At 62.7% G+C, this 54,784-nt stretch carries 56 protein-coding genes (2 of these 56 cut by a window edge); 27 read left to right on the top strand and 29 right to left on the bottom strand.

The window, feature by feature from the left end; all coding sequences use genetic code 11:
• From EXN22_RS24270 to EXN22_RS24240, 6 genes are all read left to right on the top strand, one after another.
• Positions 1-451: the end of a D-alanyl-D-alanine carboxypeptidase family protein gene (locus EXN22_RS24270; protein ID WP_130266431.1), read on the top strand. 710 nt of this gene lie to the left of the window's left edge; the window shows 451 of its 1,161 coding nt (coding positions 711-1,161); its start codon lies beyond the left edge, outside the window; it ends in the stop codon at positions 449-451.
• A 75-nt stretch (positions 452-526) separates the two neighbouring features.
• Complete coding sequence (locus EXN22_RS24265; RefSeq protein ID WP_130266430.1) at positions 527-799, top strand: DUF493 domain-containing protein; 273 nt, start codon at positions 527-529, stop codon at positions 797-799.
• Positions 799-1,446 carry a lipoyl(octanoyl) transferase LipB gene (gene lipB, locus EXN22_RS24260; protein ID WP_130266429.1) on the top strand — a complete coding sequence of 216 codons (648 nt, stop codon included), beginning with the start codon at positions 799-801 and terminating at the stop codon, positions 1,444-1,446. The genes EXN22_RS24265 and lipB overlap by 1 nt, the downstream gene beginning before the upstream one ends.
• 2 nt (positions 1,447-1,448) lie before the next feature.
• Complete coding sequence (gene lipA / locus EXN22_RS24255; RefSeq protein WP_130266428.1) at positions 1,449-2,447, top strand: lipoyl synthase; 999 nt, start codon at positions 1,449-1,451, stop codon at positions 2,445-2,447.
• 90 nt (positions 2,448-2,537) lie between these two features.
• Positions 2,538-3,497, top strand: a complete 960-nt coding sequence (locus tag EXN22_RS24250) for a S66 peptidase family protein (RefSeq protein WP_130266427.1) — start codon at positions 2,538-2,540, stop codon at positions 3,495-3,497.
• Positions 3,498-3,876: 379 nt separating this feature from the next.
• A complete protein-coding gene (locus EXN22_RS24240; protein WP_130266425.1) occupies positions 3,877-4,566 on the top strand; it encodes a hypothetical protein in 690 nt (229 codons plus the stop codon).
• Positions 4,567-4,581: 15 nt separating this feature from the next.
• On the opposite strand, the gene EXN22_RS24235 is transcribed toward EXN22_RS24240, so the two are convergent.
• The 5 genes from EXN22_RS24235 to leuS form a co-directional block, all read right to left on the bottom strand.
• Positions 4,582-5,898, bottom strand: coding sequence for a lytic murein transglycosylase (locus tag EXN22_RS24235; protein WP_130266424.1), 1,317 nt, complete (start codon positions 5,896-5,898; stop codon positions 4,582-4,584).
• Between the two features lie 61 nt (positions 5,899-5,959).
• Entirely contained in the window at positions 5,960-6,124 is a 165-nt protein-coding gene (arfA, locus tag EXN22_RS24230) for an alternative ribosome rescue factor ArfA (protein WP_038998593.1), read from the bottom strand.
• Between the two features lie 91 nt (positions 6,125-6,215).
• Positions 6,216-7,253 (bottom strand): DNA polymerase III subunit delta, encoded by a 1,038-nt coding sequence (holA, locus tag EXN22_RS24225; RefSeq protein ID WP_130266423.1) that lies wholly within the window; start codon positions 7,251-7,253, stop codon positions 6,216-6,218.
• A 36-nt stretch (positions 7,254-7,289) separates the two neighbouring features.
• Positions 7,290-7,895, bottom strand: coding sequence for an LPS-assembly lipoprotein LptE (locus tag EXN22_RS24220; protein ID WP_130266422.1), 606 nt, complete (start codon positions 7,893-7,895; stop codon positions 7,290-7,292).
• 66 nt (positions 7,896-7,961) lie between these two features.
• Complete coding sequence (leuS, locus tag EXN22_RS24215; protein WP_130266421.1) at positions 7,962-10,568, bottom strand: leucine--tRNA ligase; 2,607 nt, start codon at positions 10,566-10,568, stop codon at positions 7,962-7,964.
• Between the two features lie 240 nt (positions 10,569-10,808).
• Here leuS and EXN22_RS24210 point away from each other — a divergent pair, with 240 nt between their 5' ends.
• Complete coding sequence (locus EXN22_RS24210; RefSeq protein ID WP_130266420.1) at positions 10,809-11,123, top strand: hypothetical protein; 315 nt, start codon at positions 10,809-10,811, stop codon at positions 11,121-11,123.
• 124 nt (positions 11,124-11,247) lie between these two features.
• Entirely contained in the window at positions 11,248-12,009 is a 762-nt protein-coding gene (locus tag EXN22_RS24205; protein ID WP_130266419.1) for a YdcF family protein, read from the top strand.
• Here the strand turns inward: EXN22_RS24205 and lnt are convergent.
• The 5 genes from lnt to miaB form a co-directional block, all read right to left on the bottom strand.
• Positions 12,006-13,523: an apolipoprotein N-acyltransferase gene (gene lnt, locus EXN22_RS24200; protein WP_130266418.1), complete on the bottom strand. Its 1,518-nt coding sequence runs from the start codon at positions 13,521-13,523 to the stop codon at positions 12,006-12,008. The genes EXN22_RS24205 and lnt overlap by 4 nt on opposite strands.
• 8 nt (positions 13,524-13,531) lie before the next feature.
• Positions 13,532-14,371 carry an HlyC/CorC family transporter gene (locus EXN22_RS24195; RefSeq protein WP_010222913.1) on the bottom strand — a complete coding sequence of 280 codons (840 nt, stop codon included), beginning with the start codon at positions 14,369-14,371 and terminating at the stop codon, positions 13,532-13,534.
• A gap of 28 nt (positions 14,372-14,399) precedes the next feature.
• Positions 14,400-14,873, bottom strand: coding sequence for an rRNA maturation RNase YbeY (ybeY, locus tag EXN22_RS24190; protein WP_130266417.1), 474 nt, complete (start codon positions 14,871-14,873; stop codon positions 14,400-14,402).
• Positions 14,866-15,867, bottom strand: a complete 1,002-nt coding sequence (locus EXN22_RS24185; RefSeq protein ID WP_130266416.1) for a PhoH family protein — start codon at positions 15,865-15,867, stop codon at positions 14,866-14,868. The genes ybeY and EXN22_RS24185 overlap by 8 nt, the downstream gene beginning before the upstream one ends.
• A 123-nt stretch (positions 15,868-15,990) precedes the next feature.
• Positions 15,991-17,319: a tRNA (N6-isopentenyl adenosine(37)-C2)-methylthiotransferase MiaB gene (gene miaB / locus EXN22_RS24180; RefSeq protein WP_130266415.1), complete on the bottom strand. Its 1,329-nt coding sequence runs from the start codon at positions 17,317-17,319 to the stop codon at positions 15,991-15,993.
• Between the two features lie 129 nt (positions 17,320-17,448).
• Between miaB and EXN22_RS24175 the strand changes: the two genes are divergently transcribed.
• Positions 17,449-17,775 (top strand): DUF1820 family protein, encoded by a 327-nt coding sequence (locus tag EXN22_RS24175; RefSeq protein ID WP_010222917.1) that lies wholly within the window; start codon positions 17,449-17,451, stop codon positions 17,773-17,775.
• A gap of 9 nt (positions 17,776-17,784) precedes the next feature.
• Here the strand turns inward: EXN22_RS24175 and EXN22_RS24170 are convergent, their stop codons facing one another.
• The 4 genes from EXN22_RS24170 to EXN22_RS24155 form a co-directional block, all read right to left on the bottom strand.
• Entirely contained in the window at positions 17,785-18,333 is a 549-nt protein-coding gene (locus EXN22_RS24170) for a tetratricopeptide repeat protein (RefSeq protein ID WP_130266414.1), read from the bottom strand.
• A gap of 183 nt (positions 18,334-18,516) precedes the next feature.
• Entirely contained in the window at positions 18,517-19,797 is a 1,281-nt protein-coding gene (gene hemL, locus EXN22_RS24165) for a glutamate-1-semialdehyde 2,1-aminomutase (RefSeq protein ID WP_130266413.1), read from the bottom strand.
• 15 nt (positions 19,798-19,812) lie between these two features.
• Complete coding sequence (thiE, locus tag EXN22_RS24160; protein WP_130266412.1) at positions 19,813-20,439, bottom strand: thiamine phosphate synthase; 627 nt, start codon at positions 20,437-20,439, stop codon at positions 19,813-19,815.
• Positions 20,440-20,460: 21 nt separating this feature from the next.
• Entirely contained in the window at positions 20,461-21,258 is a 798-nt protein-coding gene (locus EXN22_RS24155) for a hydroxymethylpyrimidine/phosphomethylpyrimidine kinase (RefSeq protein WP_130266411.1), read from the bottom strand.
• Positions 21,259-21,521: 263 nt separating this feature from the next.
• Here EXN22_RS24155 and EXN22_RS24150 point away from each other — a divergent pair, with 263 nt between their 5' ends.
• From EXN22_RS24150 to EXN22_RS24135, 4 genes are all read left to right on the top strand, one after another.
• The gene (locus EXN22_RS24150) at positions 21,522-23,501 is read left to right on the top strand and encodes a sensor histidine kinase (protein ID WP_130266410.1); all 1,980 of its coding nucleotides are present in this window, start codon (positions 21,522-21,524) and stop codon (positions 23,499-23,501) included.
• Positions 23,502-23,595: 94 nt separating this feature from the next.
• Positions 23,596-25,248 carry an acyl-CoA dehydrogenase family protein gene (locus EXN22_RS24145; protein ID WP_130266409.1) on the top strand — a complete coding sequence of 551 codons (1,653 nt, stop codon included), beginning with the start codon at positions 23,596-23,598 and terminating at the stop codon, positions 25,246-25,248.
• Between the two features lie 32 nt (positions 25,249-25,280).
• Positions 25,281-26,786: an AMP nucleosidase gene (gene amn / locus EXN22_RS24140; protein WP_130266408.1), complete on the top strand. Its 1,506-nt coding sequence runs from the start codon at positions 25,281-25,283 to the stop codon at positions 26,784-26,786.
• A 6-nt stretch (positions 26,787-26,792) separates the two neighbouring features.
• On the top strand, positions 26,793-27,422 hold the full coding sequence (locus tag EXN22_RS24135; protein ID WP_130266407.1) for a pseudouridine synthase: 630 nt from the start codon (positions 26,793-26,795) through the stop codon (positions 27,420-27,422).
• Here EXN22_RS24135 and EXN22_RS24130 read toward each other — a convergent pair.
• On the bottom strand, positions 27,419-27,622 hold the full coding sequence (locus tag EXN22_RS24130) for a DUF2788 domain-containing protein (RefSeq protein WP_010222926.1): 204 nt from the start codon (positions 27,620-27,622) through the stop codon (positions 27,419-27,421). The genes EXN22_RS24135 and EXN22_RS24130 overlap by 4 nt on opposite strands.
• A gap of 55 nt (positions 27,623-27,677) precedes the next feature.
• On the bottom strand, positions 27,678-28,154 hold the full coding sequence (locus tag EXN22_RS24125) for an Lrp/AsnC family transcriptional regulator (RefSeq protein WP_130266406.1): 477 nt from the start codon (positions 28,152-28,154) through the stop codon (positions 27,678-27,680).
• Positions 28,155-28,561: 407 nt separating this feature from the next.
• Between EXN22_RS24125 and EXN22_RS24120 the strand changes: the two genes are divergently transcribed.
• Positions 28,562-29,329 (top strand): DUF6515 family protein, encoded by a 768-nt coding sequence (locus EXN22_RS24120; protein WP_130266405.1) that lies wholly within the window; start codon positions 28,562-28,564, stop codon positions 29,327-29,329.
• 26 nt (positions 29,330-29,355) lie between these two features.
• Here the strand turns inward: EXN22_RS24120 and EXN22_RS24115 are convergent, their stop codons facing one another.
• Complete coding sequence (locus EXN22_RS24115; RefSeq protein WP_130266404.1) at positions 29,356-30,228, bottom strand: cation diffusion facilitator family transporter; 873 nt, start codon at positions 30,226-30,228, stop codon at positions 29,356-29,358.
• Positions 30,229-30,253: 25 nt separating this feature from the next.
• Positions 30,254-30,673: a polyribonucleotide nucleotidyltransferase gene (locus EXN22_RS24110; RefSeq protein WP_130266403.1), complete on the bottom strand. Its 420-nt coding sequence runs from the start codon at positions 30,671-30,673 to the stop codon at positions 30,254-30,256.
• Between the two features lie 118 nt (positions 30,674-30,791).
• Here EXN22_RS24110 and hrpB point away from each other — a divergent pair, with 118 nt between their 5' ends.
• Positions 30,792-33,317 (top strand): ATP-dependent helicase HrpB, encoded by a 2,526-nt coding sequence (hrpB, locus tag EXN22_RS24105; protein WP_130266402.1) that lies wholly within the window; start codon positions 30,792-30,794, stop codon positions 33,315-33,317.
• On the opposite strand, the gene EXN22_RS24100 is transcribed toward hrpB, so the two are convergent.
• Complete coding sequence (locus tag EXN22_RS24100) at positions 33,318-34,397, bottom strand: endonuclease/exonuclease/phosphatase family protein (RefSeq protein ID WP_130266401.1); 1,080 nt, start codon at positions 34,395-34,397, stop codon at positions 33,318-33,320.
• 62 nt (positions 34,398-34,459) lie between these two features.
• Complete coding sequence (locus EXN22_RS24095; protein ID WP_130266400.1) at positions 34,460-35,128, bottom strand: YciC family protein; 669 nt, start codon at positions 35,126-35,128, stop codon at positions 34,460-34,462.
• A gap of 153 nt (positions 35,129-35,281) precedes the next feature.
• Here EXN22_RS24095 and EXN22_RS24090 point away from each other — a divergent pair, with 153 nt between their 5' ends.
• The 3 genes from EXN22_RS24090 (at position 35,282) to EXN22_RS24080 (ending at position 37,231) form a co-directional block, all read left to right on the top strand.
• Positions 35,282-36,028 (top strand): DUF2076 domain-containing protein, encoded by a 747-nt coding sequence (locus EXN22_RS24090; RefSeq protein ID WP_130266399.1) that lies wholly within the window; start codon positions 35,282-35,284, stop codon positions 36,026-36,028.
• 101 nt (positions 36,029-36,129) lie between these two features.
• A complete protein-coding gene (locus tag EXN22_RS24085; protein ID WP_130266398.1) occupies positions 36,130-36,609 on the top strand; it encodes a LabA-like NYN domain-containing protein in 480 nt (159 codons plus the stop codon).
• 19 nt (positions 36,610-36,628) lie between these two features.
• On the top strand, positions 36,629-37,231 hold the full coding sequence (locus EXN22_RS24080) for a 3'-5' exonuclease (RefSeq protein ID WP_130266397.1): 603 nt from the start codon (positions 36,629-36,631) through the stop codon (positions 37,229-37,231).
• On the opposite strand, the gene EXN22_RS24075 is transcribed toward EXN22_RS24080, so the two are convergent.
• On the bottom strand, positions 37,228-37,686 hold the full coding sequence (locus EXN22_RS24075; RefSeq protein ID WP_130266396.1) for an Lrp/AsnC family transcriptional regulator: 459 nt from the start codon (positions 37,684-37,686) through the stop codon (positions 37,228-37,230). The genes EXN22_RS24080 and EXN22_RS24075 overlap by 4 nt on opposite strands.
• 153 nt (positions 37,687-37,839) lie before the next feature.
• Here EXN22_RS24075 and yedA point away from each other — a divergent pair, with 153 nt between their 5' ends.
• The 3 genes from yedA to EXN22_RS24060 all read left to right on the top strand — a co-directional run bounded on the left by yedA (position 37,840) and on the right by EXN22_RS24060 (position 41,131).
• Positions 37,840-38,772 (top strand): drug/metabolite exporter YedA, encoded by a 933-nt coding sequence (yedA, locus tag EXN22_RS24070; protein ID WP_130266395.1) that lies wholly within the window; start codon positions 37,840-37,842, stop codon positions 38,770-38,772.
• Positions 38,769-39,725, top strand: coding sequence for a hypothetical protein (locus tag EXN22_RS24065; protein WP_130266394.1), 957 nt, complete (start codon positions 38,769-38,771; stop codon positions 39,723-39,725). The genes yedA and EXN22_RS24065 overlap by 4 nt, the downstream gene beginning before the upstream one ends.
• Positions 39,726-39,799: 74 nt before the next feature.
• Positions 39,800-41,131, top strand: a complete 1,332-nt coding sequence (locus EXN22_RS24060; protein WP_130266393.1) for a DEAD/DEAH box helicase — start codon at positions 39,800-39,802, stop codon at positions 41,129-41,131.
• A 107-nt stretch (positions 41,132-41,238) separates the two neighbouring features.
• Here EXN22_RS24060 and EXN22_RS24055 read toward each other — a convergent pair whose 3' ends face one another.
• Positions 41,239-42,474: a TIGR03862 family flavoprotein gene (locus EXN22_RS24055; protein WP_130266392.1), complete on the bottom strand. Its 1,236-nt coding sequence runs from the start codon at positions 42,472-42,474 to the stop codon at positions 41,239-41,241.
• 149 nt (positions 42,475-42,623) lie between these two features.
• A complete protein-coding gene (locus EXN22_RS24050; RefSeq protein ID WP_130266391.1) occupies positions 42,624-43,538 on the bottom strand; it encodes a histone deacetylase family protein in 915 nt (304 codons plus the stop codon).
• A gap of 99 nt (positions 43,539-43,637) precedes the next feature.
• Between EXN22_RS24050 and EXN22_RS24045 the strand changes: the two genes are divergently transcribed.
• Positions 43,638-44,066 (top strand): EamA family transporter, encoded by a 429-nt coding sequence (locus EXN22_RS24045; protein WP_130266390.1) that lies wholly within the window; start codon positions 43,638-43,640, stop codon positions 44,064-44,066.
• Here the strand turns inward: EXN22_RS24045 and EXN22_RS24040 are convergent.
• Positions 44,032-44,880 carry a phosphatase PAP2 family protein gene (locus EXN22_RS24040; RefSeq protein WP_130266389.1) on the bottom strand — a complete coding sequence of 283 codons (849 nt, stop codon included), beginning with the start codon at positions 44,878-44,880 and terminating at the stop codon, positions 44,032-44,034. The two genes, EXN22_RS24045 and EXN22_RS24040, sit on opposite strands and share 35 nt — an antisense overlap.
• A gap of 3 nt (positions 44,881-44,883) precedes the next feature.
• On the bottom strand, positions 44,884-45,576 hold the full coding sequence (gene pmrG / locus EXN22_RS24035; RefSeq protein WP_130266388.1) for a lipopolysaccharide core heptose(II)-phosphate phosphatase PmrG: 693 nt from the start codon (positions 45,574-45,576) through the stop codon (positions 44,884-44,886).
• A 143-nt stretch (positions 45,577-45,719) separates the two neighbouring features.
• On the opposite strand from pmrG, the gene EXN22_RS24030 reads away from it, so the two are divergent.
• The 3 genes from EXN22_RS24030 to EXN22_RS24020 all read left to right on the top strand — a co-directional run bounded on the left by EXN22_RS24030 (position 45,720) and on the right by EXN22_RS24020 (position 47,826).
• The gene (locus tag EXN22_RS24030) at positions 45,720-46,289 is read left to right on the top strand and encodes a GNAT family N-acetyltransferase (protein ID WP_130266387.1); all 570 of its coding nucleotides are present in this window, start codon (positions 45,720-45,722) and stop codon (positions 46,287-46,289) included.
• A 77-nt stretch (positions 46,290-46,366) separates the two neighbouring features.
• A complete protein-coding gene (gene tesB / locus EXN22_RS24025) occupies positions 46,367-47,236 on the top strand; it encodes an acyl-CoA thioesterase II (RefSeq protein WP_130266386.1) in 870 nt (289 codons plus the stop codon).
• Positions 47,233-47,826, top strand: coding sequence for an HAD family hydrolase (locus tag EXN22_RS24020; RefSeq protein ID WP_130266385.1), 594 nt, complete (start codon positions 47,233-47,235; stop codon positions 47,824-47,826). Before tesB ends, EXN22_RS24020 begins: the two co-directional genes overlap by 4 nt.
• Before the next feature lie 37 nt (positions 47,827-47,863).
• Here the strand turns inward: EXN22_RS24020 and EXN22_RS24015 are convergent, their stop codons facing one another.
• The 3 genes from EXN22_RS24015 to EXN22_RS24005 all read right to left on the bottom strand — a co-directional run bounded on the left by EXN22_RS24015 (position 47,864) and on the right by EXN22_RS24005 (position 51,882).
• Positions 47,864-50,326 carry a TonB-dependent siderophore receptor gene (locus EXN22_RS24015; protein WP_130266384.1) on the bottom strand — a complete coding sequence of 821 codons (2,463 nt, stop codon included), beginning with the start codon at positions 50,324-50,326 and terminating at the stop codon, positions 47,864-47,866.
• A 106-nt stretch (positions 50,327-50,432) separates the two neighbouring features.
• Positions 50,433-51,380 carry a FecR domain-containing protein gene (locus EXN22_RS24010; RefSeq protein ID WP_130266383.1) on the bottom strand — a complete coding sequence of 316 codons (948 nt, stop codon included), beginning with the start codon at positions 51,378-51,380 and terminating at the stop codon, positions 50,433-50,435.
• 1 nt (position 51,381) lies between these two features.
• A complete protein-coding gene (locus tag EXN22_RS24005; protein ID WP_130266382.1) occupies positions 51,382-51,882 on the bottom strand; it encodes a sigma-70 family RNA polymerase sigma factor in 501 nt (166 codons plus the stop codon).
• Positions 51,883-52,022: 140 nt separating this feature from the next.
• Here EXN22_RS24005 and EXN22_RS24000 point away from each other — a divergent pair, with 140 nt between their 5' ends.
• On the top strand, positions 52,023-53,033 hold the full coding sequence (locus tag EXN22_RS24000) for a zinc-dependent alcohol dehydrogenase family protein (protein WP_130266381.1): 1,011 nt from the start codon (positions 52,023-52,025) through the stop codon (positions 53,031-53,033).
• Positions 53,034-53,042: 9 nt separating this feature from the next.
• Here EXN22_RS24000 and EXN22_RS23995 read toward each other — a convergent pair whose 3' ends face one another.
• The gene (locus EXN22_RS23995) at positions 53,043-53,927 is read right to left on the bottom strand and encodes a LysR substrate-binding domain-containing protein (protein WP_130266380.1); all 885 of its coding nucleotides are present in this window, start codon (positions 53,925-53,927) and stop codon (positions 53,043-53,045) included.
• Between the two features lie 159 nt (positions 53,928-54,086).
• Here EXN22_RS23995 and ydiJ point away from each other — a divergent pair, with 159 nt between their 5' ends.
• A protein-coding gene (gene ydiJ, locus EXN22_RS23990; protein WP_130266379.1) for a D-2-hydroxyglutarate dehydrogenase YdiJ crosses the window boundary here: on the top strand, positions 54,087-54,784 show its beginning. The gene runs 2,323 nt beyond the window's last position; the window shows 698 of its 3,021 coding nt (coding positions 1-698); it begins with the start codon at positions 54,087-54,089; its stop codon lies off the right edge, out of view.

The raw sequence follows: 54,784 nt of genomic DNA, 5'->3' as shown, positions 1-54,784 counted from the left end.
GGTGTCTTCGGCGGTACGTGACGGCATGCGCCTGATCGCCGTGGTCTTCGGTACCAACAGCGAGCAATCGCGTGCGGCCGAAACCCAGAAGCTGCTGACCTACGGCTTCCGCTTCTTCGAAACCCAGACCTTCTACCAGAAGGGTACCGAACTTGCCCAGGCGCCAGTCTGGAAGGGTGCAACCAACCAGGTCAAAGCCGGGCTGGCCCAGGACCTGAGCATGACTTTGCCTAAAGGCCAATTGAAAAACCTGGCCGCAAGCATGACCATGAACCCGCAGCTGATCGCTCCGATCAACAAAGGTGACGTGATCGGTAAAGTGGAAGTCAAACTGGATGACAAGGTTGTCCACAGTGCCGACCTGATCGCGCTGGATGGCGTTGAGGAAGGCGGTTTCTTCCGTCGTGTGTGGGATAGCATTCGGCTATTCTTCTACGGGTTGTTCAACTGATATCGTGACCTGCCACGCCCCCGCCATTCACGCGGGGGCGTTGTTGTTGCCACGGCTTACGAGGCCGTTACTGCCATGACCGAAGCTGACAAATCGCACAAAATCGAATTCCCTTGCGCCGATTACCCGATCAAGGTCATCGGCGACACCGTAGTCAATTTCAAGGACACGGTAATCGAGATCCTCAAGAAGCACGCCACGGTCGACATGAGCACCCTGGCTGAGCGTCAGAGCAAGGAAGGCAAGTACACCACGGTGCAACTGCACATCATCGCCACCGGTGAAGACCAGCTGCACGATATCAACAGCGCCCTGCGCGCGACCGGCATCGTGAAAATGGTGCTTTGATGCCCGCGTGCCTCGGCTTTCGCGACCTCGGCCTGCTGCCTTACCAGCCGGTGCTGGAGGCCATGCGTCGGTTCACCGACCAGCGTGGCCCGGGCACGGCCGATGAGGTCTGGCTGGTTGAACACCCGGCGGTGTTCACCCAGGGCCAGGCTGGCAAGGCCGAGCATCTGCTGGTGCCGGGAGACATTCCGGTGGTGCAGACCGATCGCGGTGGCCAGGTGACCTACCACGGTCCGGGCCAGTTGGTCGCCTACCTGCTGCTCGATGTACGGCGCCTGGGCTTTGGCGTGCGTGAGCTGGTCAGCCGCATCGAGCGCTGCCTGATCGAGCTGCTGGCCAGTTACAACGTCGAGGCGGCGGCCAAGGCCGATGCGCCGGGCGTCTATGTCGAGGGGGCGAAGATCGCCTCGCTCGGCCTGCGGATTCGCAATGGCTGTTCGTTCCACGGCCTTGCCCTGAACGTGGACATGGACCTTGGGCCATTCCGCCGGATTAACCCCTGCGGGTATGCGGGGCTGGCCATGACCCAGCTGCGCGACCAGGCAGGCTCGATCGAACTCTCTGAGGTAAGGGCAAGGCTGCGCGGGCAGCTGGTCAAGCACCTCGACTATGCTGAGCAGACGACCCTTACGGGCGGAATCTTCTGAATATGACTACTGTTGTGCAAGAACCAGTGCAAAGCGTGACGCCAGCGCCTCGGCCCAAGGTCGAGGCGGGTGTGAAACTGCGTGGCGCGGAAAAAGTCGCGCGTATCCCGGTAAAGATCATCCCTACCGACGAGCTGCCGAAGAAGCCTGACTGGATTCGCGTGCGTATCCCGGTTTCGCCGGAAGTCGACCGCATCAAGCAACTGCTGCGCAAACACAAGCTGCACAGCGTGTGCGAAGAGGCCTCCTGCCCGAACCTGGGCGAGTGCTTCTCGGGTGGCACCGCAACCTTCATGATCATGGGTGACATCTGCACCCGTCGTTGCCCGTTCTGCGACGTCGGCCACGGCCGGCCGAAAGCGCTGGACGCTGACGAACCGATGAACCTGGCGGTGGCGATTGCCGACCTGCGTCTGAAGTACGTGGTGATCACCTCGGTCGACCGCGACGACCTGCGTGACGGTGGTGCCCAGCACTTTGCCGACTGCCTGCGGGAAATCCGCAAGCTGTCGCCGGGTGTTCAGCTGGAAACCCTGGTGCCCGACTACCGTGGCCGGATGGACGTGGCGCTGGCTATTACCGCGCAAGAGCCGCCGGATGTGTTCAACCACAACCTGGAAACCGTACCGCGTCTGTACAAGGCCGCCCGTCCGGGCTCGGATTACCAGTGGTCGCTGACCTTGCTGCAGAAGTTCAAGGAGCTGGTCCCGCACGTACCGACCAAGTCCGGCCTGATGTTGGGCCTGGGTGAAACTGACGAAGAAGTGATCGAAGTGATGCATCGCATGCGCGAGCACAACATCGACATGCTGACCCTCGGCCAGTACCTGCAGCCTTCGCGCAGCCACTTGCCGGTGCAGCGTTTCGTGCACCCGGACACCTTCGCCTGGTTCGCTGAAGAAGGCTACAAGATGGGCTTCAAGAACGTCGCCTCCGGCCCGCTGGTGCGTTCTTCGTACCATGCCGACCAGCAGGCGCACGAGGCCAAGATCAAACTCTGATCGACGCCTGGTCCTCTCGATGCCGATGTCCGCTGCCCAGCGACATCGGCATTTTTGTTTGCAGACCTGTCCACACAAGGAGTTGTCTGGATGAACCTACCCTTCGTAGCCCATGCCGCTGTACTGACGCATGCCCAGCCGCTGCCGATGCCCCTGCCCGCAGGTGGGCTGATTGCAATCATCGCTCCGGCAGGGCCGGCCGAGGTCGACACGCTCAAGGTCAACCAATGGTTCGAGGCGCGCGGTTATCGGTGCCGGATCTACCCGGGCGTGACTGCTGCGAACGGCTACCTCGCCGGCACTGACGCCCAGCGCCTGCAAGACCTGCACGACGCTTTTGCCGCCAGCGATGTCGATGCAATCATCTGCCTGCGTGGCGGCTATGGCAGCATGCGCTTGCTTGAAGGGATCGATTTCGAGCTGTTGCGCCGTCATCCCAAGCCCCTGGTCGGCTACAGCGACATCACCGCGTTGCACACGGCTATTGCCCGCCATGCCGGGTTTGTGTCGTTCCATGGTGCCATGCTCAAGTCCGAATTGCTGGGTAACAAACAGGAGCCGACCCTGTCCTCGCTGTTTGAGCAGATCTGCGGTCAATTGGGTGCTGGCGATGTGCTGGAGCATCCCCAGGACTGGCCATTGACCACTGTTCTGCCTGGTGCAGCCAGCGGGCGATTGCTGGGCGGCAACCTGTCGCTGCTGTGCGCGACCCTCGCGACCCCCGCAGAAATAGACTGCACGGGAGGTATCCTGTTTATCGAAGACGTCAACGAGCCGCTGTTCCGCGTCGATCGCCTGCTAACCCAGTTGCGCCTGGCGGGCAAACTTGAGGGTATTCAGGGTGTGCTGGTCGGGGATTTTGCCGGGATCACGCTGGAGGCGCTGGCGCCGTTGTTGCGCCAGTTCTTCGCGCCGCTGAATATTCCGGTGCTGGCGGGTTGGCGCAGCGGCCATTGCGATCCCAACCTGACCTTGCCGATGGGCGCGCGGGTGCATCTGGATGCTCAACGGCAACACCTGCAACTGCTGCAGGATCTGTTCGCGTGTTAATCCGGCATTGGTGCTTGAAGGGCTAGATATTTACCGCCGCCTGGCCCTGGCGCTCGCACTCTCTATGGCTCTGACCCTCTTGCAGCCGTTTGCGTGTGGTGCGCTTCGAGTACATCAATTTTGCCAGCGAACCGGTGGTTCTACGATGATTGACCCTGTGGCGGCCGCACACACTAGCGTCAACCGTCTGCATTACCGCCCCGGCAACCCCGAGCGCAGTGCTTGGTTCGCCGAGCGTGTGGGGGAGTTTCACTTCTTTTCCCTTACAACAAATTGACCGCCGTCTTGATAAGGATTCGGAAGTGTCCAATTTCTTAGCTCGGCGGTGAGGGTCCAGAGTGATGACTTTTGTGGGTGGCGACTATATAGGTCAATTGTAATGAACAAAAGTAAGTGCGCGGTATTACTGTTGAGTGCGTTGTGGGGGATGCCCGGTGTGGCTGATGTTGGCTCGGTCTCTCCGGAGCGCTGTCTTCACTTACAACAAAGCGGCGTGTTAGGCAGCGAAGCACCTGTCAATTGTGATCGTTTGAGATTGGTCAACTTCAACTATTGGCAATTTGATAGTCAGGCAAATTTTCTGGGGGAGGTAGTAGTACTTGATGCTGTTGCCGATCTGGTGGAGTCTCTGTTCAGCGATATGTACAAACACGGTGGGCTTATTGCCAGTGCTATTCCGCTGGAATACTATCCTGGAGGCGCCTTGCAGGCGAGAAAGGCAAACAATACGTTTGCACTTGATGCTAGTAGCGCTGTGCAGTCCGGTCATTGGTCCGCGCAGCGCTTTGCGCTTGGACTGAGCCTTAATCCTGTACTGACGCCGCCGTCGGGGATCTCAACTGAGAAAGTCAAACAGCTGATGGCAACTCATGGCCTGATTGAAAGCGGAGAGAACGGGTACTTTGGATTTGGTGATCGGGTGTTCGTGGAGCGTAGAATAAACGACTCTCCTGAACAACTGCGAAGGGTGATTGAACGACGAGCTCAGCGGTATCGGGTTTGCCGGGATCAAATGACCGAGTCGTTCCATTTGCAGTGTGTTGAACAAGCCCGCCAGATACAGCATTGACGGGCTTTTTGTAGTTCACCGATTACGCAGGCTTTCAAGCAACTTGTGCGTCGGATACCCATCAGCCGGCCAGCCCAGCGCCTGCTGGGCACTGCGGATGGCCTTGCGGGTGTTGGCGCCAATGATGCCATCGGCGTTTCCAGCGTCGTAGTTGCGGGCACTGAGCAGGGTCTGCAGCTCGACGCGTTCACTGCGGCTCAGCGGCAGGTCATCCTTGGGCCACGATCCGGCAATGTAGCCCGAACCCTCGAAACGCTGGCCCAGCAGGCCGACCGCCATGGCATAGGACGACGAGTTGTTGTACTTGAGGATCGCGCGGAAGTTGTCCAGCACCAGGAATGCCGGGCCGCGGTAGCCGGCAGGCAGCAGCAGGGCCGCTGACAGCTGTTCACTGCCGGCTGGTACGCGTGCGCCAGTAGGCAGTTTCAGACCCAGTTGCAGCCATTCGGCTACTGTCTTGCGCTGGCTGCCATCGGCCAGCCAATAATCAAAGCCAGGTGCCAGTTGCACCTCGAAGCCCCAGGGCTCGCCGCGTTTCCAGCCAGAGCTTTGCAGGTAATGAGCGGTGGACGCCAGGGCGTCTGCCGAGCTGTTCCAGATATCCCGGCGGCCATCGCCATCGAAGTCCACCGCATGGGTGTTGTAGGTGGTGGGGATGAATTGGGTCTGGCCCATGGCCCCGGCCCACGAGCCTTTCATCGCATCTGGCTGGATATCACCGTTCTGCAGGATCTGCAGGGCCGCGATCAGTTGCGCGTGGGCAAATGCCGGGCGGCGGCCTTCATAGGCCAGGGTGGCCAGGGAGCGGATTACCGATTTGTTGCCCTGGAACTGGCCAAAGTTGCTTTCCATGCCCCACACCGAGACCAGCACATTGCGGTCGACGCCATAGCGCTGTTCGATCTGGCTGAGCAGGTCGGCGTGTTTTTCCAGCAGGCCCTTGCCATTGCGCACGCGCAGCGGCGACAGGGCGCCGTCGAGGTACTCCCACACCGGCCGGGTGAACTCCGGCTGGCTGCGGTCGGCCTTGATCACATCCATGTCGGGCGTGACACCGAGGAAGGCGCGGTCAAAGGTGGTGGGGTTGATGCCTGCTTGCAGGGCTTGCTGACGAAAGCCCGCTTGCCATTGGGCAAAGGTTTGCAACGGCTGGATTTCGCTGTTGGTGTCGACGGCGGGGGTGGGCAGAGTGACTACCGGAGCCGGCTGGGCAGGGGCCAGCGGCAGCGCATCGGCGGCGGTGGGTTTTTCCGCGCAGGCGACCAGCAGGATGAGGCTGGAGGCGGCAATCAGCTGGCGAGGTTGCCAGCGACGGGTAAGACAAAGGGGCATGCACAGGTCCAGGTATTTCAGGTCAGGTGCCGACCATACCATGCCTGTCGAATTCTTGCCTTTATGCGGCCAAAAAGTAAGAAGCCTCCCAATCTCTCGATTGGAAGGCTTCGCGGCGGTAGCTGCCTTTGCCTTTGCCGGCGGGTTCCTGGCGGCTACGGAACAGAGGCTGGGCAACGATGGATTTGGCCTTGTTGGGCCCGGGTTTTGCGGGTTTTTTGCTCATGACAGGGAGTCCTGCTGGGTGGGTGTCGGGCGCAATATAAGGGGTGAAACCATCGCGGGGCAAGTGGGAGCGGGCTTGCCCCGCGATAGCTTTACTCCGCCGGCAATGCCAGGCGCTGCCCGGCCATCAACAACGACAAGCGCGCCAGGCTGGTCCAGGCCGACCCCTGGGCCTGGCCCTTGATCTGTGCGTCGATCCGTTGGGCGTCCTGCAGCAACTGGCTCCAGCGCTGCGCCGAGTGGCGCTGCAGGGCCTTGCTCATCAGCGGTTTGCGCTTGTCCCAGACGGGCGGGCGGGCCTGGCTGAAGGCCTTGTCCAGCGGCACGCCCTGACTGAACTGCTGGGCGAGCCCAGCCAACAGGCGCAGCTCCCGGGCCAGCGCCCAGAGAATTACCGGTGGCTCCACGCCTTCGCCACGCAACCCTTCGAGCATGCGCAAGGCGTGCGCGGCTTCGCCATTCAGGATCGCATCGACCAGCCCGAACACGTCGAAACGGGCACTGTCGGCGACCGCGCCCTGGACTGTTTCGACGGTAATCTGGTTGCCTTCAGCCAGTAGCTTGAGCTTTTCGATTTCTTGCGCAGCCGCCAGCAGGTTGCCCTCTACCCGCGCCGCGATCAGGTCGACGGCGTCGCGCTGGGCGCTCAATCCGGCCTGGGACAGGCGCTGGCTGATCCATTGCGGCAACTGGTGGCTGTCCACCGGCCAGATCTGCACGAACTGGGTGTGCTGACCTTCGACCAGTGCCTTGCCCCACTTGGTCTTCTGTGCGCTGCCATCGAGCTTGGGCAGGCTGATCAGCAGCACGGTGTCTTCGGCAGGGTTGGCGCAGTACTCGATCAGCGCCGCCGCGCCCTTGTCGCCGGGCTTGCCGGAGGGCAGGCGCAGTTCCAACAGGCGGCGTTGGGCAAACAGCGACAGGCTGGCTCCGGCCTGGAGCAGGGTGCCCCAATCGAAGTTGGCGTCGGCGCTGAATACCTGGCGTTCATCGAAGCCTTGCTGGCGTGCCATTGCACGTACGGCGTCAGCGGCTTCCTGGCACAGCAGCGGGTCATCGCCACTGATCACGTAGACAGGGGCGAGGTTGCCTTGCAGGTGTTTGTTGAGCTGGGCGGGCGTGAGTTTCATGATGGCAGACGGGGCACCGAAGTGCCCCGTTCATTCTCAGTTGACCGGTAGTTGCAGCGGCGACTGCTGAGGCGTTTCGTCCTGGGCGCGGCGCGCTGCTTCCAGGGCGTCGGCTTCAGCCTTGGCGCGTTCATCAGCCTTTTGCTGCAGGCTGTCGAGCTGGCTTGGGGTCAGCAGTTGCAGGCGCACCAGCATGTTCTGCACCAGGTCGCGACGCATTTCCTTGCGGGTCTGGGTGGCTTCCTGGTCGGAACCGGTGATGTTGTTGCCGTCATGCACATAGATCTTGCGCACTTCCAGCTTGTCGTTGAGCAGGTTGGTGTCGTTGTGACCCTCGATGCTGTAGCTCAGCACGGTCGTCAGTTCGTACTCGGCCGAACGGCCGGAGCCTGCATAGGTCGCCGCGCGCTGGGTCTCGGCTTCGTTGGTCAGTACCAGTTTGTAAGGCGCGCCGGCGTGAACCTTGACGCCACTGCTCTGCAGCGCCTGGCGCAGTTGAACCACGGTATCGCCGTAGGCATTGCGTGCGCTCAAGTCCAGTTCCTTGATCGCAAGTTCGCTGTTGCCAGTACCGCGCAGCTGGAAACCGCAGGCGCTGAGCATGACGGCCAGGCCCATTACCAGCAGATTGCGTTTGATCATGTTGTAGCTCCCTTGTGGGCCTATTCTGTGCGCCGGCCCGCACGAATGGCGGGCCGGCGTTTCCTGTCAGTTGGCGACGATGTTGACCAGCTTGCCCGGTACCACGATGACCTTGCGGATGCTCAGGCCTTCGGTGAAACGCAGCACGTTTTCGTTGCTGCGTGCGGCGGCTTCGACGTCCTCGCGGCTGGCCGCGGCCGGCATTTCGATCTGGCCACGCAGCTTGCCATTGACCTGGATGACCAGGACGATGCTGTCCTGGACCAGGGCGCTTTCGTCCAGTACCGGCCAAGGTGCGTCGATCACGGCATCCTGGTGGCCCAGTTGCAGCCACAGCTCATGGCTGATGTGCGGGGTGATCGGTGCCAGCAGCAGGGTCACCGCCTCCAGGCCTTCGTGCAGCAGGGCGCGGTCCTGTTCGCTGGCTTGCGGGGCTTTTTCCAGCACGTTCATCACGGTCATCACCTGAGCGATGGCAGTGTTGAACTTGTGGTGCTGGCCGACATCGGTGCTGGCTTGCTTGATGGCAGCGTGGATGGCGCGGCGGATCGCTTTCTGTGCGTCATCGAGGCTGGTGACATCCAGTTTGCCCGGCAGGCCCTGGGCCGCGTGGGCCTGAGCCAGGCGCCAGACACGGCGCAGGAAGCGGTTGGCGCCTTCGACACCGGAGTCGGACCATTCCAGGCTCATGTCCGGCGGCGAGGCGAACATCATGAACAGGCGGCAGGTGTCGGCGCCGTAGGCATCGATCATGGCCTGCGGGTCAACGCCGTTGTTCTTGGACTTGGACATCTTCTCGGTGCCGCCGATTTCCACCGGCAGGCCGTCGGTCTTCAGTGTGGCGCCGATGATCTTGGCCTTGGCATCGCGTTCGATTTCGACGTCGGCCGGGTTGAACCAGTCCTTGCCGCCGTTGCTGGCAACCCGGTAGTAGGTTTCGGCGACGACCATGCCCTGGGTCAGCAGGTTCTTGAACGGCTCGTTGGAGGTGACCAGGCCTTCATCGCGCATCAGCTTGTGGAAGAAGCGTGCGTACAGCAGGTGCAGGATCGCGTGTTCGATACCGCCGATGTATTGGTCGACCGGCAACCAGTGATTCGCCGCCTTCGGGTCGACCATGCCGCCTTCGTAGTTGGGTGAGGCGTAGCGGGCGAAGTACCAGGACGACTCGACGAAGGTGTCCATGGTGTCGGTTTCGCGCTTGGCCGCAGTGCCGCATTTCGGGCAACTGCACTCGTAGAACTCGGGCATGCGCGCCAGGGGCGAGCCTGCGCCATCGGGTACTACGTTTTCTGGCAGGATGACCGGCAGTTGATCTTCCGGTACCGGTACATCGCCGCAGGATGGGCAATGAATGATCGGGATCGGGCAGCCCCAGTAACGCTGACGGCTGATGCCCCAGTCGCGCAGGCGGAACTGGGTGCGGGATTTACCCAGCTCTTTCTTGATCAGCGCCACCTCGATGGCGTCGAAGGCACCCTGGAAGTCCAGGCCGTCGAATTCGCCGGAATTGATCAGCTGGCCGTGTTCACCATAGGCAGTCAGCCACTCGCTGCCGACTTCATCGCCAGCGCTGGTACGTACCACTGCCTTGAGTGGCAGGTTGTACTTGTGGGCGAACTCGAAGTCGCGCTCATCGTGCGCCGGAACAGCCATTACCGCGCCATCGCCGTAGTGCATCAGCACGTAGTTGGCGACCCACACCGGCAGTTTTTCGCCGGTCAGCGGGTGTTCGACGAACAACGAGGTGGCCAGGCCCTTTTTCTCCTGGGTGGCGATGTCGGCTTCGGCGACGCTGCCGCTCTTGCATTCGTCGATGAAGGCTTGCAGCTCGGGGTTGCCCTGGGCAGCCTGGGTCGCCAGCGGGTGCTCGGCGGCAACGGCGACGTAGGTGGCGCCCATCAGGGTGTCCGGGCGGGTGGTGAAGACTTTCAGCGCCCCGGCGTGGCCGATGCTGGCCTGGTCGAAGGGGAACTGCACTTCCATGCCACGGGACTTGCCGATCCAGTTGCGCTGCATGGTCTTGACCTGTTCAGGCCAGCCTGGCAGTTCGTCGAGGCTTTCCAGCAGTTCGTCGGCGTAATCGGTGATCTTGAAGTAGTACATCGGGATTTCGCGCTTCTCGATCAGCGCGCCCGAACGCCAGCCACGGCCGTCAATGACCTGCTCGTTGGCCAGTACGGTCTGGTCGGCCGGGTCCCAGTTCACGGTACCGTTCTTGCGGTAGATCACGCCTTTTTCGAACAGGCGGGTGAACAGCCACTGCTCCCAGCGGTAGTAATCCGGCTTGCAGGTGGTGACTTCACGCGACCAGTCGAAGGCCAGACCCAGGCTCTTGAGCTGGGTCTTCATGTATTCGATGTTTTCGTAGGTCCACTTGGCCGGTGCGACGTTGTTCTTCATCGCGGCGTTTTCCGCCGGCATGCCGAAGGCGTCCCAGCCCATTGGCTGCAGGACGTTCTTGCCGAGCATGCGCTGGTAACGGGCGATCACGTCACCGATGGTGTAGTTGCGCACGTGGCCCATATGTAGCTTGCCGCTTGGGTACGGGAACATCGATAGGCAGTAGTACGTGTCCTTGCCTGGCTGTTCACTGACTTCAAAAGACTTTCGCTCATCCCAGTAAGACTGGGCGGCGGCTTCGATTTCGCGGGGCTGATAGAGTTCGTGCATGGCTACTTTGCGCTGAGAAATGGGAGACCTTATCCAGGCAGCGATGAATCCGCTGCATCGGCAATCCGGTGTCAAGTATGGTGAACGCCCTAGCATACATGACCCCTGTCCACCGAGGGAAACCCTGATTGCACCGCCTGCGGCGCGGCGGGCCGTTGGTCGCGGCGCCCCGCTGCTTTTGCGAGTAACGCTAAGCTCATGTGTGGGGGGAGATATATTTATCTTCAATGAGGTGAACGGATGGGAGAGTCGCAGCTACAAGCAACGAAACCGGAGCTTTACGAACGGCTGATTGATCGTCTGGGCCTGGCCCTGGATGTCGCCAGAACCTCCGTTCGATTACGCGATGAAGTGCCTGCTGAATTGGAGTTGCGTGGCTTGAGCCGCGCTGAATTCGAAGTGATCAAGGCCTATCTGGAGTCACTTCCAGAGGGCGGGCATGGACGCGTCGGCGCACAGTCACAACCGGAGTCGCCCCCTGCGGCCAGAGTCGTCTGGCTCAAGGACAAGCGTTCCGCTACCCCAGCAAAGTCCAGGACGCTGCAATTCAAGTAGCCGTTCGGGTTTTTCCGGCGCAAGGTGGAGTGCGCCACGTGATTAAAAACATCTCAGATCGGCACCTGACTATTGTTGCCAGGTGCCGATCCTCTTAGGCTGCGCACCTCCAAGGAGGTGTCCCGTGCCGATCCGTTTTCTCATCAAACAAATGATCATGCCACCTGGCGTGCTGTTTCTGTTGCTGATCGCTGCCTGGTGGCTGCGCAAAGCCTGGCCGCGGCTGTCGGCGCTGTGTTTTGCCCTGGGCCTGGGCGGGTTGTGGCTGATGAGCTTGCCGATTGTGGTGGAGCAGGCGGCCCGGCAACTGGAAACTGAACCCGCGCTGGCCTCCAGTCAGTGGGTGGCGCTTGGCCAGCAGGCTGATGCCATCGTCATTCTCGGTGCCGGCCGTGAACGTGGTGATCCGGCCTGGGACTCGCAGGATCAACCCACCGGTGTTGCCATGGAACGCATGCGTTACGCGGCGCAGTTGGCCAAAGCCTCCGGCTTGCCGGTGCTGACCAGCGGTGGCCTGCATTACGGCACACCGCCCAGCGAAGCACAGTTGATGGCCGATTCCCTGCAGCGTGACCTGGGGGTGAGTGTGCGCTGGAAAGAGGAGCGTAGCCGTACCACCTGGGAAAACGCCCAGATGAGCGCCGAACTGCTGTTGCCCCAGGGGATCAGGCGTGTGGTGGTAGTCACCCAGGCCTGGCACATGCAGCGTTCACGCTGGAGTTTCGAGCAGGCGGGCTTTGAGGTGGTACCGGCGCCAGTGGGCTTTCTGGGCCGCGACCATGCCCGGCCATTTGCGGGCTGGCTGCCGGAAGGCAAATCGCTGTGGCAGAGCGGCCAACTGCTCAATGAGGCAGTCGGCCTGCTCGGCTACAAACTGTTCTACTAGACGGTCTTGGCGATCCGGCTGGCCAGCAGGGCCCAACCCAGCAGCGCAGTGCAGAGAATCACCAGGGGCCAGGAGCGCCACTGCAGGTACGGGGTGAGTTGCTGCATGGGCACCACCTCGCCGTAAAGAATGCCGCGCTCGAACTGCGGGATCTGCGCAGTGATGCGTCCGAACGGGTCGATCAGACCGGTGACGCCATTGTTGGTGGCCCGGATCATCCAGCGCCCGGCTTCCAGTGCACGCATCTGGGCCATCTGCAGGTGCTGCAGGGGGCCGATCGAGGTGCCGAACCAGGTGTCATTACTGATGGTCAGGAGCAGATCGCTGCGCGCTGCCAGGCTTGCGGCAAACTCCGGATAGACCACTTCGTAGCAAATGTACGGCGCAATCTGATAGCCCTTGGCCTGCAGCAATGGCTGGTCAGCCGGCCCGCGGGCAAAGTCTGACATAGGCAGGTCAAAGAAGGCGATCAGGCCGCGGAGCATATCTTGCAGCGGCACGTACTCGCCGAACGGCACCAGTTTTTGCTTGAGGTAGGTGCCGTCGCCTTCACCGGTTACGGTGATGCCGTTGTAGTAACGGCGTTGCTGGTGCACCACTTCACGTACCGGCACGCCGGTAATCAGCGCAGTATTACGCTCGGCGGCGAAGCTGCCCATCATGTCCAGGTAGCCTTCGGCTTGGTCCTTGAGGATCGGCACGGCAGTTTCCGGCCATACCAGCAGGTCGACCGGCTTTGAGCTGAAACTCATGTCGCGGTACAGGGCCAGTTGGGCGTTGACGTGTTCGGGGTTCCACTTCAACTCTTGCTCGACGTTGCCTTGCAGGGCGGCGACGCTCAAGGGTTTGCCGGCAGGGCTGGTCCAGGCGTGATGCTTCAATGCCAGACCAATCGCCCAGGGCGCCAGCAACAGGACCACGGCCACCGCCAGGAACGACTTGCGTGCGCGAAGGCGCTGCAGGTTGCACAGCAGCGCCGCGCACAGGGCCAGGCAGAACGAGATCAGCCACATGCCGCCCAGCGGCGCCAGGCCCGACAGCGGCCCGTCGAGCTGACTGTAACCGGAGTACAGCCACGGGAAACCGGTCAGGAACCAGCCGCGAAATGCTTCCTGGCCTACCCACAGAGCGGCGAAGCACAGCGCATCGGCCAGGGGCGCCTCGTTGCGGCGCAGCCAGCGCGCCCAAAGCCAGGCGGGCAGGGCGAAGAACCAGGCAATAGCGGCAAAGAACGCCAGCAACAGCCCGATGGCCAGCAGCGGTGTGGCCCCGCCATAGGTATTGATACTGACATAGATCCAGCTGGTGCCGGCAGCGTACAGGCCGAAGCCGAAGCACCAGCCGCGCCCCAGGGCCTGGCGCGGGCTGAGCTCGCGCAGGCCGAGGTAGAACAGGCCGGCCGCGAGCAAGGCCAACGGCCAGATGTCGAACGGCGCCAGGGCCAGGGTGGTGATAGCACCGGCCGCCACGGCCAGCAGGTTACCGGGCCAGCCGGGGCGGGTGATCCAGCGCATGGTTGTCCTTAACGGGTGATAGGGGTCAGACGCAGCAGGTGGATCCGGCGGCTGTCGGCATTGAGGATGCGGAACCGGTACGGGCCGATCTCGGTGGTCTCGTTGCGCTTGGGCAGGTGACCGAAGGCGCTCATCACCAGGCCGCCAACGGTATCGAACTCGTCGTCGGAGAACTGGCTGTCGAAGAACTCGTTGAAGTTCTCGATCGGCGTCAGCGCCTTGATCAGGAAGTCGCCGCTGGGCAGCGGCTTGATGTAGCTGTCTTCCTCGACGTCATGCTCGTCCTCGATGTCGCCGACGATCTGTTCGAGCACGTCTTCGATGGTCACCAGGCCCGCCACGCCGCCGTATTCGTCAATGACGATGGCCATGTGGTTGTGGTTGGCGCGGAATTCGCGCAGCAGCACGTTCAGGCGCTTGGACTCGGGCACGAAGGTGGCCGGGCGCAGCAGGTCCTTGATGTTGAAGCTGTCACCGTTCTCCTTGAGGATCAGCGGCAGCAGGTCCTTGGCCAGCAGCACCCCCAGCACGTCATCATGGCTTTCGCCGACCACCGGGTAGCGCGAGTGCGCGGCGTCGATCACCGCCGGCAGGAATTCACGCGGCGACTGGGTCGCCTTGATGCTCATCATCTGCGAACGCGGCACCATGATGTCGCGCACCTGCAGGTCGGCGACCTGGATGGCACCCTCGACAATGGTGAGCGCCTCGCTGTCGAGCAGCTTGTTCTGATGGGCTTCGCGCAGCAGCTCAAGCAGCTCCTGGCGGTTTTTCGGCTCGTGGGCAAAAGCCTGGGTCAGTTTGCCCAGCCAGGACTTCTGCCCGTTGCTCGATCGATCTTCGCTCATGGCGGTTACTCGTGTTCCTTTGCTGATATCAATGTTGAATGTCGTGGTGTTCGTCGTCGGCGTACGGGTCCGGATGACCCAGTTCAGCAAGCAACGTTCGTTCCAGTGCTTCCATTTCCTCGGCCTCATCGTCGTCGATGTGGTCGTAGCCCAGCAGGTGCAGGCAACCGTGGATGACCAGGTGCGCCCAGTGGGCCTCAAGAGCCTTGCCTTGTTCGGCGGCCTCGCGCTCGACCACGGCGATGCAGATCACCAGATCGCCGAGCAGCGGAATGTCGAGCAGCTCGTCAGGCACGTCGGCCGGGAAGGACAGCACGTTGGTGGGATAGTCCTTGCCCCGCCAGGTGTGATTCAGTTCGCGGCCTTCGGCTTCATCGACCAGACGAATGGTCAATTCTGAGTCGGCCGTGCGCTGGCGCAGGGCCAGCTCACACCATTGGCGGAACTGCGCTTGGGTCGGGTGTTTTGCATCGCTTGCCAGTTGCAGATCGAGCTCAAGCATCGCGATGTTTGCCTTCTGTCGGACTCTGCTGCTGGCTCTCGAAACGCTCGTAGGCCTCGACAATCCGCTGCACCAGCGGGTGGCGAACCACGTCCTTGGGCTGGAAGTGCGTAAAGCTGATGCCAGGTACGCCCTTGAGCACTTCGATGACATGAGCCAGGCCCGACTTGGTGCCGCGTGGCAGGTCGACCTGGGTGATGTCACCGGTGATCACGGCAGTGGAGCCAAAACCGATACGGGTGAGGAACATTTTCATCTGCTCGACCGTGGTGTTCTGGCTTTCGTCGAGAATGATAAAGCTGTTGTTCAGGGTGCGGCCGCGCATGTACGCCAACGGGGCGATCTCGATCACCTGGCGCTCGATCAGCTTGGCCACGTGCTCGAAGCCGAGCATCTCGTACAGCGCGTCGTACAGCGGGCGCAGGTATGGGTCGATCTTCTGCGCCAGGTCGCCAGGCAGGAAGCCGAGCTTTTCGCCCGCCTCAACCGCCGGACGTACCAGCAGGATGCGCCGCACCTGTTCACGCTCAAGGGCGTCGACGGCGCAGGCCACGGCCAGGTAGGTCTTGCCGGTGCCAGCCGGGCCGATGCCGAAGTTGATGTCGTTGCCGAGGATTTCCTTCACGTAGCGCTGCTGGTTCAACCCACGTGGGCGAATCATGCCCTTGCGCGTGCGCAGGGAAACACTGACTTCGTTGACGGCGGGGTTGTCCAGCTCTTCGACGGCGGATTCCTGCAGGTACAGGTGCACCGTTTCCGGCGACAGCTCGGTGGCTTTGGCTTCGCGATAGAGGCGTCGCAGCAGTTGCTCGGCGGAAGAGGTGTGCTTGGGTTCGCCGATCAGTTCGAACTGATTGCCGCGGTTGCGGATTTCGATGGCCAGGCGTTGTTCGATCAGGCGCAGATGCTCGTCGAACTGCCCGCACAGGTTGGCGAAGCGATGGGCCTCGAAAGGCTCGAGGATGAAGCGATGTGGTTCGATAGGTGCGTTCAAGGTCGTTTTTCAGCCGCCCAACGGCAAAGGATATGGTCTCAAGGATAACCCTAGCCGCTGCAGGGCGAAAGCGCTGAAACGATCAAGGGGCACCGGGCCTTTGGCAAGGCCCGGTTGGACAGCTCAATGGGCCAGCGAACCGAACAGCGAGTGCGGGCGCGCATCGTCGATATGAATATCGACGAACTGGCCGATCAGCGTGGGATTGTCGCAGCGAAAGTTGACGATACGATTATTCTCGGTGCGCCCCTGCAACTGCCCGGGGTCGCGGCGCGAGTAGTCGGTGACGAGGATGCGCTGCACCGTACCGACCATTTGTCGGCTGATCTCGAAGCCCTGGGTATCAAGGCGATGTTGCAGGGCCTTGAGGCGCTCCTTCTTGACCTCTTCCGGGGTGTCGTCCGGCAGGTCGGAAGCCGGTGTGCCCGGGCGCTGGCTGTAGACAAAGGAGTAGGAGAAATCAAAGCCGACATCGGCCACCAGTTTCATGGTCTGCTCGAAGTCTTTCTCGGTTTCACCCGGGAACCCGATGATGAAATCCGAACTGATGCAGATCCCCGGCACTGCGGCCTTGAGCTTGCGCAGCTTGGACTTGTATTCGAGCACGGTGTGGTTGCGCTTCATCGCCGCCAGCACCCGGTCCGAGCCCGATTGCACCGGCAGGTGCAGGTGCTTGACCAGCTCCGGCACTTCGGCGTGAGCCTGGATCAGGCTGTCGGAAAACTCCAGCGGGTGCGACGTGGTGTAGCGGATGCGCTCGATACCCTCGACGGCGGCGACCACGCGGATCAGCTCGGCCAGGTCGGCCAGGCGTCCGTCGTGGGTCTGGCCCCGGTAGCCGTTGACGTTCTGCCCCAGCAAGGTGATTTCACGCACACCGTTCTCGGCCAGATGGATGACCTCGGCCAGCACGTCGTCGAACGGCCGGCTGACTTCTTCGCCACGGGTGTAGGGCACTACGCAAAAGGTGCAGTACTTGCTGCAGCCTTCCATCACCGAGACATAGGCGGTGGGACCGTCGATGCGCGGCTCGGGCAGGTGGTCGAATTTTTCGATCTCCGGGAACGACACATCGACCTGGGGCAGGCGCGTGGTGCGTGCGGCGTCGATCATTTCCGGCAGGCGGTGCAAGGTCTGCGGACCAAAGACCACATCGACGTAAGGTGCACGCTTGCGGATCGATTCGCCTTCCTGGCTGGCCACGCAGCCACCGACGGCAATGACCATCTCCGGCTTCATGTCCTTGAGTTCGCGCCAGCGGCCCAACTGGGAATAGACCCGGTCCTGGGCGCGCTCGCGGATCGAGCAGGTGTTGAGCAGGATGACGTCGGCGTCTTCGGCGCGGGCCGTGACCTCGAGGGCTTGATGTTCACCCAGCAGATCGACCATGCGCGAGCTGTCGTACTCGTTCATCTGGCAACCGTGGGTTTCGATATAAAGCTTCTTGGCCATGGGCGTTCATCTGGTGATTCGAAGAACCGCACATTATAAGGGCCCGGGGCTGTGGATCCTAGCGTTGTCGGCCCAGGGCCTATGTTATAGTTTGCGTCTTCTTTACCACCCTTGATTGCCCCGCCCAAAATGACCAAACGCGAAGCTCCGATCTACAAAGTGATCTTTCTCAACCAGGGCCAGGTCTACGAGATGTACGCCAAACAGATCTACCAAAGTGACCTGTGGGGCTTCCTCGAGGTTGAGGAGTTTGTCTTTGGTGAGCGGACCCAGGTGGTGGTTGATCCGAGTGAAGAAAAGCTCAAGGCCCAGTTCGAAGGCGTGGTGCGCAGCTTTGTGCCGATGCATTCGATCGTGCGTATCGATGAGGTCGAGCGTCTGGGCACGCCAAAGATCAGCGAGGCGCGCGGTACTGGCAATGTAATGCCGTTCCCGATGCCAATGCCGGAAAAGTAAGGCGCAGGTTCAGGGCAGCGGTGAGAAGGGCGTGCGACCTTCAGCGGTCTGCAGCTCCAGCAGGTACTTGCGAAAGATCTGCCCCAGCACCTGGGTGGCGACTTCCAGTTCATCGCGCGGCATCTTGGCGGACACTTCGTCGGCCATGTCCAGCGCATCTTCGGCGCCGTTGACCGCCGCCATCTTCAGCACGATGTAGGCTTGAACATTGTTGGCCGGCACACCTTCACCCTTGTAGAACATGGTGCCCAGGCGGTATTGGGCCTCGGCGTGGCCTTGCAGCGAAGCTTGCTCGAAGTAGCTCAGGGCCTGGTTGAGGTCGCGTGGAGCCTGGGTGCCCTGGTAGTAGAACTCGCCCAACTCGTACTGAGCCTGTGCGTCCCCGGATTTCGCCGCTTCCTGGCAGGCCGCAAGGGCTTGCTGCAAGTCTTCGGGCTGGGAATCGAGGGTACAGCGGCCCGTTGCCGGAATCAGCAACGAGTTACCGCCTGCCGTGGCCAGCAGGGGCTGAAGAAGCAACAGGCAGCCCAGGGCGAGGGCGCGGCCGGTGCGGTTCATGGGGATCGACTTACCTCTGCAAAGCTGCGGCCAAAGTGTCTGGTGGCACATTATGGGATAAGCAGCGCCTACCTTACAAAGTCTTTACTCGATTTTCTGCTTTGCAAGGCCTCATCGCGGGGCAAGCCCGCTCCCACACTGATCATTGTAGGAGCGGGCTTGCCCCGCGATGGCTGCCACACATCAGAGCTTGGCAAACGCCTTCTCAGCCGCATCCAGAGTGATCTTCAGCTCGGCTTCACCGTGGGCAATCGAGGTAAAGCCCGCTTCAAAGGCGCTTGGCGCCAGGTACACGCCACCTTCGAGCATCAGGTGGAAGAAGCGCTTGAAGCGCTCGGCATCGCTGGCCATGACGTCATCGAAGGTGACGATATCGTCAGCGCCGCTGAAGTACAGGCCGAACATGCCGCCGGCCTGGGTGGTGACGAACGGGATGCCGGCGGCATCGGCGCGCTGTTGCAGACCGTCGAGCAGGCGGCTGGTGTAGGCGCTGAGCTCGTTGTGGAAGCCCGGGCGGCTGATCAGCTTGAGGGTGGTCAGGCCGGCGGCCATGGCCAGCGGGTTGCCCGACAGTGTGCCGGCCTGGTAGACCGGGCCCAGTGGCGCGATCTGTTCCATGATCTTGCGCTTGCCGCCAAAGCAGCCCACGGGCATGCCGCCACCGACGATCTTGCCGAAGGTCGACAGGTCCGGGGTCACCCCGTAGTGAGCCTGGGCGCCGCCCAGGGCAACCCGGAAACCGGTCATCACTTCGTCGAAGATCAGTACCACGCCGTGCTTGTCGCACAGTGTGCGCAGGCCTTCGAGGAAGCCTGGCGCCGGCGGTACACAGTTCATGTTGCCGGCCACCGGTTCGACGATGATGCACGCCACTTCCTCACCGACGTCAGCAAGCATCTGCTCGACCGCGGCGATGTCGTTGAACGGCAGGGTCAGGGTGTGTTTGGCAAAGGCTGCCGGTACGCCAGCGGAGCTTGGCACGCCCTGGGTCAGCAGACCGGAACCGGCTTTCACCAGCAGGCTGTCGGAATGGCCGTGGTAGCAGCCTTCGAACTTGATGATGCTGTCGCGGCCGGTGTAGCCACGGGCCAGGCGAATGGCGCTCATGGTCGCTTCGGTGCCGGAACTGACCATGCGCACCATCTCCATAGACGGCACGATCGAGCAGACCAGGTCGGCCATTTCGGTTTCCATGGCGGTTGGCGCGCCATAGGACAGACCGTGTTCCAGCTGCTTGCGCACCGAGTCGAGCACGTCCGGGTGGCTGTGGCCGAGGATCATCGGGCCCCAGGAGCCGACGTAGTCGACATAGCGCTTGTCATCTTCATCGGTGACGTAGGCGCCTTCGGCATGCTTGAAGAACAGCGGCGTGCCGCCAACGCTCTTGAACGCCCGCACCGGCGAGTTGACGCCCCCGGGGATGTGTTTCTGGGCGTTGGCAAACAGGGTTTCGGAACGAGACATGATGGGCTCTCTCAATCAGGCAGATGCGAACAGGGCGTTGAAGGCGCGGGCACGGCGGGTGACTTCCTGCGTGCTGTCGGCGCCGAACAGGCCGTGAATAACCGCCAGCAGGTCGGCGCCATGGGCGACCAGCGGGGCGGCGTTGTCGAGGGTGATGCCGCCGATCACGCAGATCGGCAGCTTGATACGGGTGCGCGCTTGTTCCAGCAGGGCGCCATCGGCGGCTGGCGCCCCGGGTTTGGTCACCGAGTTGAAGAAGCGGCCAAAGGCCACGTAGCTGGCGCCTTCACGGGCTGCCTGTTCGGCCAGCTCAAGCTGGGCGTGGCAGGTCGAGCCGATGATAGCGTCGCGCCCGAGCAAGGTGCGTGCCGGGGTCAACGGCCCGTCGGTCTGGCCCAGGTGCACGCCGACGCCCAGGCGCGCAGCGAGTTCGGCGTCGTCGTTGATGATCAGCCGGGTCTTGTAGCGTTCGCACAGGTCGAGCAAGGCTTCGGCTTCGCGCAGGCGTCGCGACTCGTCCTGGCTCTTGTCACGGTACTGCAGCAAGGCCACGCCGCCTTCCAGGGCCGCTTCGACATAGGGCAGAAACTTGCCGGCCAGCAACTGGCTGTCCGTGATGGCATACAGGCCGCGTAACGTCATGGTGTAGACCTCAGGCGAAGATCAGGAACAGAAATCCAGGGGCAGGCGGCGTGGCACATACTGGCCTTTGCCCAGTTGCTCGGCATCGCGCAGGGTCCGCCAGGTGTAGTCCAGGGCCGAGCGCACGGCGCTTTGCAGCTGTTCGCCAAGGGCCAGGCGGCCGGCCAGGGTACTGGCCAGGGTGCAGCCGGAGCCGTGGTAGCTGCCGGGCAGGCGCTGACAGGTCCAGGTGTGACGCTGGCCGTCACGGCTGTACAGGCGGTTGTGGATTTCGTGTTCGTCACCGTGACCGCCGGTGATCAGCAGGTGTCTGACAAAAGGCAGGAGTTTTTCTGCGCATTCATCGGCAGTGCCTGCGGGCAGTTCGGCCAGGATGCGCGCTTCGGGAAGGTTGGGCGTGGCGATGGTTGCCAGTGGCAGCAGGCGCTCGCGCATGGCGTAGCCGACCTCATCCTTGCCCAGGCGGCCACCGCCACCTGCGCGCAGGACCGGGTCGCAGACCAGCGGTAGGTGCGGATGGGCACTGAGCAGTTCGACCACGGTATCGACCATTTCGGTCGAGCCGAGCATGCCCAGCTTGACCGCCGCTACCGTCGAGTCGGCAAGCACGGCATTGGCCTGGGCCAGTACCCACTCGCGGTCGAGGACACGGAAGTCGCTGACATTGACAGTATCCTGGACAGTCAGGGCGGTCACGGCCGGAGCGGCATGACAGCCTTGAGCGATCAGGGCTTCGATATCTGCCTGCAAGCCGGCGCCGCCACTGGGGTCGTGGCCGGAGAGACAGAGGACAACGGGGCGGGAGCTGTAGGTATTCATGGTGCGCGAGCTTATCACCAAACGCTTTTGCTGGGTCCGCCCTGGCGCCGGGGATTTTTCAACGGGCGTTTGAATAGTCGCTTAATAATCGCTGGAAGTGCCGTTCTAGAGCCTTTGGCGTAAAGTTTTCAGTGGCGTCTGGCAGGCTCGGAAAGCTATGCTAGAGTGCTCGAACATACCGATAACGGTAACTGCCGGATTTCGTCGCCTCAAACGGACAGGAGGCTACGCGACGCGACCGGGACAGACCATGCTGGGGCTGTATGCGCTATTTGCTGATTGTTGTGCTGGGCTGGTTGCCGTTGCTGGCCACGGCGGTCGATTTCGACGATTCCACTCGCAGCTTGCCGCTGGGGCAGGTGATGCAGGTGTTCGAAGACCGCGATGGCAATGCCAGCATTGCCCAGGTCAGTGCGCCCTCGTTCAGCGAACACTTTCGCCCGCATCGGGCCGAGGTACTGAACGCCGGCTATTCCACCTCGGTATTCTGGTTGAAAGTCCAGTTGCGCTACACCGCCTTGCCTTCGGCAGCCCCCCGCGCCTGGTTACTGGAGCTGGCCTATCCGCCACTCGATCATCTGGAACTCTACCTGGCGGATGAGAGCGGTGCTTTCCATCTGGCCCAGCGCACCGGTGACGCCCTGCCTTATACCAGCCGACCGATCAAACAGAACAACTACCTCTTCGAACTGCCCTTCACTGCGGGCCAGACCACGACTGCCTATTTACGCTTGCACAGCCAGGGGTCGGTACAGGCACCGTTGACCCTGTGGTCGACCCAGGCCTACCTCGAGGCGCAGCCGACCCGCCTGTATGTGCTGGGCCTGATCTATGGCGTGCTGTTGGGGATGCTGGTGTACAACCTGTTCATCTACCTCAGTGTGCGCGACACCAGTTACCTGTACTACATCCTCTATATCGCTTCGTTCGGCTTGTACCAGGTATCGGTCAATGGTGCGGGCGTTGCCTATTTCTGGCCGGACAGCCCCTGGTGGGCCAACGCCGCCACGCCGATGTTCATCGGTGCGGCTGGCCTGTTCGGTTGCCAGTTTGCCCGCAGCTTCCTGCAACTGCGCGAGCACAGCCGTGCCTTCGATGGGCTGCTCAAGCTGCTCATGGGCTACGGCGTGCTGGTGATGTTGCTGGCGCTGACCAGCAGCTACGGCATTGCCCTGCGCCTGGCCACCGCCCTGGCGCTGTTGTTCACCGTGTGCATCTTTGCCGCTGGCGTCTTCGCCTGGCGCCGCGGTTTGCGCGTGGCGCGCTACTTCATTATTGCCTGGTCGGCGTTTTTGCTTGGTGGCCTGGTCAACACCCTGATGGTGCTTGGCTACCTGCCCAACGTGTTCCTGACCATGTACGCCAGCCAGATCGGTTCGGCGCTTGAGGTCGGCTTGTTGTCGCTGGCCCTGGCCGATCGCATCAACAGCATGCGCGACGAGCAGGCCCGGACCCTGCGTGAGACCGGGCGCACCCTTGAGCAGATGAATATCCAGCTGGCCAACAGCAACCGGCTCAAGGATCAGTTCCTGGCGACCGTCACCCATGAGCTGCGTACGCCGATGAACGGTGTGATCGGCTCACTTGAACTGATGCAAACCCTGCCGCTGGACGCTGAACTGGCCCAGTACCAGCACACCGCCAGCTCTGCCGCCCAGGACATGATGGGCATGGTTGACGACATTCTCATCCTCACCGAGTTGCAGGCTGGCCGCCTGAGTGCTCAGCATGCCCCGTTCAGCCTGCGTTCGCTGCTCAATGAAGTGCGTGCCGAGTACGCAGCACCGGCCATGGCCAAGGGCTTGTACCTGAGCCTGGATACCCCGGCGGAACTGCCTGACATGCTCATCGGTGACCGGCATAAACTGGCAATGTGCCTGGGCTACCTGATGGATAACGGCATCAAGTTCACTCATCAGGGCGGCATCATGCTGCAAGTGCGGGGCGCGCGTCTGGGGCCGCAACAGCTGGGCCTGAGCCTCAGCGTCAGCGACAGCGGCATCGGCTTTGACTGCCTCGACGAGGCGACGCTGTACCAGCGCTTCTTCCAGGTCGACGGTTCGATGACGCGCAAGTACGGTGGCCTGGGCATCGGCCTTGCGATCTGCCGGCAACTGGCCGAATTGATTGGTGCACGCCTGCAACATGAATCCAATCCGGGGCTCGGCAGCCGCTTCGAGCTGAACCTGAGCGTCGCCCTGAGCCCGCCGTCGGCGCAGTTGGGTGCAACCGGTCGGGGCTAAATCACGGCTAGTTAGGCGGTTTTGTCACTTTGACCGGGGGGCGGGGCGTGATTCACTGAAATTTCAGTCACGCCAGGATCCAGGAGGCCCCTCGATGAACCTGCACCAGTATGCTGAAACCCATGAGGTCACCAACCAGCCGCCGTCCCTGGATGGCGCCAACCTCTACCGCATCGACCTGCCGCTGCAGCAATGGTCGCAGCGTTACGGGGCCGGTTGGGCGCAGGAGCGCATCGATACCTATGGCGCTCTGGCGGGCGGGCCTCTGATGGCAGCGGGCTTTCTGGCCAACCAGCACAAACCGCAATTCAGCAGCCATGACCGTTACGGTCATCGCATCGATCTGGTGGAGTTTCATCCGGCTTATCACGAGTTGATGCGGACAGCCATCGAGCATGGCCTGCCGTCCCTGCCCTGGACCGATCCCCGTGAAGGCGCGCATGTCGCCCGCGCCGCGATGACCTACCTGCACAGCCAGGCCGAGGCCGGCAGTGGCTGCCCGTTGACCATGACCTTTGCCGCAGTGCCGGCGCTCAAGCTGCAGCCGGAGCTGGCTCAATACTGGCTACCGAAAGTGCTGGCGCGTGAATACGATCCGCGCAACATCGGTGACCGCCACAAGGTCGGCGTGACCCTGGGCATGGCCATGACCGAGAAGCAGGGCGGCACCGATGTGCGCGCCAATACCACCCGTGCCTACCCGGTAGGGGCGCCGGGCCCGGGCCAGGCCTATGAGCTGGTCGGGCACAAGTGGTTCTGTTCGGCGCCCATGTGTGATGCCTTCCTGACCCTGGCCCAGACCGACAAGGGCTTGAGCTGTTTCCTGCTGCCGCGCCATCGCCCGGATGACAGTCGCAACCAGTTCTATATCCAGCGTCTTAAGAACAAGCTCGGCAATTGCTCCAATGCGTCCAGCGAAGTGGAGTTCCGCGGCGCCCTGGCCTGGATGATCGGCGAGGAAGGCCGCGGGGTGCCGACCATCATCGAAATGGTCGCCATGACCCGCTTCGACTGCATGGTCGGCTCAAGCGCCCTGATGCGTCAGGCCCTGACTCAGGCGGCCCACCACTGTGCCCATCGCCAGGTTGGCGGGCGGCTGCTGGCCGAGCAGCCCTTGATGCAGAACGTGCTGGCCGACCTGGCCCTGGAAAGTGAAGCGGCGCTGGCTTTGAGCCTGCGCATGGGCCATGCCCTCGATCAACCAGGCGACCCCCATCAGGCGCGCTTTGCCCGCTTGATCACGGCGGTGGGCAAGTACTGGATCTGCAAACGGGCGCCGGCGATGATCAACGAGGCGGCCGAATGCATGGGCGGCGCCGGCTATGTCGAAGACAGCATTCTGCCGCGGCTGTACCGTGAAGCGCCGGTCAACTCGACCTGGGAAGGCTCGGGCAACGTCCAGTGCCTGGATGTGCTGCGCGCCCTGTCCAAGGAGCCCGGGGTGCTCGATACGCTGTTCGCCGAGCTTGGCGATGGTCACGGCGATCCGCGCCTGGCTGCGCATATCGGCAACCTCAAGGCGGCGTTTGCCGATACTGGCGACATCCAGTACCGCGCCCGCCAGCTCACCGAAGACATCGCTGTCGGCCTGCAGGCCAAGCTGTTGCTCGAGGCTGGCAACGCGGCGGTCAGTGATGCCTTTATCGCCAGCCGGCTGAGTGGCAACGGGCGGGTATATGGTGTACTGCCCCGTGGTGTCGACGTGGCTGCGTTGGTGCAGCGGGCAACCCCCAACTGGCCTCTTTAACGTGCGTGCCTTTGCCGGCGGATATAGGCAAGATGGGGGCATGCATGTCAGACAGGAAGTACATTGTGAGCCGTACTGATGAAGCCTTCGTTGTCGTAGAAACCGCCGAGCAGGCCGTCGATCGCCTCGCGGCCCTGCACGAACAAGCCACCGCGGCCCTGAGCCAGGCGCTCAAGCGCTACCTCAAGGACCGCACTGAGCCGGATGCCACGGAGCGGGCGCTGTTCCGTTATCCCGAACTGCGCTTGACCTACCAGTACCATGGCGAAGTGCCGGCCATTACCCGCGCTTACGCCAAGGTCCAGTTGCCGGGTACCTACAGCGTTACCGTGACCCAGCCGGCGTCGTTCCGTGGTTATCTGCTGGAGCAATTGAAGCCACTGATGCGCGACTTCACCGTGACCGTTGAAGTGGGCGTCAGCCAGCAGAACATTCCTTACCCCTATGTGGTCGAGCAGGGCGACGAGCTGGCGGGTACCGGCATCACCGCCGCCGCGCTGGCGCGGGTGTTCCCCAGCACCGATCTTTCCGCCGCCACCGATGGCATTGCCGACGGCCTGTATGACTGGGCCAACGTCGACCCGCTGCCGCTGGCGCTGTTCGACGCCGCGCGGGTGGATTTCTCCCTGCGCCGCCTGGTGCATTACACCGGTAGCGACTGGCGTCATGTGCAGCCGTGGATCCTGCTGACCAACTACCACCGCTATGTCGACCAGTTCATTAGCCACGGCCTTGAGCGCCTGCGCGATGACCCGCGCTTTGTGCGTATGGTCCTGCCCGGCAATGTGATCATCGAAAAGGCCATGGATAACGGCGAGGCCCAGGCCCTGGTCGCCGGGGTGGTCTGGCACCGCTATCAAATGCCGGCCTATCACCTGATCGCCGCCGATGGTGACGGTATCACCCTGGTCAACATTGGTGTCGGCCCGTCCAACGCCAAGAACATCACCGATCACCTGGCGGTACTGCGCCCGCACTGCTGGCTGATGATTGGCCACTGTGGTGGGTTGCGCCAATCGCAGACCATTGGCGATTACGTGCTGGCCCATGCCTACATGCGCCGTGATGGCATTCTTGATCGGGTAGTGCCGCCGAACATCCCCATTCCGGCCCTGGCCGAGGTGCAACTGGCCTTGCAGGAAGCCGCGGCGCAGGTCACCGGCGAGCGTGGCGACGAGCTGAAAAAACGCCTGCGCACCGGCACCGTGCTGACCTACGACGACCGTAACTGGGAGCTGCGCTGGGCCCAGGAACGGCCGTTGATCAACCTGTCGCGGGCCGTGGCGGTGGACATGGAAAGCGGTACCATCGCTGCCCAGGGCTATCGTTTGCGGGTACCGTACGGCACCTTGCTGTGCGTCTCCGACAAACCCTTGCACAGTGAGATCAAACTGCCGGGGGCGGCCAACGCCTTCTATAACCGGGCCGTCAGCCAGCACCTGAAAATCGGCATCGCCGCACTCGACCTGCTGCGCACCGAGCTCAACTCGCTGCACTCGCGTAAACTGCGCAGTTTTGACGAGCCGCCGTTCCGCTGAGGCCCCATGCCGTTACCCCCACGTTCCAAGCCGCGGCGTCCCGCGGCCAAACCCGCCGGCCCGCGTCGCCAAGCCAAGGCGCCGCCGGCCGAGCCGCGGTTGATCCTGTTCAACAAACCCTTTGACGTGCTGACCCAGTTCAGCGATGGCGAAGGGCGCGCCACCCTCAAGGATTTCATCGCCATCCCCGGCATCTACCCGGCGGGGCGCCTGGACCGTGACAGCGAAGGCTTGTTGCTGCTGACCAACGACGGCCAGTTGCAGGCGCGCATTGCCGACCCCAAACACAAGCTGGCGAAAACCTATTGGGTGCAGGTGGAGGGGGAGCCGAGCGCAGAGCAACTGCAGCGCTTGCGTGATGGCGTTGAACTCAACGACGGCCCGACCTTGCCCGCCCAGGCCCGTCAGCTCGACGAGCCGGGGCTGTGGCCACGCAATCCGCCAGTACGCTTTCGCAAAAGCGTACCGACAAGCTGGCTGGAACTGGTGATCAAGGAAGGACGCAATCGCCAGGTGAGGCGCATGACTGCTGCGGTTGGCTTGCCGACCCTGCGCCTGGTGCGCGTGCGGATCGGCGATTGGTGCCTTGATGGCCTCGGTCAGGGGCAATGGCGCGAAGTGCCGCCCAGGCTTTAGACGCCTTCGATAAAGCCGATCACCACGCTTTTGATGATGAAGGCGAGGATGCCCAGGCCCAGCACGAAAAACAGGATGAAGGTGCCGAACTTGCCGGCCTTGGATTTTTTCGCCAGGTCCCAGACGATAAAACCCATGAAACCAATCAGGATGGTAACCAGGATGGTCATCATCCACTCTTCGAACAACGCAGGATCCATCGATCTACTCCGGCAGGTTGAGGCGCGTGATTATACGCCCCGCTTGCCTGCCTGACTAACGCAGGTGCGTGAGCGGCATTTCGGTGCTGGCCAGCACCTGATTGAGAACGAAACTGGAACGCACACTGGTAACGCCCTCGATGCGTGTCAGGTGGCCCAGCAGCAACTGCTGGTAATGGTCCATGTCGGGCACCACGACTTTCAACTGGTAGTCGGCATCCATCCCTGTGACCAGACTGCATTCGAGCACTTGCGGCAGGCTGCGGATCGCGGCCTCGAAGGTCTCGAAGCGCTCCGGGGTGTGGCGGTCCATGCCGATCAATACGTAGGCCGTCAGGCTCAGGCCTAGCTTCTTGCGGTCGAGCAGGGCGACCTGGCGGGCAATGTAGCCGTCATCTTCCAGTTGCTTGACCCGGCGCGAGCAGGGCGAAGGCGACAGGCCGATGCGTTCGGCCAGTTCCTGGTTGGAAATGCGCGCATCGCGCTGCAGTTCGGCAAGAATGCTCAGGTCATAGCGGTCAAGCTTGCTCATGGAAGTGGCTCATTCTGTTTGGATTGCGTTGAATTATCGATCTGTAGGCAAAAATTGCGCAAGTGATATTTAATTGAGCAATCTTAGCAATCCTGTGCCGCTGTCATCACCGTATTCTTATCACCAGAATCACTGCCCGGACATCAGTCCAGTGCGGCGGGCCGAATCAGGCCTGCTGCGGCCAGCAACCCCACCAGGTTGTGCTCGGCCCCCGGGCTACACACTGTCCACAAGACGGCGTGAGGTGAGCCGGTGCCACAAGCGCCGAGCACGGACAAAATTCTCAAAGGGAGACCCCAGGGTCTCCCTTTTTTATTGCCTGAATTTCATCTGGCGGCCGATAACCCGTGGCAGACGGCCTGATAAAGTATTCCCAGGCCCCTTGTTATCGGTTCGAGAGAAAAAGCATGAAGTCGCGCGTCTGGCGTATGGCGGGTGTTGGTTTGCTGTGCATGAGTGTCCATTTGTCGCTGCTGGCCGAAGGGCCGGAAGCGTCTCATGGCGAGCCGCGCCATGGCGGCTCACCGCTGCAATCGCGGCCCGATGAAGTGCGCCAGACCCAGACGCCGCGTACTGGCTACTACCAGGACATTCCCCGGCGCAATGACAACCGCTACTACCAGGCAGGCTATCCGGATGGCCACGGCGATGGCTGGGGGCCTGGGCCGCAATACCGTCCAGGGCACAGCATCGAGCAATTTCCCGAGCAATACTGGAAAGTACCCTACCGTGGGCATGACTACTTCTACTCCGGTGGCTACTGGTACCGGCCACAAGGCCCGCGCTATGTGGTGGTGACCCCGCCCTATGGTGTGCGGGTCAACTCCCTGCCCGATTACGCCCGGCAAGTCTGGATTGGCAATGCTTTGTTGTTCCTTGCCGCGGGTACCTATTACCAGTACCTGGAGGACAGTCGCGAGTACGTGGTGGTCAATCCACCAACGGCCAGTGCGCCGCTGCAAAATGGCCCCGGCTATGAGGTGATCGCCTATCCGGCCCAGGACCAGAGCCCCCAGCAGCTTGATCGCGACCGTTATGAATGCCATCGCTGGGCCGTGCAGCAGACCGGCTTCGATCCGGCGGCGGCCAGCTATGCGCCCTCGGCGCAGGTGGCCGATAGCTATCGGCGGGCGCAGGGTGCTTGCCTGACGGGGCGGGGCTACAGCGTCAATTGAGATCTTGTGGGGGCGGGCCAACCGCCTCAGATCACCGGATCAGCATGCACCAGCACCTCAGCCTTCGGGTACTTGCTGTTGATCGCCGCCGCTGCCTGGTCGCACAAGGCATGGGCCTGAGTCAGCGACAAATCCCCCGGTAACTCCAGGTGCAACTGCACAAACCAGTGGCTACCCGACACCCGCGTGCGCAAGTCATGGGCGCCGCGGACCCCGGGCACACTGCAGGCCAGTGCCAGCATCTGCTCGCTGATGTCGCCGGGCAGCTCCTGGTCCATGAGGATCGAGCTGCTTTCCCGGGCAATCTGCAGGGCGCTCCAGAGGATGTACAGGGCAATGCCCAAGCCGAAGATTGCATCCAGCTGCGGCCAGCCAAAGCGCGCCAGCAGCAGCGCCACCAGGATGCTGCCGTTGAGCAGCAGGTCGGAGCGATAATGCAGGGAGTCGGCGCGCACCGCCGTTGAGCCGGTGATGCGGATCACCTTGGCTTGCAGTGTCAGCAAGCCAATGGTCAGCACCAGCGACAACAGCATCACCGCGATACCAACGCCGGTATCACCCAGCGGTTGCGGATTTTGCAACCGTTCCAGCGCCTGCACGCCAATCAGCACCGCACTGACCCCGATGAACAGCGCTTGGGCCATGCCAGCCATGGCTTCGGCCTTGCCGTGACCGTAGCGGTGATCGTCATCGGCCGGGCGCAGGGCGTAGTGCACCGCCAGCAAGTTGAGAAACGAGGCGACCCCATCCAGCGCCGAATCGGTCAGCCCGGCCAGCAGGCTGACCGAGCCGCTGAGCCACCAGGCCAGCGCCTTGCTCAGGATCAGGATACTGGCCACCGCCAAGGACGCGCGGGTGGCCAGGCGCAGCAGGCGTTGGTGTTCAGCCGAGGGGATCATGCCGAAGGGGGCTTCCTGTGAGGGATCAGGCTGCGGGCTTGAGGCCATACATGGCCAGTTGCTCGACGCTGCCCTTGTGCTGGATCAGCCGCGGGTCGTTGAGCGGCAGGCGCTGGCCCAGTTCGCTTTCGACAATAGCCTGCAGCTTGCTGTTGTCGACCTTGCCGTCGGCGCTGATGGCTTGGTTGAGTTTCTCGGGGGCGACCTGGGCAGTGCTGCCGCCTGGCAGGTAGATGGCGCCGGTGGCGAAGTCGATGCCGAAAGCGATCAGGCCGGGGATGACATAGAAGAGAATGCCGACGGCGTCGAGGGCGGCGACCACTGGGTCGATCTTGCCTTCGATCTGGCCGCGCCGGTCGGGAAAGAACAGGGTGCCGCAGGCCGTCAGTTGGGTCAGCAGGGTGGCGACCACGACGCCGCCAATGACACGGGAGGGAATACGCATGGAAATCTCCGGAATGAAGGCGACAAAGATACAGGCAAAGAGCCTGCATCTACAGCTAAGACCATGATAAGGCAGGCTCGGTTCGCCGTTATACTCGGCGGATTGTTTGAGGGCCACCATGAAATCATTACCGATCGATGCCGTACTGCCAGCCTTGCGCGCTGCCTTGAGCCAGCGCCACGAAGCGGTGCTCGAAGCGCCCCCCGGCGCCGGCAAGACCACCCGCGTGCCGCTGGCGCTGCTCGATGAACCGTGGCTGGCCGGGCAGCGCATCATCATGCTCGAACCACGACGCCTGGCAGCACGGGCGGCGGCCGAACGCCTGGCCAGCGAGCTGGGTGAGCAGGTTGGGCAAACCGTTGGTTACCGTATTCGCCTGGACAGCAAGGTTGGCCCGAACACGCGGATCGAGGTGGTCACCGAAGGGATTCTGACCCGACGCCTGCAAGCCGATCCGGCGCTGGACGGGGTGGGGCTGGTGATCTTCGACGAGTTTCACGAGCGCAGCCTGGATGCCGACCTGGCCCTGGCCTTGAGCCTCAACGGTCGTGAGCTGCTGCGCGAGGATCCTGCGCTGAAGATCCTGCTGATGTCGGCCACCCTCGAGGGCGAGCGCCTGTCGGCCTTGCTCGACGATGCCCCGGTAGTCAGCAGCGAAGGGCGCATGTACCCGGTCGATGTTCGCTGGGGGCGCCCCTTCCAGCCAGGTGAGTTCATCGAGCCGCGGGTGGTCGACACCGTGCTGCAAGCGATCGCTGATGAGTCGGGCAGTGTGCTGGTATTCCTGCCCGGCCAGGCGGAGATTCGCCGGGTGCATCAATCGTTGCAGGATGCTCTCGGCGATCGCCGCGACATCCTGCTCTGCCCGCTGCATGGCGAGCTCGACCTCAATGCCCAGCGCGCGGCCATCGACACGCCGCCGGCCGGTCAGCGCAAGGTGGTGCTGGCGACCAACATCGCCGAGACCAGCCTGACCATCGACGGCGTGCGTGTGGTGGTCGACGCAGGTCTTGCCCGGGTGCCGCGCTTTGATCCGGGCAGCGGCATGACCCGCCTGGACACCCAGCGCATCTCCCGCGCCAGTGCCACCCAGCGCGCTGGCCGGGCCGGACGGCTTGAGCCCGGTGTCTGTTATCGCCTGTGGTCCGAAGCCCAGCACGAGCAACTGGCGGCGTACGGCGCTGCTGAAATCCTCCAGGCCGATCTGGCCGGCCTGGCCTTGCAACTGTCGCGCTGGGGCGTAACCCCCGAGCAATTGCGTTGGCTCGACCAGCCGCCTGCTGCCGCCTATGGCCAGGCGCTGGACCTGTTGCAGCGCCTGGGCGCATTCAAGGCCGATAACCTGGACAGTCTGAGCGGCCACGGTCAGGCCATGGCCGAATTGCCGGCGCATCCGCGCATCGCCCACTTGCTGCTGCGCGGCCAGGACCTGGGCCTGGCCGACATGGCGTGCGACGTCGCCGCCTTGCTCGGTGAACGCGATATTTTGCGCGGCGGCGGTGCCGACCTGCACAGCCGCCTGGCCCTGCTCAGTGGCGAAGCCCGTGCGGCCAAAAGTGGGCAGGGCGGCGTGCAGCGCGCCCGGCAACTGGCTCGCCAGTACCGTGGCAACTTGCGTGGCAAAGCCACTTCAGCGGTCACCGATCCTGAACATCCGCGCTGGCTGGGCGCCTTGTTGGCGCTGGCCTATCCGGACCGTGTCGCTCTGCAGCGGCGCGCCGGTGGCGCGGAGTATCGCCTGGCCAACGGTCGCGCCGCGCTGTTCGGCGAAGCCGATGCCTTGATGAAGCATCCGTGGTTGGTGATCGCTGACCTGGGCAGCCGTCAGGGCCAGCGTGAGGAGCGCATCTATCTGGCCGCCGACTTCGACCCGGCGCTGTTCGATGGGGTGCTGGCCGAACAAGTGCGCAGCCTGGATATCCTCGACTGGGACGAACGCGAAAACGCCCTGCGCGCCGAGCGCCAGCGCAAGGTCGGTGAGCTGGTGCTCAGCCGCGAGCCGCTGACCGGCCTGGACGAAGACGCCCGCGCAAAGGCACTGCTGGAACTGGTGCGGCGCAAGGGCCTGGAACTGTTGTCATGGACCCCGGAGCTGCGCCAGTGGCAGGCGCGTGTGGCGCTGTTGCGCCAGCTCGACCTGGCCAACAGTGGTCAGAGCGAGTGGCCGGACCTGAGCGATGCCGCGCTGCTGGCGAATCTGTCCAACTGGTTGCAGCCTTACCTGGGCAAGGTCACCCGCCTGAGCCATTTCGCCCAGCTCGATCTGTCGTCGATCCTGCGCAACCTCCTGCCCTGGCCGCTGCCCCAGCGCCTGGATGAATGGGCGCCGGTTCACCTGAGCGTGCCCTCGGGGTCGAACATCCGCCTGGATTACAGCGAAACCCCGCCGATCCTTGCCGTACGCTTGCAGGAGCTGTTCGGCCTGGCGCAAACGCCGCGCATTGCCCAAGGCCGGCAACAGGTCCTGCTGCACCTGCTGTCGCCAGCGCGGCGGCCGGTGCAGGTGACCCAGGATCTGGCCAACTTCTGGCGCAGCACCTATGCCGAGGTGAAGAAGGACCTTAAAGGACGCTATCCCAAACATTACTGGCCGGATGACCCGCTGGTGGCCGAAGCCACGGCGCGGGCCAAACCCCGCAAATAGTCAGGGCTGCAGAGGCAACAGCAAGCGTGCCGTCACGGGCAGGTGATCGGAAATTTCCAGGGTATCCTGCTGAATTACCCGTGCCCCCAGACGCTGCAGCTTCGGACTATGGAACAGGTAGTCTAGGGTGCGGTCCGGGCCTTGCGGGTTGCGGTCGTTGGGGGCGTGGGTCAGCCAGGCCGCGCGCTCGGCGCCGCTGGCCTCGGCATTGCTGGGGATCATCGGGTACTTGTCCCAGAGCAGGTGCAGGTCGCTGTCGGCGTTGTACTGGCCGCGCAGCTCGGCCGACAGCCGACGGTACTGGCCGAGCGGCAGCAGGTTGAAGTCGCCGCCGATCAACCAGGGCGTGCCCTGGCTTTCCAGCTTGTCGAGCACGTGCGCCAGTTGTTGCACCTGCTGGCGCTGGATATCACTGCCCGCTGCAAAGGCCGCCAGATGGGTGTTGAGCACCGCCAATTGACCGCCATCGCGCAGTGGCAGGTAGCTGGCAAGGATGGCCTGCTGAGGCTGCAGCAAGCGTTGCAGGACGTTACTGGCGGCAACCGGCAGTTGTATGCGCTCGGCCTGTTTGATCGGGTAGCGGCTCAGGGTCGCGAGGGTACGGCCGACACTGCCGAAGATGTGCCAGTCGGGGACGAAATCGGCTTTCCAGTCATAGGCCTGTACTGCACAGGGGTAGATATCCACCAGACGCTCTCGCAGCAACGCCAGTTGGTCCTGGTAGTCGCTGGCCTTGGCGTTGTTGTCCAGTTCCTGGAGCAGGACGATGTCGGGCTGTTCGGCGCGGATCACCCGCACCACTTCATCGAGGTTGAAGGCGAGGTCCTGCGGGGTAGGGCGGGTATCGTCGCCACGGCCCTGGTCGTACCAGAACACGTAGCGTTTGCCGGCCAGGTACTGAACGTTCCAGGTCATCACCTTGAGCACCTGGCCTGGTACCAGCGCCGCGTTGCTGGCCCGGCAACTGACCGGCAGGGCTTCACGCGGCTCGGCTTGCCAGCTCAGTTGAGCGGCCAGCAGCCACAGCAGGGCGAACAGAACAAGCAGGGTCAGCAGGGCGTTGCGCAGTAGTCGGGTCATCGGCTCGGCTTGGCTTGGCAGGTCACCACCAAGCATACCCGAGCCGTTCGTCCGCTAACCAGTCAGGGCAGCGGTGGCTCTGCAACGGGTTCGCTGACCAGCATGTACAAGCGGAACATGACTACGGTGCTGAACAGCTGCAGGAAACTGTTGACGCTGTCCATGAGCAGTTGCACCAGGGCCGAAGGCTCTGGCAGCAGCATCATGCTCAGGCCATCGATCAGCCACAGTGGCGCCAGCACGCCAAGAATGCAACTGACGATGCGCCAGAAATTACCGGTGCTGAGCTTGAAGCTTTCACGCATGGCTTCGATCGGCGGCAGGCCGCGCAGTACCAGTACGTACTCGGCGAACACCAGGTGAATCATGACCCAGATGCCGGGAATGATGAACAGCGCCGCGCCAGCCACGATCAGCAACGAGCTGAGCATCACCATCAGGGCGAACGACGGCCACAGGCGCAGGGCCATGGCCAGCAAGTTGCGCTTGAGCGGGGTGTAGCCGTTGCTGCGGGTGTCGAGGTAGAGGATCAGCGCGGCGCTGTACAGCGGGTAGAACAGCAGGCCGACCAGCATGCCGTAGCCAGGCGAAGCGTCCTTGCCCAGTTGCTGGTACAGCAGATGGCTGCACAGTGTTTCGAGCACCACCAGCGGCAGGCACAGCTGGGCAATGCTCAGCAGGTGGCGGCGGAAAAAATACAAGGAGTCGCGCAGAACGCTAAGCGGATTCATCAGTCGATATCGCATTGAAAAAAGCAGGGCGTCACTTTAGCCCAGCCGCAGGCCAACCTGAAGAAAGTTTAATTCCGCCTTGTGTTGAATCCGAAGGCCCGGCACCCCATTTTACCCGTACTCGAATTTTCCGGTTTTGCAGTGAGGTTGCCCATGAACAGTGAAGAACAAACCCTGATCGACGGCCTGTTCGGTCGACTCAAGCAAGCCCAGGACCCGTCCGTGCCGCGTGACGCCCAGGCTCAGGCACGTATTGCCGAACACCTGCAGCAGCAACCGGCGGCGCCCTACTACATGGCCCAGGCGATCCTGGTGCAAGAGGCTGCGCTCAAGCGCCTGGACGAGCAGAACAAACAACTGCAGGCCGAGCTGAACCAGGCCAAGGCCCAGGTTGCGGCCACGGCGCCGAGTAACAGCGGTAGCTTCTTGTCGAGCATCTTCGGCAGCGGCACCCGCGATCCACAGCCGCTGCAACACCAGGCGGCGGCCAGCGCTCCTGCCAGTAGTGGCGGTTGGCGCGAACCGTCTCGGCCGTCATTCAACCAGCCTGCCCAACAGCAGGGTTTCAACGCCGCACCGGCCCAGGCACCCGCGCGTGGCGGTGCTAGCAGTTTTCTCGGTGGCGCGCTGCAAACCGCCGCCGGCGTGGCCGGTGGGGTAATGCTCGCCCAGGGCATCAGCAGCCTGTTCAACCACCATTCGCAGCCTGAAGAAGTGGTCGAGGTGATCAAGGACGAACCGGTCCCGGCCAGCGACAGCGGCGGCTGGGGTAGCAACGACGATCAGCGCCTGAGCGCTGATAACGGCAGCTATGGCAATGATCAGGGCGGCTTCATGGACACCGACTACGGCAGTGACGATGGCGGCTTCTTCGACGGTGGCGACGACAGCTTCGTCTGATCGCGCCTACCTGCATGGCCTGCGGGCTGGCATACTGGGCGCCGAAACGGCTCCGGTGTGCGGCTGCCGCCAACAGCGCCGCGGCGCCATGAGGACAAACGGTGAAGAAGATCGCGGTATTCGCCGACGTACAAAACCTCTACTACACCGTGCGCCAGGCCTACGGTTGCCATTTCAACTACGCGGCGCTGTGGGCCGATATCAGCCAGCACGGGCAGATCGTCGAGGCCGTGGCCTATGCCATTGATCGCGGCGACAGCAAGCAGCAGCAGTTTCAGCAGATCCTGCGCAACCTCGGTTTCACCGTCAAACTCAAACCCTACATCCAGCGCAGCGACGGCTCGGCCAAGGGCGACTGGGACGTGGGCATCACTCTCGACGTGATCGACGCCGCCGCGCGGGTCGATGAGGTAGTGCTGGCCTCAGGTGATGGTGATTTCGACCTGCTGCTGGAGCGTGTCATCAGTCGCCACGGCATTGCGGCCGTTGCCTATGGTGTGCCGGGGCTCACCGCCAATTCACTGATTCGCGCCGCCAGCCGTTATGTACCTATCGAGGGCGGCCTGCTGCTCAAGCATTAAGATTTCTGAGGTTGTCGTTTTGGAACGTATTGCTGTCATCGACTTTGAAACCACCGGTATTTCACCCGGCGCCGGATGCCGGGCCACGGAAGTGGCGGTGGTCATGCTGGAGCGCGGGCGCATCGTCGAGCGCTATCAAAGCCTGATGAATGCCGGGGTCCCGGTACCTGCGTTTGTCGCTGGATTGACCGGCATCACCACCGCGATGTTGCGCAGCGCACCACCGATTGCCCGGGTGATGAACGAGGTGGCCGAGTTCGTCGGTGACACGCCGATGCTGGCGCACAATGCCTCGTTCGACCAGAAGTTCTGGGATTTTGAGCTTGCCCAGATCGGTCGTAGCCGCAGCCAGCGGTTTGCCTGCTCGATGTTGCTGGCGCGACGCCTGATGCCATCGGCGCCGAACCACAAGCTCGGCACTCTGACCCGTTGGGCCGGCCTACCCGACACCGGTACAGCGCACCGGGCCATGGCCGATGCAGAAATGGCCGCGAACCTCGCCCAGCACCTGGCCGGGCAGCTGCGCCAGCAGGGCGTCAACGGCGTTTCCCACAAGTTGTTCTGCAGCCTGCAGAAAGTCCCTGCCGCCAAGATCGGCGAAGCGCTGAAAAGCTACCGTTAGGTCTTCTTGCCGTTGTGCTCCAGATGGCCCAGCGGCAATCGCCGCTCCACGGCGCTGGAAAGAATGATCGAAGTCTTGCTGAAGCCGAACTGGGCAACGCGGTTGATCAACTCCTCCAGTTCCGGCATCGAGGCCACGGCCGCCTGCATGATCACGCAGGGATCGCCGGTCACCCGGTGGCACTCGGTCAACTGCGGGATCTGCATGAGTTGCTCATAAGCCTGCTGGTTGCCATGGCTGGCCAGGCGCAGCTCGATCACGCACTGGATCGGCAGGCCGATCTTCTCCAGGTCGACCTTGGCCTGATAACCGGTAATCACCCCGCTGGCTTCAAGCTTGGCTACCCGTTCGGCGACCGCCGGGGCCGACAGGTTGACCTTGCGCGCAAGGTCGGCGAAGGAGGCGCGGCCGTTGTCCAGCAGGGCGCTGAGGAGCATGCGATCGTACTTGTCCATAGGGCTCCAGAAGGTCGCTGTCGATTCGAAGGCGCATGGCCAGAAGAACCGTTGTTTCAAAAGTGTACTGTTGGTTTAAACAGGTTTTGTAACTTATGTTTACTGTGTTGCCTTTCTAAACTAACTGCCCGACACCAATAATTCGAGTCCCTCATGCCTACCTCCCGTCGCTTCCCGTTAGTCTTGATCGGCGCCTTTCTGGCCTTGTACCTGGTCTGGGGCTCGACCTACCTGGTGATTCGCATTGGTGTCGAGTCCTGGCCACCGTTGTTGATGGCGGGGGTGCGTTTTGTCATTGCCGGCGCTTTGCTCTACGGCTTTTTACGCTGGCGCGGTGTGCCAGCACCGACCTGGCCGCAATGGCGAGCAGCGGGTGTCATTGGCGTATTGCTGCTCAGCTGCGGCAACGGTGGTGTGACCCTGGCCGAGCACGCAGGGGTAGCCTCGGGTGTGGCGGCCCTGGCAGTGGCCACGGTGCCGCTGTTCACCCTGATGTTCGGCCTGTTCTGGGGCCATCGCAACACCCGCCTGGAGTGGGCCGGGATTGTCATGGGCCTGGTCGGCATCGCCATGCTCAACTTGGGCTCCAACCTGCAAGCCAGCCCGGTCGGTGCCGCACTCATTTTGTTTGCCGCCGCCGCATGGGCCTTCGGCTCGGTCTGGAGCAAAAGCCTGCCGTTGCCCCAGGGGCCGATGGCCAGTGCCGCAGAAATGCTGGTGGGTGGCGTGGTGTTGCTGCTCGGCAGTGTGTTGAGCGGCGAACGCATGACCCAGATGCCCACTGCCGCCGGTTGGGGGGCGCTGGCCTACCTAGTGTTCTTCGGCTCGATCCTGGCCTTCAGCGCCTACATGTACCTGCTCAAGCATGTTCGCCCGGCAGCAGCTACCAGCTATGCCTACGTCAATCCGGCGGTAGCGGTGTTGTTGGGGATTATTTTTGCCGGCGAACAGATCGGTTTCGAGGAGTGCGTGGCGATGGCGGTTATCATTGGCGCCGTTGTGCTGATCGGTGTGCCGCAGTGGCGCCGCCCGGCCGTGGAAAAAGCCAAACCTGTTGGCGACATGGAAGGTGAACTCTGTAAATGAAAGGACGTATTGCCAGGACGGCAGTGAAGATCGTGGGTTGCGTGGCAGTGATCGTGGTGTGCATGGTCATGTTGCGCGACGACAGAAGCACCTTCATGACGCTGTATTTTCAGGAGTCGGTCACCCTCAACAGCGGCAGTGACGAGATCGATCCGCGCTATGTCCAGGCGCTGCAGCAGATCATGGCCGCACAGCGCATCGATACGCAAAAGATCGACCTTGTGCTCGATCCAGACAGCCGCCGCGCCTTGCAGGTGCGCTTTGCCGATGATGCCCTGAACACCAGGCAGCGCCAGGATTTGCAAGCATTGTTCGAGTCCTTCGAGCCTGCTCGTGAAGCCGCCCGGCTCAGTGGCCGGCTGCGGGTCGACATGCGTCAGGCGCGCACGCTGGGCCTGGGTGTCTACGACTTCGGCCCGGCGTCCGAAGAGGTCGTCGGGCTCGGTGAAGTATCGCTGCCCCTGTATTTCAGTTTTCTCTCGAACATCGACGTGCAATTGCGGCGCAATGAGCAGTCGACCACACAAAAGCCGCAGGCCGACATGATCTGTGAGGCCAATGCCAGGCTGCATGCCACCTTGCCTTTCGAGGTGACCGAATTCGATGTCAGTGGCAGCGACCTGCGCGGTGAGATGAAACTGCGCATGGCCAGCGGTGAGCAGATCCAGGCGCCGGCGCAGCTGACTTTCGATGACCAGCAACTGCTCGAGCGCCTGGAGATGGGGGGCATGCGGGTGCGTATCCAGCGTCCGGAGACTGTCGATCGGCTGGTGTTCGAGTTCGGCTCGATGGGTACCGTCCGGTATCAGCCTTACGCGTATTTCATCCGCAGTGACCCTGAGGCGTTCGATGCTTGTCGCGCGGTTGCCTACCAGAGCGGCAGGCCCTTTTCGTTCTACCTGGGTGAAGGGGTCGATCGTCTGCTCAAGGTACGTTTTCAACCGCCAGGCTGATAGCAATGGCGGCACGCGCCGGGCCTGAACAAGGTAAACTGCCGCCATTGCTGAATTCCCCAGACGGTATTGCCATGACTTTCGCCAAACTCGGCCTGATCGAACCCTTGCTGCGCGCGCTCGAGCGCCTGGACTACAACACCCCGACGCCGGTCCAGGCCCAGGCCATTCCTGCGGTGCTGGCTGGCCGCGACCTGATGGCCGCCGCCCAGACCGGCACCGGCAAGACCGCAGGTTTTGCCCTGCCGTTGCTGCAGCGCCTCACGCTGGAAGGGGCCAAGGTTGCCAGCAACTCGGTGCGCGCCCTGGTACTGGTGCCGACCCGCGAGCTGGCCGAGCAGGTTCACGCCAACATCCGTGAATACGCCGAACACCTGCCGTTGAGCACCTATGCGGTGTACGGCGGGGTCAGCATCAACCCGCAGATGATGAAGCTGCGCAAGGGCGTGGACTTGCTGGTGGCCACCCCGGGCCGCCTGCTCGACCTGTTCCGCCAGAACGCGGTGAAGTTCAATCAGTTGCAGGCGCTGGTGCTCGATGAAGCCGACCGCATGCTCGACCTGGGCTTTGCCGAAGAGCTGCGTGCGGTCTACGCCGCGTTGCCGGCACGCCGGCAAACCCTGCTGTTCTCGGCGACCTTCTCCGACGAGATCCGCCAACTGGCGGCGCAGACCCTCAACGACCCGCTGAGCATTGAAGTCAGCCCACGCAACGTCACCGCCAGCACCGTCAAGCAGTGGATCGTGCCGGTGGACAAGAAGCGCAAGCCGGAACTGTTCAGCCACCTGATGCGCAAGCAGCGCTGGAAGCAGGTGCTGGTGTTCGCCAAGACCCGCAACGGTGTCGACCAACTGGTCGAGCGCCTGCGTGGCCAGGGCGTCAATGCCGACGGTATCCATGGCGACAAGCCCCAGGCCACACGCCAGCGCGCGCTGGACAGCTTCAAGGCGCGTGAGATCCAGATCCTGGTGGCTACTGATGTAGCGGCGCGCGGCCTGGATATCGACGACCTGCCGCTGGTGGTCAACTTCGACCTGCCGATCGTTGCCGAGGATTACATTCACCGCATCGGCCGTACCGGGCGCAAAGGCAACAGCGGTGAGGCGATTTCGCTGGTGTGTGCCGATGAGGTGCAGTTGCTGTCGGCGATTGAGACCCTGACCCGCAAGACCTTGCCACGCCATGAAGAGCCGGATTTCAGTCCGGACCACAAGGTGCCGATGACCGACGCCAATGGCCAGGTGCTGAAAAAACCGAAAAAGCCGAAGAAGCCCAAAGAGAGCAGCAGCAAACGCAGCCTCGGGCGTTGGATGGACAGCGGCGAGACGCCAGCGGCAGAACCTCAGGTCAAGCCGGTACGCAAGGTGCCGGCCTTCAACACCGGGCCGCGCAAGCGCAAGCCTTGAGTATGCCATCGCGGGGCAAGTCGGGTCGCCGCATCGCCGCTCCCACAGGGCTGAGCATCAATCCTGTGGGAGCGGCGATGCGGCGACCCGACTTGCCCCGCGATTTTTCAGCCGTTAAGCCACTCCAGCAACCCGAGCGCAGCCTTGCGCCCACTGGCAAAACAGGCCGTCAGCAGATAGCCGCCGGTCGGTGCTTCCCAGTCGAGCATTTCACCGGCACAGAACACACCAGGGACCTGCTTGAGCATCAAACGCTCATCCAGCGCTTCGAAGGTCACCCCGCCGGCACTGCTGATCGCTTCATCCAGCGGGCGAGGGCGCACCAGGGTGATTGGCAAGGCTTTGATCGCCCGCGCCAGCAATAGCGGATCAGCAAAAGTCTGCTGATCGGCCTGTTCACGCAACAGCGCCGCCTTGACCCCGTCCAGCCCCAGTTGACTGTGCAGATGCTTGGCCATCGAGCGTGAACCCCGTGGCTTGGCCAGGGCCTGCCGGATGTTATCCACAGGCCGGTTGGGCAACAGGTCGATCAGCACCCTGGCGCTGCCGTCGCGGTTGATCGCCTGACGAATCTGCGCCGACCAGGCATACACCAGGCTGCCTTCGAGCCCAACAGTGGTGAGCACGCATTCACCCAGCCGTGGCGCCTGACCTTCAAGGCTCAGGGCGATGTTCTTCAGTGGCGCACCGGCGAACTTGTCCTTGAGCACAGCGCTCCAGCCCGCGACTTCGAAGCCGCTGTTGGCGGGCTGCAAGGGCGCAATCTGTACGCCTTGCGCCTGTAGCCAGGGCAGCCATGCGGCATCCGAGCCCAGCCGCGCCCAACTGCCGCCGCCCAGTGCCAGTACGGTGGCGGTCGGTTTGAGTGTCAGCTCGCCTTGTGGATAAGCGATCCGCAAGGCGCCCTCGGCGTTCCAGCCCAACCAGCGGTGACGGGTGTGGATAACCACGCCGGCATCGCGCAAGCGTTTGAGCCAGGCGCGCAACAGCGGCGCGGCTTTCATGTCGCGGGGGAAGACTCGGCCGGAACTGCCGACAAAGGTTTCGATACCCAGGTCGTGAATCCACTGGCGCAGCACGTCGGCATCGAAACCTTCGAGCAGGCGGGCGACGTCCCCGGCGCGCTCGGCATAGCGAGCGATGAACGCAGGATAAGGTTCGGAGTGGGTGATGTTCATGCCGCCGACCCCGGCCAGGAGGAACTTGCGGCCCACTGAAGGCATGGCATCGTATAGTTCGACAGCGACCCCAGCCTGGCTCAGCACTTCGGCGGCCATCAATCCGGCCGGCCCGCCTCCGATAATGGCAACGTGTGGGCGGTCGGCGGTGCGGTTGTCGGTCATGGTCGGCTGCAAGCTGGGAAAAAGTGCCGGCATTCTACCTTAGCGGGGCGCCGGGAAGTACTGGTCAAAAAATGTACAGCAGGCTCAAGGCCAGGTGGTTAAAGGGGTTGAAGGGCTTTCCCGCAGGTTATCCACAGGCGGTTCCACAGTCATTGTGAGTAACCCAGCACGCGGCTGGCGCTGTGGTGCAGTATCCCGTGGCGGCGGGCCAGGGCCTCGCGGTCCTTGCTGTAGCCACCGCCAATTACGCCGACGACCGCTATGTCACGTCCCAGACAGTGGCGCAGCACGCTTTCGTCACGTGCCGCAACGCCTTCATCAGTGAGCTGCAGATAGCCCAGGGCGTCGTCTTTGTGCACGTCGACACCAGCGTCGTACAGCACCAGGTCCGGGCGATACAGCGGCAGCAGGTAGTTGAGCGCGTCGTCCACCACCTTCAGGTAAGCCTGGTCACCCATGCCGCGGGGCAGGGGAATGTCCCAGTCGCTTTGCGCCTTGCGTGCCGGGAAGTTCTGCTCGCAATGCAGTGACACGGTGATGGCATCGGCGGTGTCGTGGAGGATGCGTGCGGTACCGTCGCCCTGGTGCACGTCGCAGTCGAAAATCAGCACCTTGTGCACCCGCCCGGCTGCAAGCAGGTAGTGGCTGATTACTGCCAGGTCATTAAAGATGCAGAAGCCGGCCGGGTGATCGTAATGGGCGTGATGGGTGCCGCCGGCCAAGTGACAGGCGATGCCATGCTCCAGCGCTTGTTCGGCGGCCAGCAGCGAGCCGCCGACTGCGCGCACGGTGCGCCGGGCCAGGGCCTCGCTCCAGGGCAGGCCGAGGCGGCGCTGGTCTGCGTGCGACAGCTCGCCGTTCATGTAGCGCTCGATGTAGGCGCGGTCATGGGCCAGGGCGAGGATGTCGTTCGGGCAGATCTGCGGGCGTAGTAGCGCCGCATCCGTGGTCAGGCCGCTGGCGACCAGGTGATCGCGCAACAGGCGGAACTTGTCCATCGGAAAGCGGTGCTCGGCGGGAAATTCCGGGCTGTAGTCGTCGTGGTAGATCAGCGGCAGGGGCATGGCAGGGTCTTGAGCGAAACAGAGCTTGATCTTGCCAGTTGGCAAGGCTGTTGCGCCAGCTTCTACACTGAGCGGCAGGCTCATTGCACAGGTGTATTCATGGTGTTGGCTTCCTGGACCTTCTGGGCGGTGTTATCCGCCATCTTTGCCGCCCTGACTGCGATCTTTGCAAAGGTCGGCATCAGCGGTATCAACGCCGACTTCGCCACGTTGCTGCGTACGGTGGTGGTGCTGGTCAGCCTGGCGCTGATTGTATATGCCACCGGCCAGTACCAATCATTGAGCGCGATTTCTGCCCGCAGCTACCTGTTTCTGGTGCTGTCGGGGCTGGCCACCGGCGCGTCGTGGATCTGTTACTTCCGCGCCTTGCAACTGGGCCAGGCATCACAAGTGGCGCCTGTGGATAAACTCAGTGTGGTCCTGGTGGCGGTGCTCGGGGTGACCCTGTTGGGTGAAAGGCTCGACCTGCGCCAATGGGCTGGCATCAGCCTGGTCACTCTGGGCGTAGTGATGCTTGCGTGGCGTTGACCAATGGCTGCGGTCGTTGCCTTGTGCATGCACGCGCGGGTGCCTGCAACGTCAGCCGACCGTAAAAAAACAGGGCCGTCAGCCAGGTGGTCAGCCAGACGAAAATGCCCGCCCAGAACGTGTGCGACATATAGTGCCAGCCTTGCAGTACACGGGCAGTGCCGTAAACCAAGCCCAGTAACAGGACCGCCACCAGCAGTTTGCGTGCATGAGCCCAACGGTGGCGCAGGGCAACAAAATACAATGCCAACAGGGTAAAGCCGCTGGAAGCATGGCCACCTGGCCAGCAGCGGCCGGCACCGGGCTTGTCCAGCCAGGTGAAGTTGACGAACCATTCCTGATGCAGCTGGGTGCCGCCATACAAAGTGGTCTCTACCGGGCAATACACACTGGTATGACTTTTCAGGTAGTGGATGACTGTGGTGCACAGGGTGAAGGCCACCACCACGAACAGCAGGTCTCGACGATAGCGGGTGGTGAAGCGCAGCACGGGAGCGATACGCCACTTCTCCAGCATACGGCTGGGCATCGCCTGTGGATACGCGGCAAAACGTGGCCAGATGAACGACAGCAGCAGGCCGATTACGGCCAGTTCACCCGTCCAGTTCGGCAAAATTCGCGGCCACTTGTGCGTGACTTTCTCGAACCACTGATTATGCAGCAAGGGGAACTGGCCACTGAGCGGGTCAAGCAGCAGGTTGCTGATCAACCGGTCCAGGCTGGTGAGGTCGAACATAAGGAAAACCAGGGCCGCAAGGAGCAGCGGCAAGCCTAGGTTGTTCACGTAGAAGGCGCGACGAGAGGGAGTAGGCATCGTTTACTTCCCTGTGCTGGAAACAAGTTTGTGCCATTCATTAGCGTTCATCTGGCCGAGAATCCGCGCCTTGCCGTTGCGTCCCATGGACACAAACAGGGCACTGGCATAGGCACTGGAGCGTTCGCTGCCAGGAACGTTCAACTGCCGCTCAAGTTGATCGATGCAACCGCTGTGGGTCACCAGCACCAGGTTGTGGTCGGCGGTCTTGTGCTCGAAGGCAGCATGGGAAAAACCCTTATCGCATTGGGTCAACCAGTCTTGGCTGGCAATCGCCTTGCCGAACATGAAGTGCGCGGTTTGCCGGGTACGGACTTCCGGGCTGCTCAGCACCTGAGCGTTATCCATGCCCAGGCGCTGGATTGCACCGCCCACTTCGCTGGCTGCGTGGCTGCCTTCTATGGTAATGCCGCTGAGGTCGTCCAGGCATGGATTGGGCGAGCGGTCACAACGTTCGGCATGGCGGATCAAAACAATGATGTTGCCCTTCGCCCAGTCGGTATAGACACCACTGTTGTGCATCTGATTATCGCTGCCCAGGTCCACGATTTGTGTCCTTGATGACCACCACAATGCAAGGACGACCAGGGTGAATAAAATCCCCAACCCGGTCAGGAATTTTCGCGAGCGCCTGTCGCGTCGTCGTTTTTTGGGGGCGGTGCAGTCAAGCGTGTGGGTTGTAAGAGAAGAAGACATGGGACCACTTCAGGCAAGTTCGCAAGTGGGCGCACTGTAGAAAACCCAAGGTGCAGAGCGAGTGAAATGGATGTGAAAAATAGCTTGGAGGCAGAAGTTGTTACCTACGCTGTAGACTGCAGGCTGTAGATAAGGAGCCGAGCATGACCCCGATTCTGGAACTGGAAAGCGCACGGCTGCTGTTGCGCCAATGGCAGGATGATGACCTGCGGGAGTTTGCGGCGATGTGCGCCGACCCTCAGGTGATGCGCTATTTTCCAGCACCATTGACCCGGCTGGAGAGCGCCGCGCTGATCGGCAGGATCCGCGGTCACTTCAATGAGTACGGCTATGGCCTGTGGGCCCTGGAACGCAAGGACACCGGCGCGTTCATCGGCATGACTGGCCTTCTCAACGTGAGTTTTGCCGCCGACTTCGCCCCGGCCGTTGAGATCGGCTGGCGCCTGGCCCGGCGCCATTGGGGGCTGGGTTTTGCCAGTGAAGCGGCCTGGACCAGCCTGCGTTGCGCCTTCGCTCAACTGGGCCTGGAACAGGTGGTGTCGTTCACCACCGAGCACAACCTGGCGTCGCAGAAAGTCATGCAGGCCATTGGCATGCAGCAGGACCTGGCCGGCAGCTTCGAACACCCAAAACTTGAGCCCGGCCACCCCCTGCGACCGCACGTGCTGTACCGCATTGACCGCGCCCAGTGGCAGGCCACCCTGCGCGGCTGAATTGCACAACATACAGGCTGGCAATGACAAACCCTGTATTATTTGCCGCAGTTGCGCATTGCCTTGGAGAATCTTGAATGAGCCACGTGTTGGACGATCTGGTTGACCTGTTGAGCCTGGAGTCGATCGAGGAAAACCTGTTCCGCGGGCGAAGCCAGGACCTGGGGTTTCGCCAGTTGTACGGTGGCCAGGTACTGGGCCAGTCGCTGTCGGCGGCCAGTCAGACGGTCGAAGAAGCGCGCCATGTGCATTCGCTGCACGGTTACTTCCTGCGCCCGGGCGATGCCAGCATGCCGGTGGTCTATTCGGTCGACCGCGTGCGCGATGGCGGCAGTTTCAGCACCCGGCGGGTGACGGCGATCCAGAAGGGCCAGACCATCTTCACCTGCAGCGCCTCGTTCCAGTACGACGAAGAAGGCTTCGAGCACCAGAGTCAGATGCCCAGTGTGGTCGGCCCGGAAAACCTGCCGTCGGAAGTCGAGCTGGCCAAGCGCATGGCCGATCGTCTGCCTGAAACCATTCGCGACAAGATGCTCTGCGCCAAGCCGATCGAAATGCGCCCGGTGACCGCGGTGGATCCGTTCAACCCCAAGCCGGGCGAACCGGTCAAGTACGTCTGGTTCCGCGCCGATGGCAACCTGCCGGACGTGCCGGCGCTGCACAAGTACATGCTCGCCTACGCCTCGGATTTCGGCCTGCTGACCACCTCGCTGCTGCCCCATGGAAAATCGGTGTGGCAGAAGGACATGCAGATCGCCAGCCTCGACCATGCCTTGTGGTTCCACGGCGACCTGCGCGCCGACCAGTGGCTGCTGTACGCCATGGACAGCCCGTGGGCCGGTAATGCCCGTGGTTTTGCCCGTGGCAATATCTACAACCAGGCCGGGCAACTGGTGGCCTCATCGTGCCAGGAAGGCCTGATTCGTCATCGCAAGGATTGGCAATGAGCCTGCAGCAGATTCGCCATTGGGTGTTCGACATGGACGGCACCCTGACCGTCGCCGTGCATGATTTTGCGGCGATCAAGGAGGCGCTGGAAATTCCCCAGACCCACGACATTCTCACCCACCTGGCGGCCTTGCCAGCCGATGAGGCTGCGGCCAAGCACGCCTGGTTGCTCGAGCATGAGCGTGAGTTGGCGATTGGGTCGCGCCCTGCGACTGGCGCTGTGGAGCTGGTTCGCGATCTGGCTGCACGTGGATGCCAGCTAGGCATCCTTACCCGCAATGCCCGGGAGCTGGCGCATGTCACCCTCAAGGCAATCGGCCTGGCCGACTGCTTTGCTGTCGAGCACATCCTCGGTCGCGATGAAGCACCGCCCAAGCCGCACCCGGGCGGCTTGCTGAAACTGGCCGAAGCCTGGGATGTGGCGCCGACTGAAATGGTCATGGTTGGCGATTACCGCTTCGACCTGGACTGTGGTCGTGCGGCCGGGGCGCGGACGATCCTGGTCAACCTGCCGGACAATCCCTGGCCGCAGCTTGCCGACTGGCATGCGGCGGATTGTCGGGCGTTGCAGGTGATGCTCGACCATTGAGGTGAGTGGATCGCGGGGCTTGCCCCGCGAAAAGGCCTCAGAACTCCCAGCGCGTCGTCAGCATCACATTGCGTGGATCACCGTAGTAGGTGGTGTCGAAGTTGCCCAATCCGGTCAGGTAACGTTTGTCGAACACGTTGTTGGCATTGACCGTGAAGCTCAACTGCTCGTTGTATTGGTAACGGGTCATCAGGTCGACCAGGGTATAGCCGCCTTGCTTGATGAAGCTGTAGTCCCCGAGCGCGCGGTTGTAGATCTTGCCGTAGAACGCACTCTGCCAGTTGATCCCACCCCCCACGGTGACTTTGTCGAGCACCCCAGGCAGGCGGTAGGTGGTGAACATCCGCACCAGGTGCTCAGGTTTGCTGGTACTCATCGGGAAGCCGTAGATGCGTTGCTCGTCAGCATCGCGCGAGCGTGCATAGGTGTAGCCCGCCGAAAGGTTCCAGCCTTCGCGCAGTTCACCGGCCACTTCCAGTTCGATGCCCTGGGTGGTGGCGCCGCTGGTGGCCTTGAAGATTCCTTCGTTGGTCGCAGGGTTGGTGCCGATCGACTCGGCAACGTTGTCCTGTTCGATGCGAAACAGCGCCAGGCTGGCGTTGAGCTTGCCGTCGAAGTAGGCAGCTTTCAGGCCGGTTTCATAGCTGTCGCCTTCAACCGGATCGAGGGTGGCGCCGTTGCTGTCCTTGTTGCTCTGCGGTTGGTAGATCGAGGTGTAGCTGGCGTACACCGAGTAGGTGTCGTCCAGGTCATAGACGATACCGGCGTAGGGGGTAACCACGCCATGCTGCTGGTAGCTGGCCTGGTTGTCCTGGAACAACGGGTTGAGGCCGTCGTAGTCGTAATTGTCGCTGTACTTGAAGGTGCTGACCCGGGTGCCGAGGATCACCGAGAGGTCGTCGGTCGGGTGCAGACGGGTGGCGAGGTAAGCGCCGTTCTGGCTCTTCTTCTGCTCGTACTTGCCGTTTTTCGGGAAGTCCGGCACGCGAATGTGTCCATCCCAATCGAAGATGCTGCCGGGGACCAAGGCAAATTCGCTGGTGTCCCAGGTGGCGCCGGTCTGGCGTGAGTGGTTGGTGTCCAGGCCGACCACCAGCTCATGCTGGCGGCCGAACAGGGTGAAGGGCCCCGAAAGGTTCAGGTCGGCGCTGTTCTGCACCCGGTGGCCTTCCCAGCGGCCCCAGAAGAAGTACATGCCATCACCGTTGCGATCCGGGGCACCGCCACTGGCCGAGGCCAGGCGCGTGTCGTGGTCGCTTTGCAACTGGTTGACGGTAAGCTTGAGCGACCAGTCGTTGGCCAGCGCCTGTTCCAGCGAGGCGAAGTAGGTGCGGTTCTGAAAGTCGCGGCGGCTCCAGTCGGCGCCCGGGTTGAACGAACGTGAGAAATCGGTGCGGCCGCCGTCGGTGTAGTACACCGGGTTGCCGGTCCAGGAACTGCCGCGCGGGGTGGTGGTCTGCTGGTCGATGCCGACGGTCAACAGGGTGTCCGGGGTGATGTCGGCCTCGAGGATGCCGTAGTACACCTCTTTGCTCTGCTGGTAATGGTCCTGGTAACCCTGCTTGTCCTGCTGGGCGCTGACAAAGCGCCCACGCACGCTGCCGCTGCTGTTGATCGGGCCGGAGACATCGACTTCGCCGCGATAATCATCCCAACTGCCGGCACTGCCGGTGAGCGAGCCCTGGAACTGCGCGGTCGGTTTCTTGCGAATCAGGTTGACCGTGGCCGAGGGGTCGCCGGAGCCGGTCATCAAACCGGTCGCGCCCTTGAGCACTTCCACCCGGTCATAGATGGCCATGTCGACATGTGCGGTACCTTCGCCATAGACACCGTCATACACCGTGTTGACGCCGTCGTACTGGTAGTTGGTGATCACCAGGCCACGGCTGGAAAACTCGGTACGGTCGCTGTCGTAGGTTTGCGCCGATACGCCGGGGGTATTGCGCAAGACATCGGAAATACTTTGTGCACCCTGGTCGTCCATCTGCTGGCGGGTGACCACGGTGATGGTTTGCGGGGTTTCGCGGATCGACAGCGGCAGCTTGGTCGCGGTGCGGGTTGCTGCCGTGGTGTAGGAATGTGTCCCTTCGGTGGTTTCACCCAGGCCCTGGGCATTGATGCTGGTGGCGCCCAGCTCCAGTGCCGCGCCACTGCTGACCGGCACCAGCACGTAGCCGCCGTTGGACTGGCGCTGAGCCTGCAGACCGGTGCCGCTGAGCAGGCGCGCGAGGCCTTCCTCGACCGAGTAGTTGCCGTGCAGGCCGGCCGACTGCTGGCCTTGAGTCTGGCGCGCATCGAACGACAGGGTGATATTGGCGCGGGTGGCGAACAGGCTCAGGGTGGTGCCCAGCGGGCCCGGGGCGATCTGGAATTGCGTGCTGGCGCTCTGCGCCATGGCCTGGGCCGGCAGCAGTGCCATAGGCAAGAGGGGCAAGCCGAACAGTGCCAGGTGGACAGCGCGAACCAGAGCGCGAGGGGTGCGCGGACAAGTCGGGGTCATGCAGGATTTCCTTCGATTGGCTGGGCAGAGGGGCGGTCGAAATTTGCCGCTTTAACTGCGTAGCCGAATGAGAATGAAAATCGGCAACCCTTTGTGCGAAATTTCTTCAGACAGCTTCGATGCTGACCCAGTAACGGGTCATGTAACGCACCTTGACCGGCAGCGACACACCGAGGTTTTCCAGGATGGTGTCGGTGTCGTCGATACGAAAGGCACCTGACAGGCGCAAGTCGGCGATGTTCTCGGCGCAGCGCACCACGCCGGGGCGGAAGCGGCGCAATTCGCTGATGAAGTCGCCCAGGCGCCATTCGACCACGGTCAGCATGCCCTGGGTCCAGGCGCCGGTGCCGGGCAGGGCGGTGCTGGCAGCGCTGATCTGGTTGCGCTCGAAGCTGACGCTCTGCCCGGCCTCAAGGCGCAGCATCAACAGCGGCTGGTCGAGCGGGCGCACCTCAACCGCGTGCTCAAGTACGCTGACCCGGCTCAGGCCGTTGTCGCTGCGTACGCTGAAGTGTGTGCCCAGCGCGCGCACCCGGCCCTCAGTGGTTTCAACGATGAACGGGCGCGCCGCACTGTCGCGCGCGGTCTGCACCATGATTTCGCCGCTGTACAGGCGCAGCAGACGCTGCTGGCCGTCGTAGCGGATATCCACAGCGCTGTCGGTATTGAGTTGGAGCTGGCTGCCATCGTCGAGACGAACCTGGCGGCGCTGGCCCTTGCCTGTGCGCAACTGGGCCATCAATGCCTGGCCGGGTGTGCTTTCGCGTACTGCCCAGCCGGTTGCGCCAACGGCCATGAGCAGGGCCAGGGTCTTGAGCACGGCGCGGCGTCGGGCGCGCACGCCGGCCAGGGTCGGCAGGGCGACCTCGGCCGGCAGTCGGCCCAGCTGACGCTGCAGCTTCTCTACCCGCGCCCAGGCTTGGGCATGGGCCTGACTCTTGCCCAGCCAGTCTTGCCAGGCCTGTACCTGGGCAGCGCTGGGCGGCGCGGCATTGAGCTGTACATACCAGGTGGCGGCCGCTTCCAGGGTGCGATAGTCCAGTGGCTGGGCCATGTCAGTCGTCCGTCAGCAGCAGGCAGTGGGTCATGGCACGGATCAGGTGCTTCTTCACTGTGGTCACCGACACCCCCAGGCGTTCGGCGGTGGCCACATAGCTGAGGCCTTCGAGCTGCACGGCCAGGAAGATATTACGGGTGCGCTCGCCCAAGCCATCGAGCATCTGGTCCACCGCCAGCAGCGTTTCGAGGATCAGCAAACGGCTTTCCGGCGATTCGGCGAGCCGCTCCGGGCGCAGTGCCAGTTCGTCCAGATAAGCCTGTTCAAGTGCCTTGCGCCGGAATTTGTCGATCATCAGCGCATGGGCGATAGCACCCAGGTAGCTGCGCGGTTCACGAATGGTGTCGGCATTGCGCGCATTCAACACCCGGATAAAGGTGTCCTGGGCCAGGTCGGCGGCATCGCTGGCATTGCCCAGGCGGGCACGTAGCCAGCTTTTCAACCAACCGTTATGTTCGCTATAGAGCGCGTGCAGGGCAGCATGATCGGGGGCGGGCATGGTCGGGCGATATCGAGTAATTGATAATTAGTCGCATTATTGTGGTTTGCTGGCGCACTATGCAAGCGCTTGCGCTTGACCTGGGGCGGAGGCGGGCAAAGACTGCTCAGCTATTTGTCGAATCGACTCAGGAGGTTTACATGACCAGCAGGGCCATTATCGTCCAGACCGGCGGTGGTTACGACAAGGTGCAGGTCGCCAGCCGCGAGGCGCCAGCGCCGCAAGCCGGTGAAATCAGTGTGCGTCTGCATGCCAACTCGCTCAACTATCATGATTTCGCTGTGGTCAGCGGCATGTGGGGGCCCACTGCGCCGCGCATTCCCATGGCCGATGGCGCCGGTGTGGTCACCGCAGTCGGCGCTGGCGTGAGCGAGTTTGCCGTGGGTGATTCGGTGGTCAGCACCTTCTTCCCCGACTGGCTGGACGGCCAGCCGCTGGTCGAAGGTTTCGCCACGGTTCCGGGGGACGGCATCGATGGTTACGCCCGCGAACAGGTCACCGCCCGCGCGACGTCTTTCACCCATGCGCCCAAGGGCTACAGCCATGCCGAAGCGGCGACCCTGACTACCGCCGGCCTCACTGCCTGGCGCGCGCTGATGGCCGATGATTCGCTCAAGCCCGGCGATACCGTGCTGGTGCAAGGCACCGGCGGGGTGTCGATTTTCGCCCTGCAGTTTGCCAAGCTGGCTGGTGCCACGGTGATCGCCACCTCCTCCAGCGACGAGAAGCTCGAACGCCTCAAGGCCCTTGGCGCCGACCACTTGATCAACTACCGCACGACCCCGGCCTGGGGCGAAAAGGTGCGCCAACTCACCGGCAATCGCGGTGTCGATCATGTGATCGAGGTGGGCGGCCCGGCGACCCTTGAACAGTCGATGATTGCCGCGCGTATCGGCGGGCACGTGTCGCTGATCGGCATCCTTACCGGCGTGGCGGGCAACCTGCCGCTGGTCCAGGCCCTGGTGCGGCAGATTCGCCTGCAAGGTGTGCTGGTTGGCAGCCGTGCCCAGCAACAGGCCATGGTCCGCGCCATCGATGCCAATGGCCTGCGCCCGGTAGTGGACAAGACCTTCGACCTGGAACAGATCGTCGAGGCGTTTCGCTACCAGGAAAGCAACCAGCACTTTGGCAAGATCTGCCTGAGTATCTGAGCCGGCGCTTCAGATCTGCCCCAGCAACCAGCCGCGAAACGCCGTCAGTGACGCCAGCGACTGGTTGCGTGGCGGATAGATCAGGTAATAACTGCGCTGGCTGGCGAAGGGCGCACCGACGCTGACCAGTTCACCGCTGGCCAGCTCGTCGGCCACCAGGATGCGTGGTACCAGGCCGATGCCGATGCCGGCGCGCACCGCCTGGATCAAGTGCGACGTCAGCTCGAAGCTCGGCCCCAGGCGCATGCTGCGGTGTGCCAGGCCGTGATGGGAAAACCATTCGCCCCAGGCATTGGGGTTGTTGGCGACATTGAGCAGCAACTGCCCGCACAGCTGTGTCGGTGACCAGTCAGCGCGGCTGGCGGCGGTGTCCGGCGACAGGATCACCATCAACTCTTCGGCGTGCAGACGATGACAGACCAGCCCCGGCAGGTCGGCATTGCCAACGACGATGGCGGCGTCGATGCCGCTGGTCTCGAAGTCGATGGCTTCGATACGTGAATTGATGTGCACCAGCATGCCGGGGTGCAGCTTGTAGAACTCATGCAGGCGCGGCAGCAGCCACTTGGAGCCGAAGGTCGGCAGCGTGGCCAGGCGCAAACTGCCTTCGCCAGACTGGTAGGCCATGGCCTGCAAGGTGGCGCTGCGGATCCTGCCCAGGGCTTCGCTCATCTCTCGCTGATACAGCCGGCCGACATCGGTCAGGCGTACCTGACGGCCTTCGCGGCGGAACAGGGTCAGGCCCAATTGCTGCTCAAGAGCCTGGACCTGGCGGCTCACTGCGCTCTGAGTCAACGACAGTTCGGTGGCGGCGCGGGTGTAGCTTTCATGCCGGGCCGCGGCTTCGAAAGCCAGCAACAATGACATGGACGGCGTGAGATGGCGGTAATTCATTCGTAAAAGTCATTGATAGCGGCAGAAATATCCAGTTGTTCCCGATGACAAGCTCCGGGATCATTGGCATACCAGTGTCTTGAGGCTGACCTAATTATGCTCAGCCAGCAAGTGTTCCGATATTCCCGTGATTAGCCAAATTAAAGAGGCCATCCTTTGATGATCGCCCAACTGCCGACCAGCGCCCCTGCTGGCGACTATGCCGATTTTCTCATCGCCCTGCGCGCCAGCGGTTTTCGTGGCCAGTTCAGTGCCGACTACGCCACGCGCACGGTGCTGGCCACCGACAACTCGATCTACCAGCGCTTGCCGCAGGCGGCGGTGTTCCCGCTGGACGCCGAGGATGTCGCCGGTGTCGCCGCGCTGATGGCCGAGCCGCGTTTTCGCCAGGTCAAGCTCACGCCCCGTGGCGGCGGTACCGGCACCAACGGCCAGTCGTTGACCGACGGCATCGTCGTCGACTTGTCGCGGCACATGAACAACATCCTCGAAATCAACGTCGAGGAGCGTTGGGTGCGGGTCCAGGCCGGGGTGGTCAAAGACCAGCTAAACGCTGCGCTCAAGCCCCACGGGTTGTTTTTTGCTCCGGAGCTGTCGACCTCCAACCGCGCCACCGTTGGCGGCATGATCAACACCGATGCCAGCGGCCAGGGCAGTTGCACCTACGGCAAGACCCGCGACCATGTGCTCGAACTGCACACTGTGCTGCTCGGCGGCGAGCGCTTGCACAGCCTGCCGATCGACGACCAGGCGCTGGAGCAGGCCTGTGCCCAGCCAGGGCGCAGCGGCGAGGTGTACCGCATGGCCCGGCAGATCCAGGAAACCCAGGCCGAGCTGATCGAAACCATCTTCCCCAA

Origin of the sequence: Pseudomonas tructae (genome assembly GCF_004214895.1) — a bacterium.
In the GTDB taxonomy this organism is placed as follows: Bacteria; Pseudomonadota; Gammaproteobacteria; order Pseudomonadales; family Pseudomonadaceae; genus Aquipseudomonas; species Aquipseudomonas tructae.
The sequence above is the reverse complement of the archived record's forward strand: the minus strand, read 5'-3'. Positions and strand labels throughout refer to the sequence as shown.

Coding starts and splice junctions, on each gene's coding strand:
- EXN22_RS24265 (WP_130266430.1), top strand. CDS start 527: ATGACCGAAGCTGACAAATCGCACAAAATCGAATTCCCTTGCGCCGAT.
- lipB (WP_130266429.1), top strand. CDS start 799: ATGCCCGCGTGCCTCGGCTTTCGCGACCTCGGCCTGCTGCCTTACCAG.
- lipA (WP_130266428.1), top strand. CDS start 1,449: ATGACTACTGTTGTGCAAGAACCAGTGCAAAGCGTGACGCCAGCGCCT.
- EXN22_RS24250 (WP_130266427.1), top strand. CDS start 2,538: ATGAACCTACCCTTCGTAGCCCATGCCGCTGTACTGACGCATGCCCAG.
- EXN22_RS24240 (WP_130266425.1), top strand. CDS start 3,877: ATGAACAAAAGTAAGTGCGCGGTATTACTGTTGAGTGCGTTGTGGGGG.
- EXN22_RS24235 (WP_130266424.1), bottom strand. CDS start 5,898: ATGCCCCTTTGTCTTACCCGTCGCTGGCAACCTCGCCAGCTGATTGCC.
- arfA (WP_038998593.1), bottom strand. CDS start 6,124: ATGAGCAAAAAACCCGCAAAACCCGGGCCCAACAAGGCCAAATCCATC.
- holA (WP_130266423.1), bottom strand. CDS start 7,253: ATGAAACTCACGCCCGCCCAGCTCAACAAACACCTGCAAGGCAACCTC.
- EXN22_RS24220 (WP_130266422.1), bottom strand. CDS start 7,895: ATGATCAAACGCAATCTGCTGGTAATGGGCCTGGCCGTCATGCTCAGC.
- leuS (WP_130266421.1), bottom strand. CDS start 10,568: ATGCACGAACTCTATCAGCCCCGCGAAATCGAAGCCGCCGCCCAGTCT.
- EXN22_RS24210 (WP_130266420.1), top strand. CDS start 10,809: ATGGGAGAGTCGCAGCTACAAGCAACGAAACCGGAGCTTTACGAACGG.
- lnt (WP_130266418.1), bottom strand. CDS start 13,523: ATGCGCTGGATCACCCGCCCCGGCTGGCCCGGTAACCTGCTGGCCGTG.
- EXN22_RS24195 (WP_010222913.1), bottom strand. CDS start 14,371: ATGAGCGAAGATCGATCGAGCAACGGGCAGAAGTCCTGGCTGGGCAAA.
- ybeY (WP_130266417.1), bottom strand. CDS start 14,873: ATGCTTGAGCTCGATCTGCAACTGGCAAGCGATGCAAAACACCCGACC.
- miaB (WP_130266415.1), bottom strand. CDS start 17,319: ATGGCCAAGAAGCTTTATATCGAAACCCACGGTTGCCAGATGAACGAG.
- EXN22_RS24175 (WP_010222917.1), top strand. CDS start 17,449: ATGACCAAACGCGAAGCTCCGATCTACAAAGTGATCTTTCTCAACCAG.
- EXN22_RS24170 (WP_130266414.1), bottom strand. CDS start 18,333: ATGAACCGCACCGGCCGCGCCCTCGCCCTGGGCTGCCTGTTGCTTCTT.
- hemL (WP_130266413.1), bottom strand. CDS start 19,797: ATGTCTCGTTCCGAAACCCTGTTTGCCAACGCCCAGAAACACATCCCC.
- thiE (WP_130266412.1), bottom strand. CDS start 20,439: ATGACGTTACGCGGCCTGTATGCCATCACGGACAGCCAGTTGCTGGCC.
- EXN22_RS24155 (WP_130266411.1), bottom strand. CDS start 21,258: ATGAATACCTACAGCTCCCGCCCCGTTGTCCTCTGTCTCTCCGGCCAC.
- EXN22_RS24150 (WP_130266410.1), top strand. CDS start 21,522: ATGCGCTATTTGCTGATTGTTGTGCTGGGCTGGTTGCCGTTGCTGGCC.
- EXN22_RS24145 (WP_130266409.1), top strand. CDS start 23,596: ATGAACCTGCACCAGTATGCTGAAACCCATGAGGTCACCAACCAGCCG.
- amn (WP_130266408.1), top strand. CDS start 25,281: ATGGGGGCATGCATGTCAGACAGGAAGTACATTGTGAGCCGTACTGAT.
- EXN22_RS24135 (WP_130266407.1), top strand. CDS start 26,793: ATGCCGTTACCCCCACGTTCCAAGCCGCGGCGTCCCGCGGCCAAACCC.
- EXN22_RS24130 (WP_010222926.1), bottom strand. CDS start 27,622: ATGGATCCTGCGTTGTTCGAAGAGTGGATGATGACCATCCTGGTTACC.
- EXN22_RS24125 (WP_130266406.1), bottom strand. CDS start 28,154: ATGAGCAAGCTTGACCGCTATGACCTGAGCATTCTTGCCGAACTGCAG.
- EXN22_RS24120 (WP_130266405.1), top strand. CDS start 28,562: ATGAAGTCGCGCGTCTGGCGTATGGCGGGTGTTGGTTTGCTGTGCATG.
- EXN22_RS24115 (WP_130266404.1), bottom strand. CDS start 30,228: ATGATCCCCTCGGCTGAACACCAACGCCTGCTGCGCCTGGCCACCCGC.
- EXN22_RS24110 (WP_130266403.1), bottom strand. CDS start 30,673: ATGCGTATTCCCTCCCGTGTCATTGGCGGCGTCGTGGTCGCCACCCTG.
- hrpB (WP_130266402.1), top strand. CDS start 30,792: ATGAAATCATTACCGATCGATGCCGTACTGCCAGCCTTGCGCGCTGCC.
- EXN22_RS24100 (WP_130266401.1), bottom strand. CDS start 34,397: ATGACCCGACTACTGCGCAACGCCCTGCTGACCCTGCTTGTTCTGTTC.
- EXN22_RS24095 (WP_130266400.1), bottom strand. CDS start 35,128: ATGAATCCGCTTAGCGTTCTGCGCGACTCCTTGTATTTTTTCCGCCGC.
- EXN22_RS24090 (WP_130266399.1), top strand. CDS start 35,282: ATGAACAGTGAAGAACAAACCCTGATCGACGGCCTGTTCGGTCGACTC.
- EXN22_RS24075 (WP_130266396.1), bottom strand. CDS start 37,686: ATGGACAAGTACGATCGCATGCTCCTCAGCGCCCTGCTGGACAACGGC.
- yedA (WP_130266395.1), top strand. CDS start 37,840: ATGCCTACCTCCCGTCGCTTCCCGTTAGTCTTGATCGGCGCCTTTCTG.
- EXN22_RS24065 (WP_130266394.1), top strand. CDS start 38,769: ATGAAAGGACGTATTGCCAGGACGGCAGTGAAGATCGTGGGTTGCGTG.
- EXN22_RS24060 (WP_130266393.1), top strand. CDS start 39,800: ATGACTTTCGCCAAACTCGGCCTGATCGAACCCTTGCTGCGCGCGCTC.
- EXN22_RS24055 (WP_130266392.1), bottom strand. CDS start 42,474: ATGACCGACAACCGCACCGCCGACCGCCCACACGTTGCCATTATCGGA.
- EXN22_RS24050 (WP_130266391.1), bottom strand. CDS start 43,538: ATGCCCCTGCCGCTGATCTACCACGACGACTACAGCCCGGAATTTCCC.
- EXN22_RS24045 (WP_130266390.1), top strand. CDS start 43,638: ATGGTGTTGGCTTCCTGGACCTTCTGGGCGGTGTTATCCGCCATCTTT.
- EXN22_RS24040 (WP_130266389.1), bottom strand. CDS start 44,880: ATGCCTACTCCCTCTCGTCGCGCCTTCTACGTGAACAACCTAGGCTTG.
- pmrG (WP_130266388.1), bottom strand. CDS start 45,576: ATGTCTTCTTCTCTTACAACCCACACGCTTGACTGCACCGCCCCCAAA.
- EXN22_RS24030 (WP_130266387.1), top strand. CDS start 45,720: ATGACCCCGATTCTGGAACTGGAAAGCGCACGGCTGCTGTTGCGCCAA.
- tesB (WP_130266386.1), top strand. CDS start 46,367: ATGAGCCACGTGTTGGACGATCTGGTTGACCTGTTGAGCCTGGAGTCG.
- EXN22_RS24020 (WP_130266385.1), top strand. CDS start 47,233: ATGAGCCTGCAGCAGATTCGCCATTGGGTGTTCGACATGGACGGCACC.
- EXN22_RS24015 (WP_130266384.1), bottom strand. CDS start 50,326: ATGACCCCGACTTGTCCGCGCACCCCTCGCGCTCTGGTTCGCGCTGTC.
- EXN22_RS24010 (WP_130266383.1), bottom strand. CDS start 51,380: ATGGCCCAGCCACTGGACTATCGCACCCTGGAAGCGGCCGCCACCTGG.
- EXN22_RS24005 (WP_130266382.1), bottom strand. CDS start 51,882: ATGCCCGCCCCCGATCATGCTGCCCTGCACGCGCTCTATAGCGAACAT.
- EXN22_RS24000 (WP_130266381.1), top strand. CDS start 52,023: ATGACCAGCAGGGCCATTATCGTCCAGACCGGCGGTGGTTACGACAAG.
- EXN22_RS23995 (WP_130266380.1), bottom strand. CDS start 53,927: ATGAATTACCGCCATCTCACGCCGTCCATGTCATTGTTGCTGGCTTTC.